Genomic DNA, 57,671 nt, shown 5'->3' on the forward strand with positions numbered 1-57,671 from the left:
CCAGTCTAATAAACACTTTTTTCCTCCTAACACCAATCTTATTTTAATACTTTTAATATTTTTTTAATATTTATTTTTTTGATAGACAATATTAATCCTCTTAAACTGTGTTAATTTTAATAAATCTTTACAAAGTTAGCAATTAATTTTAATTAGTCGTAATCTCAATTTTGAATTTAGTTTATATCATCTCTAATTTAGATTTAAATAACTGTTATTTATAATGCAGAAAGTAGAAAAAATGTCAAGCTTAAATAAAGATTAATTTCACTCAATATAAGTTTTTCTTGGGATTTAAGGGTGTTGCTTGAAAAAATTCTTTAGCAATCAGGCAAAAATATCTGTAATTGCCATTTCTAAATTAGAATTTTGAGTTTGCGTTATATTAAGATGCTGAATAAATTTTAATTGTTTAACTAAATTTCAATCTCCATTGGGATAAATACCACAATTTTAATAAATTTTAAGCCTTTAAACATCTTTTAGACCACCGGAGTAAAGTAAAGCTCAGTATTTACGTTCTTTGATAGACAGGAATAAAACAATGTTTAACACAATCTTATTTCCAATTGATCGCAGTCGAGAAGCGCGTGAAGCAGCAGAAACAGTAGCTAATCTAGTCAAAACTTATAATAGTCGTTTAGTTCTGCTATCGGTAGTTGAAAATACACCAGAAAGCAAAATGGATTCGGAAGCAGAAGTAGCAAAATTACTTCAAGCTGCTCAAGCTTTATTTGCAGAAAAAGGAATTGAAACAGAAGTTATAGAAAGAGAAGGAATGGCATCTTTTACAATTTGTGATGTTGCCGATGAAATTGATGCCAATCTCATTATTATGGGTTGCCGAGGTTTAGGTTTAACCAATGAAGGTGCAACCGAAAGCGTAACCATTCGAGTGATTAATCTTTCACCATGTCCTGTGTTGATAGTGCCTTAATAACTACTTAGATTGCTTTTAAGAACAAAGAGTTTCTTCAATTTTGAGAGAAGCTCCCTATCTATATGCTTCAATTTTGATACTAGGTAGTCTTGAAAATTTGCGATCGCATCATGACCAATTCTCCTTCTCAACCGCCCGAACCTCCGGAACGCTCTTCTTCCTCACGAAAGAGAGTTTTAGATTCTGATGAATTAATTGCTATGATTGTTGCCTTCGGTACGATTGGAACAATTTTGTTTTTGTCTTTAACTGACGGTAAAAATAGATGGGGACTAACAAATTGGCAGCAATGGTTAGCTGCTTCTCAATCAACTAATGAAACCACACAAAGTACTGTTGACGAAACTCAACTCAATCAAACAGAGTCAGCCCCAACCGCTCAAACTAACAGAAACACTAGTTTACAACCAAAAACTTCTAATACAACAGAATCTCTTAACAATAATAATCAACTTTTACCAAATCAAGCGCCAAAAATATCTCGTTCTCAAAAACCAACTGTTATTGTTCCAACTATTATTACTAATCCTTCAAAGCCAGGAACTCCTCAAACCCAACCAAATCTAGAACAAACTCCTTCAACCGCACAACCACCTGTTATTGTGCCTGAAGAAAAAGAATCTATTCCAGCCATTGTCTTTCTCGATGTACCTCAAAATTATTGGGCGAGTCCTTTTATTTATCAATTAAAAGAACAAGGATTAATTTCTGGTTCGTCTGAAGATACTTTTGAGCCAGAGCAACCAATCACCAGAGCAGGAATGGCAGAATTAATTAGTCAAACTTTTAATCAACCTTCTACTTTTGATACTAAACAATTTAAAGACGTTACTGCTAACACAGAAGCTGCTGCTGAGATTAATGAAGCGGTAGGCAGCGGTTTTATGAAAGGTTATTCCAATGGGGAATTTCGTCCTCAAGAAGAAATTTCTCGTTATCAAGTGTTAGTTACTTTAGCCACTGGGTTAAATCTACAACCTAGCCAAGAGCCTACTGCAATCCTCAAATCTTTTAGTGATGCCAATCAGTTGCCAAATTGGGCAGTTAATCAAGTAGCAGCAGCTATAGAAGCAGGTTTATTAGTCAACCCTCCAACCTATGAACGTCAATCTCTTAATCCAAATCAAACAGCTACTCGTGCTGAAGTAGCAGCGATGATTTATCAAGCCTTAGTCAAATCTGGTAGATTGCCAGCGATTTCTTCAGAATATATAGTTCCTGCTCCTTAATCTCAATTGTGGTCATCACAAAACTTATTTAAGATGAAACAATCAATTGTTCAAGTAGATGCTTTTACTGTTGAACCTTTTCATGGAAATCCTGCTGCTGTTTGTGTATTAACTCAATCTCAATCAGCACAATGGATGCAGTCAGTAGCCCAAGAAATGAATTTGTCAGAAACAGCATTTTTAACACCACAAGCAGATGGTTATCATCTACGCTGGTTTACACCAACCACTGAAGTACCACTTTGTGGACACGCTACTTTAGCTAGCGCGCACGTTTTATGGACAGAAGGACATTTATCTGAAGACAAACCCGCTCGTTTTCATACCAAAAGTGGCTTACTAGTTGCCCAACGACAAGCAGAATGGATTGAACTGGATTTTCCCGCTAACTTTTCCGAAGTTATAACTACTCCCCCAGAATTAGAGCAGGCTTTAGGAGTATTGGTAAAAACAACATTACACAATTCTTTAGCTTATTTAGTAGAAGTAGAAGCAGCCAATGTAGTAAGGCAACTAGAGCCGAATTTTTCTTTATTGAAAACCTTACCCGTTGATGGTGTTATCGTTACCAGTAAGGCAGAAAAAGACTCGGAATATGATTTTATCTCTCGTTTCTTTGCTCCAGGTTTGGGTATAGATGAAGATCCTGTTACTGGTGCTGCTCATTGTTGTCTAGCTCCGTTTTGGCGCAAACACTTGCAAAAAGATGAATTTATTGCTTATCAAGCTTCTAGTCGTGGTGGTGTTGTTAAAGTTCGTTATGCCGGTGATGAGCGCGTTTATTTGAGTGGACAAGCAGTTACAGTAATGCGTGGTGAATTAATCTATTGATTATCGTAATAACTCTAGGAATTAAATCTCATCATAACCTGTATTACTATGAGATTAAGGCATACTTCTTATCAAGACCAGAGCCTTTAATAAGACTTCATCGTTCTTCGCGAAGGAGACTCTCGCCAAGCGCGACGAGAGGAATTCGCGCCTCCAATAAAGTTTTTACATTAAATGTGTTAAAATGTGAGGCATGACTGAACGTGCCTACAAGTTTCGCTTTTACCCAACATCATCGCAAGAGATTCTCTTGCGACGAACAATGGGCTGTGTGCGTTTGGTCTATAACAAAGCTTTGGCTACCAGAACAATCGCTTGGTACGAAAAGCAAGAGAGGATTGATTACAAACAAACCTCTAGTCTTCTTACTGATTGGAAAAAAACCAAAGAACTCGATTTTCTCAACGAGGTTAGTTGTGTACCTTTGCAGCAATGCTTGAGACATCTCCAAAAAGCTTTTGCTAACTTTTGGGGAAAACGGGCTAAATATCCTCGCTTTAAGAAAAAACGTAATGGCGGTTCGGCAGAGTTTACCAAATCTGCTTTTAAGTACCGAGACGGGAAACTGTGGCTGGCTAAATGCAATGAGCCATTGAATATAGTTTGGTCGAGGTATCTTTCAAAAGGATGCGAACCTTCGACTGTTACTATTAAACTCGAACCTTCTGGACGTTGGTTCGTTTCTTTGTTGGTTGATGACTATACCGTAGAGGTACTTCCACCAACTGACAAAAAGATTGGATTGGATGCTGGACTCACCAGTCTGCTTAGTACCAGTGATGGTGAGAAGATAACCAATCCCAAGCATTTTAATCGTCTGTATCGCAAGCTCTCTGTAGCGCAGAAGAAACTGAGTCGGAAAACCAAAGGCTCTAGTAACCGAGAGCGCGCGCGACTTAAAGTAGCTAGAATACACGCCAAAATTAAAGATGCTCGTACCGATTTTTTGCACAAGTTGACTACTCGTTTGGTTCGCTTGTATAGCTTGATTGCTATTGAAGACTTGGCGGTGAGAAACATAGTCAAGAATCACAAGCTGGCTCGTTCTATTAGCGATGCTGCTTGGGGTGAAATGCGAGCGCAGCTTGAGTACAAATGTGAGTGGTACGGGCGAAAACTGGTCAAGATTGACCGCTTTTTTCCTAGCTCTAAACGATGTCACCATTGCGGTTTTGTAATGGATAAGTTGCCTTTGAATATTCGCAGTTGGGACTGCCCTAGCTGTAAGACAACAGACATCGATAGAGACATCAACGCTGGAAAAAATATACTCGCTGCGGGACTCGCAGTGATTGTCTGTGGAGCGGACATAAGACCTGATAACCATAAGGTTAAAGGAGCGAGTGCGGTCATGGGGGAAACCCCCATGAGCAACTCGCGTAGGCAGTTGCGAAAGACTCGAAAGAGAAAGAAACAGAAACCCAAATAGTGATGTTTGGGAATCCCTCGTTTTAACGAGGGAGGATGTCAAAAGTTAAAAACTCTCATTATCTACTGGTACAATGTCTACCTCTTCTCTTTATGAAACTGATTTTTACGCTTGGACTCAAGAGCAAGTCGATTTACTCAAAGCTCAACATTGGGATCGAATAGACGTAACTAATCTAATTGAGGAAATTGAGACTTTGGTAGGAAAGAACGCCAAGAATTGCGAAATCGCTTGGGAGTGTTGTTAGGGCATTTATTCAAATGGCAGTTTCAAGCTGAAAAGCGTAGTAGTAGTTGGTTGAGTACTATTCGAGAACAGCGTGTCCAAATAAAGTTACTTTTGCAAGATAGTCCGAGTTTAAAGCCATACTTCAATGAGGTTTTTCTTGCTGCCTATGAACTTGGTTTAGCTTTTGCGATTCGGGAAACTCGCTTAGGTGAACAAATTTTTCCAGAACAATGCCCTTATTCTCCCGAAGAAATTATGAATCCTAATTTCTTTCCAGAACCAAATACATAGCAATTGAAGTTAAAAAAAAGCTATCAGCAAAAGAGCTTTGTCTTGTAGCATAATGAAGCGATTGTAATTTGATTTATGGACAGAAGATATTAACACTATTTCTCAAACAGTTTTAATTCTTCTTTTTCTTTGCATCAATCTTGCTTTAATTATCGGCTGTCTAATTTATTTAGTCTGGCTTTCTGTTCCAGTATTTTTAATTGCCATTACTATAATAATTTACAGCCTCTGAAAGCGGTACAGTTGAGTATGGAGTATGGCGGACAACGAACACTAAAATCACCAGGTGAAGATTTAACCGTAGGCAGGTTAAGGTAGGAGAGGGCGATCGCGATCATACATACAGCTACTACAAAAATTATCCAAGCTCCTTACAAATTTTCTGCTCAAAGAACTATTTTATCTGTTAGTTCTGCTTTACTAGTAAGAGCAAGTTTTTTTCAGCACTCAAAGCCAGTCAAGTTGATGTAGTCGAAGCATTGCGGGCTTGATACAAAACTTCTTAATCAATATATAATTTTTCATTATTAAATATGGTTAAAATCGTTAGTCGCAAATCTTTAGGCAAACAACCTGTATACGATATTGGTGTAACCAAAGATCACAACTTTTTGTTAAGCAATGGTGTGGTTGCTTCCAACTGTTTTAATAAATCTCACTCTACTGCTTACGCCTATGTGACTTATCAAACAGCTTATCTCAAAGCCAATTATCCCGTAGAATACATGAGCGCACTACTAACCGCTAGTAGTGGCGATCGCGATAAAGTAGAAAAATATCGAGAAAACTGTCAAAGAATGGGGATAGAAGTCGAACCCCCCGATATCAATCGTTCTGAAGAAGATTTTACTCCTCAAAAAAATAAAATTTTATTTGGATTATCTGCGGTTAAAAATTTGGGACAAGGAGCAATTGACAATATTCTTCAAGCTAGAGTCGAAGCAGGAGGAAAATTTAATTCTTTAGCAGATTTCTGCGAACGAGTTGATTTGAGAGTAGTTAATCGTCGTGCTTTAGAAACTTTAATTTATTGTGGTGCTTTTGATAAAATTGAGCCAAATCGTAAACAGTTAATTAATGATTTAGAAGTTGTTATTCCTTGGGCGCAAAGTCGAGCCAAAGAAAAAGAAATTGGTCAGTTGAATTTATTTGACTTGATGAATAATATTTCTACAACTGATAGTAATAAAAATGGTTCTACCTTTGAACAAGCACCTAGCACACCAAAGGTAGAAGATTTTCCTTTACAAGAAAAACTCAAACTTGAAAAAGAACATTTAGGTTTTTACGTCTCTGATCATCCTCTTAAAGCAATTCAAAAATCAACTCAAATTTTATCTCCTATTAATCTCAATCAATTATCAGAACAAAAATCTCGACAGAAAATTTGTGCTGTAGTAATGCTCAATGCAGTCAAAACAATTATTACGCAAAAAGGTACTCCGATGGCTTTTGTTCAAATGGAAGATGTTACTGGAGAAGCAGAAGGTACAGTTTTTTCTGATACGTACGAGAAAATCGAATCTTTACTTAAGGAAAATTACCATCTAATTGTGTGGGGTAAAGCACAAGCACGCAATGATAAGTATCAATTAATTATTGAAGATGCCCAATTAGTAGATAAAATTCAAATAATTACTTTAGAAATCACTCCTCAACAAGCACTAGATCAATCTATTATTAGTAAATTAAAAGGAATTCTTCAGGAACATTCAGGAGAACCTCATAAATTTAAAATTCCAGTCCTAGTAATTATTAGTCATAACAATCAACGTCAATTTATTCGTCTCGGACAAAAATTTTGGGTTCAAGACGAACGTGGAGCTATAATTTCTTTGAAAAATGCTGGTTTTTCTGTTTACAATCAACCTTTAGTTTCTAGTTGAAATCAACTGCAAGATAAAGTTAACCTTTAATAAAGTTTTTTAACAGCCTTTTCTCAGTAACTTTTGTGATTCAATGTTTTTACTGATGTCAGTTTATCGTTTAATTTGATTCACTTTTATTAGAGAATAAATATTATAAAATTTATTGGTATTTTTTTTGTCTAGCCGAAATAAACATAATACTCTATAACAATCTTATATTTATATTAAGGAACTGATTAATTTATAGAGTCAAAATAGTAATTAAAAATCTTTTAGCTAACTCATGATCAAATATTTTGCGTTATATGATGCAGACAGTTATTAAACCAATGTCCAAGCCAAAACCTAAGCTTACTCTCATAAAATTTGATCAAGCAAATTTACTGGAAGGTAGACACATTTTAATTGTGGAGTCTCCAGAATCGAAACGAGCAGTAGTTCTCAATTCGAGTATTTTTTTGATTGGACGACATCCTCAAAGTTCTTTGGTATTAACAAATAATATGGTGTCTCGGTGTCATGCTACTATTGCTTGGCTTCAATACGAAAAATCACCTCAACAAACTAACTGTTCTTATTGGATTATTGATGGGAAAGGCAAACATAAAAGAAGTCGCAATGGCATTTTAGTTAATGGCAATAAAACTTCGCTACATCGTCTCAAATCTGGAGATTTAGTTGAGATTGGAGAAACTATTAAAATTACCTATAACTATATTCCTTACAATACTGAAACTCACGAATTTTTAGAATATTGTGAAGTTGAAAAACCTCAACAAAAAACCAAAAACAAGAATCTTAGTTATAAAGATACTATTATTTTAAATTCAGACGAAATTTAACCTGCTCCACGATTTTTCGCGGATTTATGTCCATTGACGGAAAAAAGCACCTGCTTCTCCTGCATTGACAGTTAATTGTTCAATATTTTTCATTGCTGTTTGATCAAAAGGTTTAAAAGCTTGGGCAACCCTGAAATTAGCTTCTAATTGTTCAGGATTTTCAGCAGCAATAATACAACAGTGTACTCCCGATAAGGAAAGAGTATAACCCATTGCTTGATGCATTCCTTCTAAAAGACCAGGTTGAAACAAACGTCCGTAAGCTGGTATTTTCATCGCGATCACACCCACATTTTTCTTTTGGGCAACAGGAAGTACAGTAGTAGAAAAGGGACGAGGATGATGAATATCGGCTGCATTGAGAGAGATTAAAGTAGTATCGAAAGGATACCTGGTTAATGCTGCTGCAATCACTTCGGGTTCGTGATGACCAGTAATACCTAAATATTTAACTAATTTTTGCTCTTTAGCCTCTTCAAAAGCTTTTATTGCGCCATTTTCTCCCAAAATTTGCTCTAATTCTTCCATGAAAGAAACATGATGCAATTGCCATCCATCTAGATAATCAGTATTGAGATTATGAAGCGATCGCTCTAGGTCACGCCATGCTCCATCTCGATCGCGAGCAGCAGTTTTACTATTAAGATAAATTTGTTTGCGGTAAGTAGGCAAGATTTTGCCTAAATTTGCTTCGCTAGGGCCATAACTGGCAGCAGTATCATAATAGCGAATTCCCAAAGATAAAGCTTTTTCAACTATAGCGATCGCTTCTTGTTCTTTTCCTTGATAAGATAAGGGAGTTTGTCCAGCACCACCTAACCCAAAAATCGGTAAACTAATTCCAGTTTTACCCAGAACTTTCTCGGGCATTGTCTGAGTTATTTTAATTGACGTTTGGTTTGTTTTGGCATCAGGTTGCGTCAATGTTTTTCCACCAATTGCCGTCGCAGCAGCAACACTGCCAATCAGGAAGTTGCGTCTAGTTTGTCTATTCATAGCTATTGTTTTTTACCAGCATTGTAGCGAATCTCTTCTAAACGTTTTTCAAGAGTGTTAATGGTTAATGGTTGATTATTAATCTCTCATATTATTAACTGATAACTGCTCATTGTTGATGGTTGATAGTTAATTGCTACTTTGATCCTTCATTTCACTCAGGACGCTTCGCGCTTTTGTACAGACGTGTCGGCGACAAGTCTCTAACTTTTTACTTTTTACTTAATCTTTAGTAACTGTTGTAGAGACATTCCATGGAACGTCTCTACTGGTAACTGCTAGGCTATAGTTAATTAATTAAAAATTTTGTGAGAAATAATCCTCTATTTCCATATAGCCAAACTCCTGGACGATTTGCTGCTACTTCCCATGAGTCGTAGAGTTTATCGTTATTATTTTTATAGCTTAGAGGGCGTACAAAGGGAATGTCATCATCATCATAGTCACTTAAATCAGGGCGACTACCTGTAACTTTAAGATGATCTTTGAAGGAATAATTAGTTACTTTTGACTGCTTCATTAAGTCTGGTGATGAACTATTTTGATCACGAATAATAATTGTTGTTTCTTCATATTCTGTTTCAATATCCTCATCAGAAAAGATTGCAATTTCTCCTTCAAAATTTTTGATGAAAATCTCGATCGCTTTTTGAAAATCTGCTTCAGAGTTGAAATTGTTTGGTTGGGAAATAGTCTGATTTAATTGAACTTGCTCATAATTTTGATTAGTTTCTAATTGAGTTAAATGATTATCCGTTAAATCATTGTCATTTACATCAGTTTCTAATTCTGCGGAAAGAGAAGCAAAATCATTAGAATGCTCGATTTTTGGTTCAGAGATCGTAGTTGTTGAAGATAATTGAGGTGATACTATCACTGTGGAAGAAATAATTTGTTCTGAGTGATTATCAATTACCTCCACTTTGCGACCGCTTTGCTGCTCGCTGGAAGCGAGATCGCTTTGAGAATTTTGTGTCGAGAGTTCTTTGAAATCACTATCTAAGTTTTTTTTTTCTGCTTTGGTTGAAGAATTAACTTCAAAATGAACCTTCATTTTTCTTCGACAAACTTGAGAAAAAGCGGATTCGATATTAGCTACTTTACCTTGAAGTAATTTTGACAAAGAACTAGAACTAATCGCGATCGTAACTACAGAAGCTTCAATTTTAATTAAATAACATTGCTGAATTAACAAAGCTTGAGTGGTTGGTGGTTGAATTAATTGAATCGCTTTGAACCAAATCTCTTGAGAATCTTCAGTCTGATTAATTTGATTTTCTTCAACTACATCGGTAGAAATTTCTTTACTTTTTTCTTGCAGGTGGTTATTTTCTGGTGTTGTAGAAACAACCGAAGTTGATTTTTGAGGCGGTGTTTGAGAAGCTAAAACTTTAGTATTAGCTGGAATTTGAGTAACAGAATTTTGTTCTTTTTGATCTACTACAACTTTCTCAGTCACAGAAGTAGATTGAACTACATTAGTAGCAGGTAAAAAGTGATCATTGATCGAGGTGTTGTCGTGTGAACTTGGTTTGAGAGTTGATGATCCTTGTAATAATCCCAACAAAATTACTTCCAACCATAAACGAGGTTGAGTAGTATGTTTTAATTGAACCTCTCCTTCCTTGAGTTGCTGCTGACCCCGTAAAATTAAATTAATTTCCCAGTTTTTCGCTTCCTGAATTAATTTTTGCCAAGTAGTCTCCTTTACTGCTACCAAATCCGAACGATGAGCAGCAGTTTTGGCAATTAATAAATTAAGATAAAAACCAGCCAAATTTTGTAGAACAATAATTGGTTCTCGTCCTCGGTCTAATAAATTACGACATTTTTGTAAAATCTGTTCAGGATTGCTTTCTCTAATTGCTTGCAATAAAGACAATAAATCTTGTTCGGGAACTGCACCTACCAAATCCCAAATCTTTTCAACGGTAATAGTTTCAGGTAATAAACTTAATTGATCTAATAAACTTTCTGCATCTCTTAATCCACCATTAGCAATCTGAGCTACTAAAGTGAGAGCATCTTCAGTAATATCAATTGCTTCTTCTCTGGCAATATAAGAAAGATGAGCTACCATTTCCTCCAAAGGAATGCGACGATAATCAAATCTTTGACAACGGGAAATAATAGTTGATAAAACCCTCTGCGGATCGGTTGTCGCTAAAACAAAAATTACATTACGAGGTGGTTCTTCTAAAGTCTTCAACAGCGCATTAAACGCTGCGGTACTGAGCATATGGCACTCGTCGATCACATAAACTTTATAACGACACTGAACAGGAGCAAACTGAGCGCGCTCAATAACTTCGCGGATATTATCTACTCCCGTATTACTGGCAGCATCTATCTCGATTACATCTAAAGCTGTTCCAGTAGCGATCGCACGACAAACTTCACATTTTCCACAAGGCTGATCCGTTGGATCATCACTACTAAGACAATTGAGTGATTTAGCTAAAATACGCGCGCTAGAAGTTTTCCCTGTTCCCCTGGGACCCGTAAACAAATAAGCAGGAGCGATTTTTTTCTGATTAATCGCATTAATTAAGGTACGAGCGATCGCACTTTGTCCAACTAAGTCGGCAAATCTTTGCGGTCGATATTTGTGATGAAGAGGTTCATAAGACATAGTAGATGTAAAACTCAGTATTTATTGTCTGGGTAGTACAAAATTAAGCCTGTACAATTAAGCAAGATAAATTAGGCTAAATCTATCTTGCCACTTTCAGCCAGTATTTTTGAACTAAGGAATTGAGTTATGCTTAGGCGGATTAAGCAACAATCAAATCAACAGCCAAATTCTGATTCTGCTCAAGCTAGTCCAGACTCTAATATTAACGAGACCGCTATTTTATCTGATGCAGATTATGAATTTTTATTTGGTCAACTTTTAGAAGGAGTTGCTCATGGTTGGCATCAAGGCAGAATCGCTAAGTTTTTTCAACAATTAGAGGAACGCGGTAAACCAGAAGCTTGGATTGCCTGGTTAGAAAGATTTGGTCAAAAAACCTCTCTAGCAACCACACCTTCAATGCAGCAGTTAGGCGCGAGAATGATTCGTTTAGGCGAATTAACTCAATCTACTCCCAGTGTGCGACAAATTGGTGCTGTTGCCAATCGAATTGGTCGACAATTATTTTACGGAAGCAATAACGATCTAATTTGGGAATATGATGGGCCAGACTTACAAATAGCTCAGATTAAACCCCTTGAAGAAGAAGAAACCTTAATTCATTCTTCTGCATCTTTTGAAACAGAGGAAAGTATTTCAGGATCAAAGCAGGTTGTAGAAGAAATCTCTAACGTTGCTTTAGAAACAGACACTGAAAATCAATCTTTAGAAAACCTTTCTGACTCATCTACAAGCGACCAAACTGCATCAATTTCTACAGAAGAAGATTTTGCTCCTGCTTTTAATTTAGATCAAGATTTTTCAGAGTTAGCTTCTTCCTGGAATCATCCTTCAACCCTAACCCAATCAGAAGATGAAGTTGCTAACTTAACTTGGCAACCAAATGCAGAAGACGACCAACTATCTCAAGCGATTTCTCAACAACTTGAGCTTACTGAGAGCGATCCCCAGACTCTTGCTAACACTTTAATTGACGACATTAATTCTGTTGAGCATCAACCTACTCTAGAGTTGGTAGAAGGTTGGTTCAATCTAGGATTAAAACAAGCTACTGCGGGAGATTTTGATGGAGCAGTAATGAGTTGGGAAAAAGCTTTAGAAATCAATCCTAATTTATCAGCAGCTTGGCACAATCGAGGAAGTGCGTTAGGACGTTTAGGAAAATATTCAGAAGCGATAGAATCTTTTGATCAAGCATTAGTTATTGACCCCAATAATTATCAAGCTTGGAACGATCGCGGTCATGCTCTTTATCAATTACAAAAATGGGAAGAAGCTGTGGCAAGTTGGGATAAAGCGATTGAAATCTTACCTGGAGATTACCAATTCTGGTACAATCGCGGTTGTGCTTTAGAAAAATTACAACGTTCTGAAGAGTCGATTGCTAGTTATGAAAAAGCTTTAGAAATTAAGCCAGATTTTCAAGAAGCTCATTCAAGGTATATTGACTTATTGACGGATAACCCTAATATAAATTAGCTAAGATGACGGTAACACATTAATTAGATTGGCTAACAATCAAAAAGATAGTTTATCTTAAAGACTAAATCAAAAATTATTAGGTTTTTACTCGCTATGATGGAATTATCTAACAATACAACCGAAGAATTGAGAGTTCCCAGTGAAGAAAGAGTTACTCAATTAAGAAATCTAATTGATACCCTCAGAATTGCTGATGAAATCGCCAGCAAAGGCTATCTTATTAGTAGCTCTGAATTAGCCGACTTGATGGATATTAACGCTAGTGCAGTCACTAGCCGAGGTGACCACTGGTCTTGGCGTAACTGGGTTGTTTCTAGGGTCAGAAGAGAAGGCAATCAAATTCTTTGGCAGCTAGAGCGGGTTGATTAACCATTTAAGTAAGAGACATGACTTTATCTGTACCTGAAACATCTAAACCAATTATTCGTCCTCTGCAATACCGCGACTTAGAGGCGATCGATGCTTTAATTCTTCAATCTGATGAGGCTGAAACATACAGGCGGTTAGGAGCTATTGAGTTAGGAAAACAACCCATTCGTTCGTGGTACAGACTCAGAAAATTTTTCAGCCTCCTTCCTCATCCTTCTCAAAAAGGATTACGTATCTATGTGGCAGAACGAGGAGTCCCTACTCAGGGGTCGCGAGCGCAACAAATTCTTGGTTTAATTCAGGTATCGTCTTTTAATCACACTCGGAGTACTTGGCGAGTAGAGCGAATTTTACTTAATACCAATGCTTCTGAATTAGAATTATTGAGCCAGCAAAAAGAAGTGGCTTCTCAACTAGTACGCTATTGTCTAGAAAGTATTTGGGAAGCTCGCACTTGGATTTTGGAAGTTGATATCAACGAAAAACATCATCTAGCACTTTATCGAGAAAACGGTTTTCAGCCTTTGGCACAAATGACTTATTGGGAAATTAAACCTGAATTATTTTCCCAATTAGCAGAACTTAACGCCGATTTACCCACGCTTTTACCTGTTAGTAATGCTGATGCTCAATTAATCTATCAGTTAGATTGCATTGCTATGCCACCTCTACTTCGTCAAGTTTTTGACCGCCATATTCAAGATTTTAAAACCAACTTGTGGGAAGGTGCGGTCGCAAAACTTAAACAATGGATCGAACATAGCGAGATAGCCAAAAGATATGTCTTTGAATCTCAGCGTAAAGTAGCAATTGGACATTTTCAACTAGAGTTGTCTAAAGATGGTTCTCGTTCCCATCAAGCCAAACTAATTGTTCATCCTGCTTATACCTGGCTTTATCCTAAATTAATTAGTCAGATGGTTCAAATGGTTCAAGGATATCCTCCTCAATCTTTAGAACTAGCTTCAGGCGACTATCAACCTGAAAGAGAAGAATATCTCAACAAAGTAGGAGCAACTCCAATTGCTAATACTTTACTGATGTCAAGATCAGTCTGGCACAAAGTTAAAGAAAGTAAACCTTTAGAAGGGTTACAGCTATCAGAAGTATTCCAAGGACTCAAACCAGCCAGAACACCAATTCCTTCGCGGATTTCTTGGTTTAAATCAAATTTACTTCATCTTAATCAAACAGATACCAATCAAGCTACTTCCTATAACCATTCGGTTAAACCGACTAATTCCTCAGAATCTTCTGCTTCTACAGAGGAAACACCAGCTAATGAATCTTCTAAACCACCTAATAATGGTCATCATGCTTAGGTTATCAATCTTGAGTTGGTCATGAAGAGAATTTTGGCTTTAGGTTTGGATGTCGGACAAAAGCGTTTGGGAATAGCAGGTTGTGATGGTACTGGTTTAATTGCTACAGCTTTAACTACAATCAAACGCAGTTCTTTTCAACAAGATGTAGCCAAACTCAAAGAAATTATTGTAGAAAGACAAGTAGAAATTCTGGTAATAGGATTGCCTTATTCGATGGATGGCAGTATTGGTTTTCAAGCCAAACAAGTGCAGAAATTTGCCCAAAGAATTAGTCAAGCATTACAATTACCAGTCGAATATGTAGATGAGCGTCTTACTTCTGTGGAAGCCGAAGCACAACTAAAAACCCAGAAGCGTTTTTCTTCTTTTCAAAAAGAATTAATCGATGCTCAAGCAGCAGCAATTATTTTGCAGCAGTGGTTAGATGAACGTCGTCAGAATTAATTTAAATCTCATCATATTTTTGCAGTAAATTCAGCACAAAATCAGCAGCAGTACAACGAATTTTCGCTCCAGATTTGTTTAACCACCATCCCCAAGTTTGATGGGGTGAGTTCCAAATAGTTAGATGTTCTACTTCTGGCTGACTATAAAAACTCTCTGTACTTTTTCCTAATAATTCCGAACTCCAATGAGTAAAATAATCGTGACTGAGCCGATAAATTGGAAAATCTGCGATTAGGGGAACTCCCCATCCATCGATAGCAATTAGAGCTTTAACTTTTCTTCCTTTTGATTGCCAATTTCTAGCAGCACCAATACTTCCAACTACTCCAGCACTAAAAGCAATAAACAATAAAGAATCATTTTGATTGATGTTTTTTGTTAAAAATTGCTCTAAATGCACAGGAGAATAAACAGGTATTTTGGGATAAGTAATAACTAAAATATTTGCTGCTAAAAATTTTTGATTAATAATTTTTAAATGTTGAATAAAATTATTGGTTAAATCTGGATCATGAATACCAGAACAAATAATAATTGTCATTTTTAACTTTACTCTTGTTGAAGTATATTGAAGCGTTAATTAAGTTTAATGTCCTCTAATTACAATTTTTGAAGAGTATGATCACTCAATTAAAACACTTGGGAAGGATATGAAAGTTGAAGTGAGGACAACGAATGATAGTGAAAAACTGTGTTTTAATAACTAGCGTGGTTAGTTGCTTATTATTAAGTATTCATAGCGAAGTACAAGCTCAAAGTATTGATAGTTATGAGGATTACAAATTATATTGCAGTCGAGGTGCGTTTGACTATGGTTTGCAAAGTCCCGATTGCAGTCAATACAAAGATACCTACGAAAATCGTCCTCAAGAAGAGTTAAAGCAACAGGACACTAGACAAGAAGAGAACACACACAGTCAAACTAATAATAATAATAGTGAGGCTAAAACTAAAAATATAAGAGGTTATGTAGGCGGTTCTTTAGGAGCATTTTTTCCTACTAATGATCTAGATTTACTAAATTTGGATGATGATTCCGAGATTGATGAAGATATTGAAGAGGAGGACATTAACGAGAGTGATTTCGAGCTTGACTTAGATACAGGATTTGGTGGAAGTCTTTTTTTAGGAGCTATGTTCAACAACAATGTTGGTACTGATTTAGAATTTATTTTATTTGGAGGGGGTACTGAAATAGATGATTTAAATTATTCTGAATGGGGGATTTTCTTCAATCCTAGATTTATTCAGCCCTTATCAAAACAAAATAATGTTGCAGTTTTTTTAAGTCCTGGGCTAGGACTATCTAAGGGTAAATTAAGTACCGAAATTAGTGATGAGCTTGCTGAAGAGTTAGGTGTTGAACAAGGTCTTGAACTTAGTGTTGCAGATGATATTAGTTTTACTCTACAAGTCAAACTTGGTTTAACCTTTAAACTAGCTGATAAATACGAGGGTTTTACTCAAGTTAGATATGTCCATCCTATAGGGGACTATACTATTGATACTATATCACCAGAAGTAGGATTGCTAGTTAATTTCTAAAGTCTCTTACCTTCCTTTTAAGCCTATTGATCCTTATAGAGTTGATAACTTTTGAATCCGATCATTTTAAGATTTTGACTCTCTTCAATTATTAATTTTTATACTATAGCAGCCGAATTATAGGTTAGGAAAAAGTATTTAACGTAAGGGCGAATGGTCATTCGCCCTTACAAAATTTATGCGTCCTGATCTTTCCTTCGACGGCTATAATTCTTCTAAGATTTGAATCAGCTTCAAAAATTTACCAGAGAGCATTTCAGAGATTTTTAATCATCATTGATCTATACGATAAATATCACTCACTGCTGTATCTTCTGGATAACCGCCTCCATTTGCTTCTCGATCTACTAGTATTCAAAGCACTGCGTATCCTTTGTCAGTATCTGCCATTCCAGGAGAAATTTGTAAAGAAGTAACCCAAGTTATTTTTTTTTAGTATTTTTTAACCCTATGCCCAGGAAGGGGATGCTAGTTTAAAACTAATACTGGCTTATAAAAGCTGATTATCCCCTAAAAAAGATATATATGGTAACAACTCCTGACCACAAAAATCATCTATCTGTAGCACAACATAATGGAAATCATGCTGCTATAAAAAGCGATCGCGTTGCAGTATTACTGATGGGATACGGTGAAGTAGAAAGTTATGAAGATTTTGCCAACTATAATGAACAGGCATTAAATCTATTAACAGCGAAATTTGCTCCCGTACCTAGCTGGATTTATCCACCTTTGGCTAAATTATTAGCTTTGTTCGATTTACATGAATGGAGTCATCAACACAACAATTTTATTTCTCCTCATAACCAAATTTTTGAACAACAAAGACTAGGCATAGAAGAGCAATTACAGCAAACTTGGGGAGAAAAAGTTAAAGTTTTTAAAGCTTTTAATTTTTGTGCGCCTTTCCTTCCTCAACAGGTTTTACAACAAATTCAAGAAGAAGGATTCGACAAATTATTAATTTATCCTCTCTTAGTAGTTGATTCTATTTTTACAAGTGGAATTGCTGTAGAACAAGTCAATAAAGCTATCTCACAATTGACTACAGGTGAAGAACATTGGCTCAAAAATCTTCGTTACATACCATCGTTTTATAACCAACCAGACTACATTAAATTGCTAGCAGGAATGGTAGAAGAAAAAATTCAAACCGAATTAATTCAAGCCCATTTACCTTCGCAAATTGGCATTATTTTAATGAATCATGGTTGTCCTCATAAAGCTAAAGGATTCACTTCTGGAATTGATGAAAGTCAAGCTTTGTATGAGTCAGTTAGAGAAGAATTAATTTATAAATATCCTCTCATTTCAGTTGGTTGGCTAAATCATGATACACCTTTAATTGAGTGGACACAACCTAATGTTGAATTAGCAGCTAAAAATCTAATTGAATTGGGCGCAACTGCAATTATCATGATGCCGATTGGGTTTGCTACAGAAAACCACGAAACTCTTTTAGATGTAGATCATATTATTCATCATCTACAACATCGTCATTCACAAATAACTTTTGTACAAATGCCTTGTGTTAACGACAATCCAAACTTTTTAGCAATGGCAGCAGCTTGGGCAAATCCCCAAATTGAAGCATTATTATCCGAACAAGGAGTAACTATTAATCCGCAATTAGCCATAGCTCAAGCAAATCATCATCACCACCATCATCATCATTAAACTGCTTGATTGACATCCTCCCTCAATTTATTGAGGGATTCCTAAAACAAGGCAGGTTGTTCAAAGGATGGTACTCGTTTCACAGACAACTGCTTAGAACAAGTTCCAAGTCTTACGTCGTCTCCACGAAGGCTGTGTCCCAGCCGAGGGGCTGTCATTTGGCGTTGGGGGACTTCGAGGTTTCCTCGAATGCTTGTAAGCCCCGTCAGCCTGTTTATACCTTCTAGGCGAATGTTACGGCTAGCGTTTTTATCTCTCAAGTGATGAGTCGAGCAGTTATAGCGTTACGCATATACGTTAGGACATTTTTGGAAAGCTGCATCAACACATTCTCTCACAGTCTCAAATTCTTTAACTCTCTGCTTCATCCAAATATTGTTCGTTCCTAATAATTAGTAATTAGTAACTGGTAACTTTCTGAAAAAGGAGTGTCCTTTACCAACACTCCTCTTCTCCTATCTATACTTTTACGTCTAAGGGTGGTGTAGTGGAATTACTGATCTAAATTTAACCGTGTAAGTTCCGTTACTATTTCTTGTGATTGAAGCTTCACTAATTTATTGCCAGCACCATCTGTTCCTAATAAATTAACTTGATTGATCGCAATAACTAATTTTTGTTCGTTATTTGTAGTTACCATGATTGACTGATTTGGTTGAGCCAAGATCATACCAGCCAAATTGTCAGTTTTACTACTAAATTGAATTGCTTGTGTACCAATATCACCTCGACTCGCTAATCTAAGAGCCGTTGCAGGAATACATTTACCGTAGCCCGATTGAGTTACTAAAAGTAGTTTATCTTCACTCCTTAAAGTAACACAACCAACTATTGCTTCACCGTAGCGTAATTTCAAAGCTTGGTTACCTTGAGCATTTCTACCCAAAATAGGAATTTGTTGATCGTTGACAGGCAGACGCAGAATACGACCTCCTGTGGTTGCGATCGCGACTTCTTGATCTTCTTTGGTAAAACCAACGTATTTGAGACGATCTTGCTCTTTAAGTTTAATTAAAACTAAACCCCGATTCCCAAGATTAGTTAATTCTGAAACAGGCAGACGTTTAATCATGCCTTTTTCTGTTAATAAAATTAAATCCAGATTTTTGTCTTCTGTGGGTAAGAAAAAGTGCGCCACTGTACTACTAGCATCTCGTTGAGCAGCTTTGGATAAGAGATTCAAAGCAGTGACATTTTGGGCTTGAATTTTGGCAGGAATTTCTTCAATATTGAGAGGATAGGCTTTACCACTATCAGTGATGACAATGACTTGTTCGCGATCATTAATCAATTCAGTTTGAACGACAAAATCTTCTCCTGGTTTAGGTTTAGAAGGTAATAATTCTTGTTCTTGAGTAGGATTTTGCCAATAAATGCAACCTTGATGGGTAATTGCAATAGTGGCATTAGGTTCGCGCTCAATATTGAAAACTGAAGGTTGAATCTCTATTTTTTTCTGTTTGTTTGAGGAATCAGAAAATTTTGCTTCTTTTTCTATTTTAGTTCCCGAACCATTGGCTTCGTTTGAAATCAAAACTTGTTTTTGTTTTTCTTTTACTCCTTGAGTATCTTTTAACTCTTGTTTGGGTTGCTCTTTTTTAACAGGAATAACAATTCTAGTCCGACGTTGATCACCATATTTACGTTTGAGAGCGCGAAATTCCTTTTTCAAAGACTTCATTAATTCATTGCGATCGCGTAAAATTCTTTCCAATTCAGCAATACGTTGTTGTAAATCAGCAAATTCTGTTTCTAGTTTTTGCTTTTCCAACCCTGTCAGACGACGCATCGGCATCGCTAAAATTGAATCTGTTTGAGCATCAGTTAGATTTAGTTCTGTTTCCAGAGTATATTTTGCTGTAGTTCCATCAGCAGCATTGCGAAGAATATCAATCACGCGATCTAAATTATTTAAAGCGGAGAGCAATCCTCCAACCAGATGAAGGCGTTGTTGTGCTTGTTCTAAGTCATGACTGTATTGCCTTCTAAGAGTTTGTTCGCGAAAATTTAAAAACTCTGTCAATAAATCTCGCAAAGGAAGCTGACAAGGCTTATTTTCTACTAAAGCAAGCATAATTGCCCCAAAATTAGATTGCAGGGCTGTTTGTCGATAAAGTTGCTTGAGAACTGGTTGAGGATTGGTATCTCGTTTTAATTCAATTACGACCCGAATTCCAGCACGATTGCTCTCATCACGAATATCGGCAATTCCTTCGATTTTGCCTTGATTAACCAACTCAGCAACTTTTTCAATCCAACTAGCTTTGTTAACTTGATAAGGCAACTCTGTAACTATCAGCGCGGTTCTCTCTTTGCGTCTTTTAGTGCTGACAGAAATGTTCTCAACTTTGGCTACTCCTCGAACCGTAATAATTCCTTTCCCAGTACGATAAGCTTCAATAATGCCCGAATTATCAATAATTTCTCCTCCTGTCGGGAAATCAGGGCCGGGAATTAACTGCCACAATTGTTGATCTGGTAAATCTGGTTTATCAATTAAAGCAATTAAACCATCGACTACTTCAGATAAATTGTGGGGCGGTATATTGGTTGCCATGCCTACTGCAATACCAGAACAACCATTGAGGAGTAAAATCGGCAGTTGAACAGGTAAAACTACTGGTTCTTGCTGAGAATTATCAAAATTACTCGTAAAATCGACAGTTGCTTCGCCAATTTCACTCAACATTGCCTGATGAGCCACAGAAGCTAATCGAGTTTCAGTGTAGCGCATTGCTGCTGGAGGATCGTTATCTACCGAGCCAAAATTACCATGACCATCGAGCAGGGGATAACGAGTAGAAAAATCCTGTGCCATCCTCACTAAAGCATCATAGACGGCTTGATCGCCGTGAGGATGGTATTTTCCCAAAACATCTCCTACTACACGGGCGCATTTACGAAAAGGGCGGTCTGGAGTCAAACCAAGTTCGTGCATCGCATACAAAATTCGCCTATGTACCGGTTTAAGTCCATCTCGAACATCTGGTAAAGCTCTTCCCACGATCACGCTCATAGCATATTCCAGATAAGACCTTTCCATCTCCGAGTGGAGAGCAGTAGAAATAATTTGACCACTACCGAGTAGGTTAAACTGTTTTGCCATGAGTTTCCGATCCTAAACTTTTAAGCCACAATTGTGTTAGTAGACAGGTACTGACTTCAAGGTAACCTGATTCAAGTTATTCTTAACACTAAGTTCCTTTGAATTGAAAGAAAAGTTTTGTAATTAATATCCATGACAACGGTTTTGATTGTAGAAGATGACCCGATTAATTTTCGAGTTTTTTCCAAAATTCTGACTAAAAGAGGGGGTTTGGAAGTAAAAGGCACGGAAAATGTTGAAGAAGTTCTTCAATTCGCTCAATCGGGCGAAATAGATATTATTTTAATGGATGTTTCTCTTGCTAATAGCGTTTATCAAGGAAAATCAGTCGATGGCATCAAAATTACCCAAATGTTAAAATCTGACCCAAAAACTTCTGCTCTGCCAGTAATTTTAGTGACTGCTCATGCTATGCAAGGCGATCGCGAAAATTTTCTCAAACAAAGCGGTGCTGATGATTATATTTCTAAACCTGTTGTCGATCACCAAAAGTTTATCGACCAAATTTTAGCTTTGATTAATCAGTCGTAAGCCAAACTTTGGAATCTCAAACGATAATTTTCTTGTGGTCAACAACTTGAGAAGTATAGCTATTAAAATTTAGAGCCACTGCCTTTTTGACTTCAGTGGCATGATATCATTTTTACTAGTACAAATCAACTAGTTTGCTTTGATTATGGTGTCAGATCGGTTTCTGACGAATTGTCTGCGGGAGTTTCTTGTTTAAGACGAGAAACAATTGCTTGCATTTGTGGATTAGCTAGAAAAGCTTTGGTATCTTCAAGCAAACGTTCTCCCCAAAGATTATCTTTGAGAAACTGAAGTTCAGCATAACGACTATCATTAGCTAAAGCTGCTTCTCCTAGTTCTACTCCTTTGTCAACTTCGCCTTGAGTGTACAAAGCTACTGCTAAAGCAAGTTGTGGTTCAGTTTGTTCTGGGTCAATTTTGAGAGCAGCTTGCCATTGCTCCATTGCTTCACTAATATCACCTTGTTCGTATTTAACTAAACCAACGTTATTAATCGCAGGCCAAAATTTTTCTTCTTGAGAAACAGCCTTTTCATAAGAAGAGATAGCATCCTGATATTGAGCTAATTTTAAATAAGTATTGCCTAAATCAAAAAGAGCCTCGGGAGCATCACCTTTAATTTGTAACCCTGCTTCTAATTTTTCTAATGCTGCTTGATAATTACCTTGTTGGAAATAAGCGTTACCTAGAGTAAATAAAACTCCTTCTTGATTAGGTGCAAGTTTTTCTGCTTTTTCTAGGACTTGAATTCCTTTGTCCAATTGGTCTTGTTGTACGTAAAGACTGCCTAAAATATACCAAACTTCATAGGTATTAGGAGCTAATTGAGTAGCCAATTCCGCTCTAGGTAAAGCTAATTCATACTGCTGAAATTTAATTAGTTGTACTGCATCTTGAAGCAGTTGCAGACCTTGCTGTTCTAGTTGTTCTGAATTTAGTTTTGGTATGTAGGGAAGAAGAGCTTGTCCCCTGGCAGGAACAGCTATACTAGATAAACCAGTACAAACTATCAGAGAAAATAACCACTTCAATTTAGGCACGGCATCGCCTCAATGTAAACGTACACACTCTATTATTCAATCTATGTTAAAGGTATTTTTCCTTATTTTAAATGGATATATTTAATAATAATTCGCTCAAAGCCTTACTTGAGGAGGAGTTAACCCACATTTTTTTTGTTTTAAATTAATATTTAAGTAAAGATTAAATTACAGTATATCTTGGTTAGCTCCTCTATTGCCTAATCATTTCATTGGTTAAAAATATTTATGGAACGTCCTTTATTTGGCAAGCTAAAACGTCCTTTACCTTGGATAGTCGGGATCATTACGGGCAGTTTTATTTTGCTAGGCACGACTATTTATTTCACTGTGCAGAATGCTGGTTCTCGCTCCGAATTAGAAGAGTTAACCGTACCTGTTGAACAACAAGATTTAACTGTACAAATTAAAGCTAGTGGCACTGTAGAACCAATCAAAAGTGTCAATATTAGCCCTAAAAATCCTGGTCGTTTAGCTAAGTTATTAGTTGAACAAGGTGATTCCGTCAAACAAGGACAAAAGCTGGCAGTGATGGAAAATGTTGACGTTCAAGCTCAAGGCGTTCAAGCTCAAGCTGATCTCAAACAAGCAATAGCTAATCTTCAAGAGAAAAAAGTTAGTGTCGCAGGTGAAATTGAACAGGCTAAAGCTAGATTGGTTCAAGCTCAAGCTCAATTTAATCAAGCTCAAGCTAGAATTCCTAAAGATATTGACCAAACTAGAGCGCAACTGCAAGCAGCAGAATCAGGTTTAAAATTAGCTCAACAGAGGATTAAACGCAATCAATATCTGCTTGAGCAAGGAGCAATTACTCAGGATCGTTTTGATGAAACTGTCAATAATTATCAAAATGCTCAGGCTAATTTAGCCGAAATTGCTCAACGTCTAGAACAACTTAAAAGTACTAGCAATCCTGAACTAGAACAATTAGCTGCTGCTATTGGTGAAGCTAAACTTGCTCTCGAACAAAGACAACAAAATGCTCAAAATGAAATAGCTTCTTTAAAAGCTGCGGTAGAATCTGCTCAAGCTGCGCTTAAGCAAGTAGAAGTTCAATTTGTTGATACAATTTTAACTGCTCCGTTTGATGGCATTATTACTCAAAAATATGCGGTGGAAGGAGCTTTTGTCACTCCGACTACTTCGGCTTCTAGTACAGCTTCAGCTACTTCGACTTCAATTTTAGCGATCGCACAAGGCTTAGAAATAGTAGCGGAAGTTCCAGAAGTAGATATTGGTCAGTTACAACCAGGACAAAAAGTAAGAATTGTTGCGGATGCTTATCCAGACGATGTTTTTTTTGGTGTCATTAAAACTATTGCTCCTGAAGCAGTAGTAGAGGATAACGTGACTTCTTTTCAAGTCAAAATTGCCTTGATGACTGGTCAAGATAAGTTACTCTCAAAAATGAATGTCGATGTTACTTTTTTGGGACAAGAATTAAATAATGCTTTAGTTGTTCCTACTGTAGCTATTGTGACTCAAGAAGGAGAACAAGGAGTCATGATTCTCAATCAAAAAAATCAACCCGAATTTAAACCAGTCAACATTGGACTCACTCTAGGAGATAAAACTCAAATTTTATCAGGTTTAAATACAAGCGATCGCGTGTTTATTGATTTGCCAGAAGAAAAAAATAAAGAATCAGAATAAACAGTTACTAATTCCTAATTAATAATTACTAATTATTAGGGACGAACAATTAACCATAAACAATCAACCATTAACAATTCACAAATGAATATTGTAGAAAACCTAAAAATGGCAGCTTCTACCTTAACCAGTAATAAGTTACGAAGTAGTTTAACCATGTTAGGTATTGTAATCGGGAATGCTTCTGTAATTGCTTTAGTAGGTATAGGACAGGGAGCGCAAAAATTAGCTAAAGAACAGTTTGAATCTTTAGGCCCTAATGTTTTATTTGTCGTACCTGGTTCTCAAGAAGAACGCCGTACATCCTTTGATTTACCAAAAACTTTAGTGTGGGAAGACGCAGACGCGATCGCACAACAAGTCCCAAGCGTCACTGAAGTTGCTCCTCAAATTAATGGTAATCAACTGATTACTTATCGCAGTCGCAATAATAATAAATTGGTAATTGGAACAACACCAGAGTTTTTGAGTGTGAGAAGTTTTGAGGTTGCTGTAGGTAGATTTATCAATGAAAATGACCTTAAGCGTAATAATCGTGTGGTTGTTTTAGGTTCAGAAATCGCCGAACAGTTTTTTTTACAAACTAATCCAATTGGTAAACAAATTAGGATTAAAAATATTAGCTTTGAAGTAATTGGTGTAATGGAATCAAAAGGTTCTTTTTTGGGAAGTAATCAAGATGATTCTGTGTACATACCACTTACAACAATGTCTAATCAAATTGTTGGCAACACTTCTCCTTACGGAACTCAAGTTTCTTTTATTGCTATTTCCGCCAAAGATGAAAATAGCATTCGTGCAGCTAAGTTTCAAATTGAAAACCTCTTACGCTTACGTCATAAAATTACCGATAGTGATGATTTTGGGGTACAAACTCAAAAAGATATTTTGACAATTGTTGGCACAGTAACTAATGGTTTAACTTTTCTTTTAGCTGCGGTGGCAGGAATTTCTCTACTCGTTGGTGGCATTGGCGTAATGAATATTATGCTAGTTTCAGTCAGAGAAAGAACTCAAGAAATAGGTTTACGTAAAGCGATCGGTGCTAGAGAAAAAGATATTTTAGGACAGTTTTTAATCGAAGCAATTATTTTATCGGCTACGGGTGGAGTAATTGGTACTTTAATTGGAGTTGGTACTATTTTAATAGTAGGAGCATTTTCTCCCTTAGCAGCTACTGTTTCCCCTGTGGCAATTGTTATGGCAGTAAGTGTTTCTGGTGGAATTGGACTTTTCTTTGGTGTGTTTCCTGCACGTTCTGCTGCCAAACTCGATCCAATTGTGGCATTAAGAAGTATTTAAACTGATAATGAATCAAACAGATGAAAATCAAAAACAAGCAACTCCAAATCCTAGTTATGCAGAGAAAACCGACCGCTTTAAAACTTGGATTCAATTAATTAAATCTCTTGCTATTTTGGCTTGGGCAATTGTTGTTTTAGTCGTAATTTTTCCTTTAATAGGCAAAGCATTTTTAGTTAATTCAATTAGTAAAATTTCTGAATTCAAACAACCACAACAAGAAGAGATTGTATTTATTAATAAAACTCTGTCTAATCCAGATTACATTGATAATAAGATCGCTGTTGGAGTTAAAACTGCTTACACTGATTCCAAAGAATTTGCTACAGCAGAATTAGACGCTTGGCTCGACAAACTAATGTGGAGAGTCGATCATAGTTTTTTAGATTGGTATTTCGATTATTTTAATCAAAAGAAAATTGAATTTAGTACTCCTTTAATTTGGTTATCTTCTTCAGTATCTCATTGGATTAATCCTGAAACTTTATCAGCAGAACAAGCAGTCGCAGAAAAAATAACAGAAAAATTTCAAACTGAATTTACTAAAAGAGTGCTTCGTCCCAAAATTGCTCAATTAGAATTAGAAAGAATTACCAGAGATACTGTTAATCTATATATCAATGAACTAGAAAACAATCTCACTCAAATTCAAGCTAGTTATCACATTCCTCAAGGCAATTGGGAAAGATATTTAGATGATATTGCTATTACTATTACGGACACAGAAGGTAATATTTCTAATTTATCAATGAAATTTATTGCTGGAGGTGGTACTTATTTACTAGCCAAAGCAATGATACCAGTAGTGACTAAAGTTGGCAGTAAAGTAGCTATCTCTATGGCTGGTAAAGCAGGCACAAAAATTGCAGCAAAAACAGGCGGAGTCGTAGCAGGTAAATTAGGCGCACAATTACTCGATCCTATTGTGGCAGTGGGCATTATTATTTGGGATGTTTGGGATTATCATCATACTGTTGCCATTGAAAAACCAATCTTAAGGGAAGCTATTTATGATTATTTGCAAGAAATTAAGGCTTCTCTACTAGCCAATCATCAATCAAGTATTATGGCTACAATTGACCAAGTCAATCGAGAAATTTTGCAATCTTTATCAACAAAATAAACAATTCATAGTCGTTCTCACGCTCTATAAGATACATGATTGTTAATGGTTAATTGTTCCTCCCTAATAATTACTAATTAGTAACTAATAACTGTTTATAATGCCCCTGCTGCGGTGCGGTCTAAAATACCACCACTCAAATGAGTAGTAAGATTAATCGCTTGTAAAACTGGCTTATCTTCTAAACCGTTGGGATAATCAATCACACTAACTGCACCATTACCTTGTTTAATATTCCAGAAATTATCTGGTTTTAATCCTAGGAGATAGCAAATAATCACTTTATTAATTGCATCGTGTGCTACTACAATTCCAGTTTGAGGAGAATCGGAATTCGCGTAGGTTGCGACAATATCTTCCCAAGCTGCCACTGCACGATCCCAAACTTGTTGTAAATTTTCTCCTTCTGGCATTTGCACTGTTTCAGGTGCTTTTTGCCACTGGGCTAACAATCCAGGAAAGCTTGCTTCGATTTCTGTTTCAAGTTTTCCTTCCCATAAACCATGACAAATTTCTTGTAGAAGAGAATTAGTTGTCAGTGTCACTTCTGGATGATGTTGTAAGATAATCTCTGCCGTTTCTTTGGGACGTAACATCGGACTAGTCACAGCAAAATCGATTTTGAGATCTTTAAGAAATTCACCTGCTTTTCTACCTTGTTCCCTACCATTATCATTGAGAGGAATATCTCTAATACCTTGAAACCTAGATTCCCGATTCCATTGGGTTTCGCCGTGACGAATTAGTAGTAAACGAGGACCAAAATGAGGGTTACGAGTTGTAGGAAGTGGAATACCTAAATGAGAAGTTTGATTGAGAGATTCTAACTGAACTGGTTCACCATAACTACCAGTAAAGTTTAAAACATTAATACAACAGTTGGATTGTTGAATTGAGTGATATCTTTCTACTGGAATACCTATCGCACTCATGATTAAACAGCGATTGATGCCATTATGAGCAACGATTAAAATAGTTTTGCCTTGGTATTGAGGAAGAATATCTTGCCAAAATTGTTGTGCTTGTTGATAAAGAGAAAGAACAGGATAATGTTCTTTTCCTTCTGCCAATATCATCTTAAATTGGTGAGGATGCTGTTTCCAGGTACGATAATCTTCTGCGTATTGTTGAGCTACATTTTGTTTGTGAAGTTTTTCCCACAGAGGTAAATCAATTTCTAGTAATTGTTCTGTAGGTTGTACATCAGGAGGATTGTTTAAATAATCATAAATAATATCTGCGGTTTTTTTGGCTCTTTGTAGAGGACTACAATAAAAACCATCAATCTGAACACCACTAAGGGTTTTCCCTACAATCTGAGCATCTTCAATACCTTTTTGTGTTAAAACTGACTCATCGCAACGACCTTGAATCATTTTTTGAGCATTATAACTGCTTTGTCCGTGGCGAACAATAATCACGCGAGTAGCCAATTTTCTAATCCTCCTGGTAATTATGAATTAGTTTTAAAGGATATTTTTGAAATATTTAGAACTAAGTTTATCTGTGCCTTAGCTATTTTAGCCACAATTGGGACAGAATAGAAAAGGAGAATAAGGAGAGGAAGAGAGGAGAAACCTAGTATTATTGTTAATAAATTTATGTCTTCATCCTTGCATCTTTTCACCTCTGCACCTTTTGCCCCCCTGAATCTTTTCTCCCCTACACCTCTACATCTGTTTCCTCTAACGTATCTGTGGTAACCTGAAATCTGGAAAAATGGGATAATGCCAGTTGAATACATCAAAATCCTCGGAGGATAGATGACTATCAAGCGATTGATTTTAGCTTTTTTGACAATTTTGGCTTTGGCTAGAGTGGTGTTTTCTTTGGGTGATAGTTTATCTCAGCCTCAGATTCAAAGTCGTCTAGAACTATACCAAAGCAATTTAGTACTTCATGTTTCAGAATTTAAAGCAGAGTTGCTTGATGAATCTATTCCTCCTAATGCTAATTTAACTAAAACAATCGATTCTTTAATTGGTGAAAGTCCTTATTCGGCAGCAGAAAAACAATATCAAAAAGCTAAAGAAGAAGCTGAAGTCAGTCTGAAAAATTTTCAAGAGCAATTAGCAAAATTATTAGTTCAAGAAACTCAACCAAATCCAGAAGATTCTTCAGTTACGCTTAAAAATCAAACAGTCGCTAGTCTTGATTTGAGAAAACAACAATTACAACAAAATAGCGCCAAAATTGAGAGTTTTATTGATGAATTAGCTTTAAAAATAGGAATTTTAAAAGCTGTTCAAAATGAACAAAAACAAGCTTTATCAATTTGGGATAATTTAATTGCTAGAAAAGATAATGAAAATAGTCCTTATTCGGAAACAGCTAAGGTTTTAAGAAATTTGTGGGATCAATATACTCATGTTCTTCCTAATGCTGAGACTTTTATTACTAGCAATTTAGATAGTTGGTTTCGTTATAAAGCTTTAGAAAAACTTTACCAAATTGAAGATTTTCAGGAAGAGTTAGCTCAACTACAACAGCAAGAACAACAACAAGCAAGTCAAGCAATTTTTAAGTTGGCTTTAATCAGTGGTATACCTGTTTTAGGCGGACTTGGTGGAATTATTTTATTAATTTTTTTACTAATTCAACTTGGTTTAAAACAAGAAAAATCTATTTTAGCTACTAATAGTAAGATTGGCTGGGAAACTCCTTGGAATTGGGAAATAACTTGGCAAGTTTTAATTGTGGGCTTTTTCTTTATTGGTCAGTTTGTTTTACCAATTCTGTTAGGTTTATCGGGTATTAGTCCTGCTAATGGTAGTTTAAGGTTTAAGGCTTTATACGTTTTTGTCAGCTATGTTTTAATGGCTTTGAGTGGAATTGGTGTTTTATATTTGTCAATTAAATCTTTTTTACCGTTAAGCAAAGATTGGTTTAAATTTAAGTTGTTCAGTAATTGGTTTGTTTGGGGATTCGGCGGTTATTTGATTGCGCTGCCTTCAGTATTATTAGTCTCTTTAATTAATCAACAAATTTGGCACGGACAAGGAGGAAGTAATCCTTTATTATTTCTGGCTTTACAAGCACAAGACCGAGTAGCTTTAGCTATATTTTTTATTACTGCTTCTATTGCTGCCCCGTTATTTGAAGAAGTAATGTTTCGAGGTTTCTTATTACCTTCTTTAACTCGTTATGTACCAGTTTGGGGAGCAATTATTATTAGTGGGTTTATCTTTGCTGTCGCCCATCTTAGTTTATCGGAAGTATTACCTTTAGCAACTTTGGGAATTATTTTAGGAATAGTTTATACGCGATCGCGTAACTTATTAGCTCCGATTTTTCTTCATAGTCTTTGGAATAGTGGAACTTTATTAAGTTTATTTGTGTTAGGAAGTGGGATTTAAATCAGTTACCAGTTACCAGTTACCAGTTACCAGTTACCAGTTACCAGTTACCAGTTACCAGTGTAAAATATACAATTTTATGGCTTAAATTCCAATTATTAAAATTAAGAAGGTGGGTTTTTCCCACCTAAATTCAAGATTATTAATTAAGTAATCACTGTCGGGGTTTCTCGTTCAGTAAACTTACGAATTTGAGCAATTTCTTCGGCTATATTAATTAAATCTTTAAGTGCTGTTTGAGTTTCGATATCATGTTTGCTGGCATCTGGTTCATAACTTTCTAAATACACTCTTAAAGTTGCACCTTTAGTTCCTGTTCCAGAAAGACGAAAAACGATCCGAGAACCATCAGTAAAACCAATGCGAATACCTTGATTTTTACTGACACTACTATCAACGGGATCAGTGTAACTAAAATCATCAGCGTACTTTACTTGATAATTACCGAATTGTTTACCTTGAAGTTCATTAAAGGAATTACGTAATCTTGTCATCAATTCATTAGCACGTTGAGAATCAACTTCTTCATAGTCGTGACGAGAATAGAAATTGCGTCCGTAGGTTTTCCAGTGGTCGCGCACAATTTGTTCTACAGATTCACCTTTTACTGCTAGGATATTAAGCCAGAATAAAACTGCCCACAATCCATCTTTTTCACGGACATGATTAGAACCAGTGCCAAAACTTTCTTCTCCACAAAGAGTAGCTTTGCCTGCGTCTAACAAATTACCGAAGAATTTCCAACCAGTAGGGGTTTCATAACATTCTATGCCTAGTTTTTCTGCAACTCGATCAACTGCTTCACTAGTAGGCATTGATCGCGCTACTCCTGCGATACCATTTTTATAACCAGGTACTAGATGGGCATTGGCGGTCAAAATTGCCAGACTGTCACTAGGAGTAACGAAAAATTTGCGTCCCAAGATCATATTGCGATCGCCATCACCATCAGAAGCTGCCCCAAAATCGGGTGCATTATCGCCATAGAGAACTTCTACTAAATCATGGGCATAAACTAAATTAGGATCGGGATGTCCGCCACCAAAATCTTCTAGCGGAACACCATTTTGAACAGTTCCTTTCGGTGCGCCTAACCGTTGTTCAAAGATGTTGACTGCATAGGGACCTGTTACCGCGTGAAGAGAGTCCATGCACATCCGAAAACCACTTTGTAATAACTGACGAATCTTGGCAAAATCGAATAAAGACTCCATCAAACGGGCGTAAGGTTCAACAGGATCGATGACTTCTACTGTCATGTCTCCTATACGCAGAACCGCTAATTTATCGAGATTGATATCAGCTACATCAAGTATTTTATAACTGTTAATAACTTTTGAGCGGTCGTAAATTGCTTCGGTAACTTTTTCTGGGGCAGGACCACCATTAGTAATATTGTATTTAATGCCAAAATCACCATCAGGGCCACCTGGGTTGTGACTTGCAGACAGAATAATTCCCCCAAATGCCTGATATTGACGAATTACTGCCGAAGCAGCAGGAGTAGAAAGAATTCCACCCCGACCAACTAACATCCGTCCTACGCCGTTAGCTGCTGCCATTTTGAGAATAGTTTGGATTGCTTGACGATTGTAGTAGCGACCATCACCTCCTAAGACTAAAGTTTGATCCTGATAACCTTCTAAAGCATCAAAAATTGATTGAACAAAATTTTCTAGATAATGAGGTTGTTGAAAAACTGTAACTGATTTACGCAGTCCTGATGTACCTGGTTTTTGATCTGGAAAGGGAGTAGTCGATACAGTACGGATGTTCATGAATAATAAAGACAAATTTGTGACTACAAGTTCCTTTTCTTTACTCCGACGTTCCTTCGTCTTTTTAAGGAATTGAGAGTATTGAATTTAGGAATTAAAGAAGTTTTAATAAATCGATTGTACAGAAAAACGTTCCTGTTCCCATCAGTAATTTGTAAGATTTGCTGAGGGTGAGCAACTGTTTTGGGTATATTAGGATACTAAATATTTTGAGTCTGGGAAATTTTTACTGACAATGTAATCCCATTTGAATATTTTTAGTTATTAAAAGTTATTATCTTAAATCAAGCAGATTAAATTGTGATTGTTTTTTGCTTAATCATTTGCTTATTAAGATCAACAAAATTGATGGATTTTTTGCAACTACTAAGATATTTATTATTAGCCATCACTTATTTAGGATTGGCATTAGGTAATCTTCCAGGTTTACGAATGAACCGAGCCACGATCTCTTTAGTAGGTTCAGCTTTATTAATGTTATTACAAGTAATTGATTTAGAAACTGCTTGGCAAGCGATCGATGCTAATACTATTTTATTTTCAATGAGCATGATGATCGTTAATGCTTATTTAGCTTATTCAGGTTTTTTCTATCTAGCTTTAGTTTATTTTGCTAAATTTGCTCGTAGTCCTTTTGGGTTATTAATAATTTTAACTTTGAGTAGTGGAACTTTTTCCGCGTTTTTTCTTAACGATACTGTTGCGTTAGTTTTTACTCCATTAGTTTTAGATTTAACTAGAGGTTTACAACTTAATCCTATTCCTTATTTATTAGCTCTTGCTGCTGCAACTAATCTTGGTTCGTTAGCAACAATTAGTGGCAATCCTCAAAATATTATAATTGGTTATTTTTCTGAAATTGGCTATGTAGATTTTGCTAAATTTCTAGCTCCGATCGCTTTTACTGGCATAATAATACAAATCGGTTTGATTTGGTTATTTGATCCAGAATTGAGGTCACTTCAAAGCTTAAAACCAATTACAATTATTCGCTCTATAATTTTACCTGGTTTATTGAAAAACCCGTTTTAATTACCGTTGGTTTATTATTAGCTTTTGCTTTAGGATTTCCTTTAGGAGAATCTGCTTTAGTGGCAGCAGCTTTATTATTAATTACTCGTAGAATTAAAGCAGAGAAAATTTTAAGACAAATTGATTGGAATTTGTTAGTTATGTTTTCTGGTTTATTTATTATTACTAAAGCTGTTCAAAATTTAAATTTATTAGGAATTTTTGAGCCTTTTACTAATACTTATTGGGGCATTTTAAGCACAGTAACTTTGCTGTCTAATGTAATATCTAATGTTCCTGCTGTATTATTATTACAGCCTCTGATAGAAAAAAATGATATTCATGCTTGGTTACTTTTAGCTGCTGGTTCTACCTTAGCAGGCAATCTAACTTTATTTGGTTCAGTTGCTAATTTAATTGTGGCAGAATTAGCTAATCAATTAGGTTATAAATTCACTTTTAATGAACATCTTCGTTTTGGTATTCCTTTAACCATTATTACCTTAACAGTTAGCTACGTTTATCTAGGTATTGTCTTATCTAACCGATAAATGTTCATTGTTAATTGTTCATCCCTCATAATTAGTAATTAGTAACTAATAACCGATGTACTGGCAATTCATGAATTGCCCCTACTGGTAACTGGTAACTGAAATTACCCCCATTGACTCAAGGTTGATTGAGAAATAATTTGTTTTAGTTTTTCTTTAAGAGTAATAGTTCGTTGATAAGCTTGAAAATCTTCTTGTGCTTGATACTGTTGTAAAGCTGTATTTAAATCTTTAAACGCAGCCTGTTCTAAACCTAATAGATGATACAACCAGCTTCGATTGACATAAACTTGAGTTTGAGCAGGATTAAATTGTAAAACTTGAGTAAAATCCTTGATCGCTGCCCAATAATTTCCTTGTCGATGATGACAACACGCACGATTAAAATAAGCCCACTCATTGAGAGGATCGAGGTTAATAGTTTGATTAAAATCTGCTCTGGCTTTGTCATAATCAGCTAACATTAAATAAGCCAAACCGCGATCGCTCGTAATCAAAATTCGATCTGCATTAGTAGTTAAATTGGGAGAAGTTAAAGCTTGACTATAATCAGCAACAGCTTGTTGATAATCTTGCATGGCAAAATAAGCTAATCCTCGATTATAATAAGCTCGATAATCATGGTCATTACGGTTAATTATTTGTTGATATTGAGCAATAGCTGCCGAATAATCCTTCAATTGAACATAAATTAAACCCAAATTCAGTAAAGCTTCTAAATTATCAGGATTTCTTTGCAAAGCGATCGCACAATCAGATTTAGCAGCATCATAATTATTTAGTTGAAGATTAACTAAACAACGATTGCTATAAGCAGCATGAACTAAGTAACTATTGAGATTAATCACCTTAGTAAAATTGCTAAGAGCTTCTTGATAATTCTGTTGACGTACATTTTCTAAACCATAATTAAAAAAATCTGAAGCATGATAACGAACAACATCATCTGATGCAGCAAAAGTAGGTTGTTGTCCGAAAAATATTATAAATAAGACCAAAAGCCAGAATAGACGACAAAAATAAGCCATTAAAAAAAAACCAAAGTTGATTTCACACTTTATTGCTGCCAAATTTTCGGCAATAATTCAACAGACAGATTGTCAAACTTGCAAACTCAAATCAGGTAATTAATTTTTTTTTAAGCTTAAGCGTCTTTAAAAAGAGAGAATTTGCAGATTTAATAAAGATAAACCCCCTCTTCAAAGAAAGCGAGATAAATAAATAAGAGCAGATTTAGTCCCACTTGCATCAAGAGATAAAAGATTTAAGGAGTTAGACTCATGGCAAAAGTCAAAGTGGCTATTAATGGTTTTGGTCGCATTGGAAGATTAGTCTTTCGTGCTGGATTAAACAATCCTAATATTGAATTTTGTTGTATCAATGACTTAGTACCGCCAGAAAATATAGCCTATCTCCTCAAATACGATTCCACTCATGGACGTTTTGCTGGTACTGTTGAAAGTCAATCCGATGGCATTGTCGTCAATGGCAAGTTTATACCCTGTGTTTCGATCAGAAATCCAGAAGAATTACCTTGGAGTAAGTATGGAGTAGAATATGTAGTCGAGTCTACGGGTTTATTTACTACCCACGAGACAGCTTCCAAACACCTAACCGCAGGTGCAAAAAGAGTAGTGATTTCTGCTCCCACGAAAGATCCTGAAAGAGTGAAAACCTTATTAGTAGGGGTGAATCATCAAACCTTTGATCCAAGTAAAGATACAATTGTTTCTAATGCTAGTTGTACTACAAACTGTCTAGCTCCGATTGCCAAAGTAATTAATGATAACTTTGGTTTAGCAGAAGGGTTAATGACTACAGTTCACGCCATGACGGCTACTCAACCCACTGTTGATGGTCCTAGTAAAAAAGATTTTCGAGGAGGACGAAGTGCAGCCCAAAATATTATCCCTGCTTCTACTGGTGCAGCAAAAGCAGTAACTTTAGTTTTACCAGAACTCAAAGGCAAATTAACAGGCATGGCATTTCGCGTACCAACACCAGACGTTTCTGCTGTCGATTTAACCTTCCGTACCGAAAAAGCTACCAGTTATCAGGAAATTTGTGCTGCGATGAAACAAGCAGCCGAAGGAGAAATGAAAGGAATTTTAGGTTATACCGAAGAGCCTGTGGTTTCAACCGATTTTACCAGCGATCCCCATTCTAGTATTTTTGATGCCGGCGCAGGAATTGAGCTTAATTCCAACTTCTTCAAAGTTGTTGCTTGGTATGACAACGAATGGGGTTACTCTTGTCGAATGCTGGATTTAATTTTATCAATGGCAAACCAAGAAGCTGAAATGGCAGTAACCGCTTAGTTGTTCAAATTATCAGTCAAGTAAATAGTTTTGGGTATCAAGTTTTCTCAATACTCAAAACTTACTGATGAGCCATTGCACTGATGACTGGTCACTGATAACTGAAAAAGTGGTATCTTATTCGATCGCGTGAATTATTAAAATAACATTAAGGAGAACCGATGCTCAACAACTCAGAAGCCATCATTGAGGCGATCGCTGCAAGAGAAATTTTAGATTCCCGTGGTCGTCCTACTGTAGAAGCAGAGGTACGTTTAGTTAGTGGAGCAACTGGACTGGCTCAAGTTCCTAGTGGTGCATCAACAGGCTCTTTTGAAGCCCATGAATTGAGAGATGAAGATAATCATCGTTATGGTGGTAAAGGTGTACTCAAAGCAGTCAGAAATATTGAGGAAAAAATTACTCCTGAATTAATCGATTTGGATGCTTTTGACCAAGCTACGATCGATCATAAAATGATTGACCGCGATGGTTCATCAAATAAAAAGTATTTGGGAGCAAATGCGATTTTAGCGGTTTCTTTAGCAACGGCAAAAGCAGCAGCCGAAGAATTACAAATACCTCTTTATCGTTATTTAGGAGGACCTTTATCTAATGTTCTTCCCGTACCAATGATGAATGTCATTAATGGTGGGGCGCACGCAGATAATAACGTCGATTTTCAAGAATTCATGATTATGCCTGTGGGTGCGGATTCTTTTAAAGAAGCTTTGCGTTGGGGCGCAGAAGTATTTGCCTCTCTGAGTAAAGTATTGAAAGAAAAAAACTTACTTTCTGGAGTAGGAGATGAAGGTGGTTACGCGCCTAATTTGGGTTCTAACCAAGAAGCCCTAGAATTACTAATTACTGCCATCGAAAAAGCAGGTTATCAACCAGGCTCACAAATTGCTTTGGCAATGGATGTAGCTGCCAGTGAATTCTATCAAGATGGTCAATATGTTTATGATGGTGCTGCTCATTCTCCTGACGAATTTATTGATTATTTGGCACAGTTAGTTAATCAGTATCCAATTATTTCTATTGAAGACGCACTTCACGAAGATGATTGGAGTAATTGGAAAACTCTGACTGACAAATTAGGTTCTCGAATTCAGTTAGTAGGAGATGACTTGTTTGTAACCAATCCTACCCGCCTTCAAAAAGGCATTGACGCAGGAGTTGGTAATGCAATTTTAATTAAACTCAATCAAATTGGTACTCTTACCGAAACCCTAGCCACCATTGATCTAGCCACTCGTTCTGGTTATCGTTCCGTGATCTCTCATCGTTCTGGTGAGACTGAAGATACTACCATTGCAGACTTAGCAGTTGCAACTCGTGCTGGACAGATCAAAACAGGTTCTTTATGTCGTAGTGAACGGGTAGCTAAATATAATCGTTTGTTACGAATTGAAGAAGAATTAGGCGATCGCGCTATTTATGCTGGAAAAATTAGTTTAAGTCCTAAATGTTAAGCTAAAATAGCAAATTTATGAAGTCTGGAGTCTTGAAAAAAAACTTGAGACTTTAGACTTAGTAGAGGATTATTAGGTGTAGGGAAATTGTCTTAATTTTCAATTTAACCTTGACACATCATTAAAAGTTGATTCAACTATAAGAGCATTAATTGATTTTGGCAAGATTAAACCTCTTTACCGCTAAATTCCAAATCAATACTGATGGTTATCTTTTAGGACAAAGCTTTTGATTTTACTCAATCAGGATCTCAATGACTGAGGCAAAAATCTATTGTTGCGGTCTTAATCAGCCAGTTTAAACAATAATTAGAGAGCAATATGGAAATGAATCTCTTCAATAATAAAGATGGTCACTCTGTTGAAAAAACCATCTCCATTCCAGAGTCTACCAATCTTAACGTAGAAACTAACATCAAGATTGAAGATGATCGCACGGGGATGAGTGTAGAAACCCTCAAACGAGCTTTTTCGGATAACTTATTTTATCTGTTGGGCAAAGATGAATCCAACGCGACATTAAGAGATTATTACGAAGCTTTAGCTTACACTGTTAGAGATAGGTTGTTGCATCGCTTTGTTAAAACAGGCAGAACTTACTACGAAGAAAACGTCAAAGTTGTTTCCTATCTTTCGGCAGAATTTTTGATGGGTCGTCACCTAGAAAATAACTTAGTTAATCTAGGTATCTACGATAAAATGCAACAGGTAGTTGCAGAATCTGGTCTAAATTTAGAAGAACTAATTGAACAAGAACCAGATCCAGGTTTAGGTAATGGTGGTTTAGGCAGACTAGCAGCCTGTTTTCTTGATTCTTTAGCTAGTCTGGAAATGCCTGCCATAGGTTACGGAATTCGCTATGAATTTGGCATCTTTCACCAAGCTTTACGGGATGGTTGGCAAGCAGAAATTCCTGATAATTGGTTACTTTATCAAAATCCTTGGGAAATCATTCGTCCCGAAGATACCGTAGAAGTCAAATTAGGCGGACACACCGAAGGCTATCACGACGACAAAGGTAACTACCGAGTCTACTGGATTCCCGATCGCATTATCCGAGCGATCCCCTATGATACTCCTGTCCCTGGATACCAAACTAATACAGTTAATTCTCTCCGTCTTTGGAAAGCAGAAGCTAGTGAATCGTTCAACTTTGAAGCTTTTAACGCTGGTAATTATGACTCGGCAGTAGCGGAAAAAATTAGCTCGGAAACAATTTCCAAGGTCCTTTATCCCAATGACAACACTCCCCAAGGCAGAGAATTAAGACTAGCACAACAATACTTCTTTGTGGCTGCTTCTCTTCATGACTTGATTCGGATTCATCTTCACTTACATCCCAATTTATCTAATTTCCACGAACGAGCAGCCATTCAACTCAATGATACCCATCCTGCGATCGCAGTAGCTGAATTGATGCGCTTGTTTCTTGATGAACATGGTATTGATTGGGATCAAGCTTGGGATATCACCCAAAAAACTCTAGCTTATACCAACCACACTTTGATGCCAGAAGCCTTAGAAAGATGGTCTGTAAAGCTGTTTGAAAAACTTTTACCCAGACATTTAGAAATTATCTACGAAATTAATCATCGTTTCCTAGAAGATGTTCGTACTTGGTTTCCTGAAGATGAAAACTTACTAAGCGCACTCTCCATTATTGAAGAAGGAGACGAAAAACAGGTCAGAATGGCAAACTTAGCCTGTGTAGGCGCGCACGCTATTAATGGTGTAGCAGCACTTCATACCGAACTCCTCAAAAAAGATACCCTCAAAACTTTTGCTAGACTTTGGCCAGAAAAATTTGTCAACAAAACCAATGGAGTAACTCCTCGTCGCTGGATTCTTCTCAGTAATCCCAAATTATCGGAACTGGTAACAGAAAAAATTGGTGATGGCTGGCTCAAAAATTTAAACCAAATGCGAGAAATTGAAAAATTTCTTGACGATCCCGAATTTTGTCGACGTTGGCGTCAAATTAAACGAGCAAATAAAGCAAATCTGGCTGCTTATATCAAGAAAACTAGAAATATTGAAGTTAATGTTGACTCAATTTTCGATGTTCAAGTCAAACGTATTCACGAATACAAACGTCAGCATCTAGCTGTCCTGGAAATTATTACTCTCTACAATCGCATTAAAATCAATCCTAATATTCAGATTGTTCCTCGTACCTTTATCTTTGGTGGAAAAGCAGCACCTGGTTACTTCATGGCAAAATTAATTATTAAATTGATTAATTCTGTCGCCGAAGTAGTTAATCGCGATCCCGATGTTCGTGGTCGCCTCAAAATCGTCTTTTTACCCAATTTCAACGTTTCTTTAGGACAAAGAATCTATCCTGCTGCTGACTTATCCGAACAAATTTCTACTGCTGGTAAAGAAGCTTCTGGTACAGGCAATATGAAATTTGCCATGAATGGAGCATTAACCATTGGTACTCTTGACGGCGCAAATATAGAAATTCGCGAAGAAGCTGGAGCAGAAAACTTCTTCTTATTTGGTTTAACGGCTGAAGAAGTATACGAAATGAAAGCCCAAGGTTATGAACCAATGGATTATTACCAAAATAATCGGGAATTAAGGGCTGTAATTAATCGTATTTCCAGAGGAGATTTTAGTCACGGAGATACCAAACTGTTTAAACCAATCATCGATTCACTGCTATATCATGACCCTTATATGCTCTTGGCAGACTATCAAGCTTATGTAGATTGTCAAGACCAAGTTAGTAAAGCTTATCAAGACCAAGATCAGTGGACGCGGATGTCAATTTTAAACTCTGCTCGAATGGGTAAATTTTCTTCAGACCGCACTATTCAAGAATATTGTGACGAAATTTGGGAATTAAAACCAGTTTCCATCGATCTTGATGCTTATAGCCAACAAAAATCCGCTATTAAGGCTATTTTTTAAACAATCAGCAGCGAACAATTTTTCCGTTGAAAGTTACTTTAGGGGTGTTGGAAGCAATATCCCTATTTTTTTATGAATTAATGTGTCGGGTAAGGCAGGAGCATTGCTGCTCCCTTCTTCCCTAAGAACCGAGCGTGCAAGTTTCCAAGCACTCGGCTCAAGCAATATCACTCTTTCTGGTAGTGTACTTTATGATGGCAGTATTGATGTAGCCAGACCAGGTTTTTTGCCTCATCTTTTCCACCCTTACATCTTGGGATAATATGATGCAGATGTAATGGTTCATCGTCAAATATTGATTCACCACAGATTGAGCATATATATTCCTGTTTTTTAGCCACTTTTTGTTGGATTTTATTCAGTTTTTCGGCTTCTGATAGGTTTCTCTTCTTGTTTCTGTTTTCCCAGTATTCTTTTAATTCTGGGTCATCAGGTGAAGACCTTTTGACTACAAGAGTGTGTCTATCAATTTTGAACCAACTGAATCTGAGCATAGAGGAATTATCTTTCTCATCTTCTACTCATTATCCGTCTTGGGTAGATTTAGTTTAAAGAAGCCTCATCACAGGTTCACTTTTGTTGGACGTGGGCATCTTACCTTAGCCCCTAGTCCGTATACGGATTACAGATTTTGGGACACTTGACTCTCTAGCTGTGAGACACCTCTGTTACCAGTGATGCCCCTTCGGGCAGGTACAACCTTGGCTACTAGGTTGGAGTCTTTCTTAGGGACTCACTCTTTAGGTGCGACTTCGGTTCGCACCAGGCTGAAAACTATTGTAGCTTGTCTCTGAAGACAGCCCCTCCTCGATGCCTCGAAAAACTGCAAATAGTTAATTTTGTACACAATTTTCAGGTTGAATGTGTTAAAATGTGAAAGTTGTTAAATTAAAAATTGTACATGACTGAACGCGCCTATAAATATAGGTTTTACCCAACGCCAGAACAAGAAGAACTCTTGCATCGAACAATGGGCTGCGTTCGGTTGGTTTACAACAAAGCTTTGGCTGCTAGAACCGAATGATGGTATCAGCGACAAGAAAGGATTGGATATAGCGAAACTTCTTCGATGCTGACAGCTTGGAAAAAAGAAGAAGAACTTTCTTTCCTCAACGAAGTTAGTTGCGTTCCTCTCCAGCAAACACTTCGCCATTTGAGCAAAGCGTTTGAAAATTTCTGGGCAAAACGAGCTAAGTATCCCAATTTCAAGAAGAAAAGAAATGGAGGTAATGCTGAATTTACTCGATCTGCTTTCAAGTGGAAGGAAGGTAAACTGTGGCTTGCTAAGTGCAAAGAACCGTTGAATATAGTTTGGTCTAGATTGCTGCCGTCTGGTTGTAATCCTTCCACTGTCACAGTCAAGCTTGAACCTTCGGGTAGATGGTTTATTTCGTTCTTGGTTGACGACCCAACAGTCAAGCCACTCCCTCCAACAAATAAAAATATTGGGTTGGATGCTGGTCAGACCAGCTTGGTCATTACTTCCGATGGCAAAAAAATTACTAACCCCGAGCATTTCAATAATAAATATCAAAAACTTAGAGCAGCGCAAAAGACACTTTCTCGAAGACAAAAAGGCTCTAAAAATAGAGAAAAAGCAAGAATTGCTGTAGCTAGAATTCAAGCTAAAATTGCTGATTCTAGAAAGGATTTTCTGCACAAGCTGACGACTCAATTGGTACGCGAAAATCAAGTAGTAGCAGTTGAGGATTTGGCTGTGCGGAATATGGTTAAGAATCGTTCTCTCGCTCGTAGTATTTCTGATGCTGGTTGGGGAGAATTGGTTCGACAACTTGAATACAAATGCCAGTGGCACGGTCGAGAACTGGTAAAAATTGACCGATGGTTTCCGTCGAGTAAACGATGTGGAAACTGTGGTTTTGTAATCGATAAATTGCCGTTGAATGTTAGAGAGTGGGAGTGTCCAGAATGTAATACTACTCACGACCGAGACATCAACGCCAGTCGTAATATTTTGGCTGCGGGACTCGCAGTTACAGTCTGTGGAGCGAACGTAAGACCTGATAGACATAGCTCTAAAGGAGCGAGTGCGGTCTTGGGGAGGGGCTGTGACTCGAACCAAGTTCGAGTCCTTGTACGCCCCGTGGTTTCCCCCATGAGCAACTCGCGTAGGCAGTTGCAAAAACCCCGTAAGGGAAGGAAACAGAAACCTAAGTCGTGAGTCTTAGGAATCCCCCTCTTCGCGAGGTAACGAGCGTTTAGCGGTGGGAGGATGTCAATTAAAAAGACTTACTTAACTTGACAATAATCATTAATTCCAGAACTTAATTTTCTTTCCCATTCTCCAGCTAGTTTAACATCTGCCTGAGCAGCCTGAGCAGCTACTAAATTTCTACTTTCTCTTGCTTTAACTATGCTGTAAGTTGCTTCAGAGTTGGTACGATAAATTTTAACGAAATCACCTAAATAATGAAGAAGTTGAGGGTCTTTAATTGGCAAACTCTCCATCTTTTCTGCTGCTTTTGTCATTATTTCAGCAGCATTTAACCAATTTTTTATTTCATTGTTTTCTACTGATTTATTAGTAATAATTTTTTTCGTTTCACTAGCTACACTATTAGCAAGAGTAATTATTTGTTCACACTGAGTATATTTATTTTCTTCACAACTAATCAAAAGAGAATGAATACTAAAAATAAATCCAATTAATAAATACTTATGGTAATAAATCTTGGTAAGATTCATATTCTCTAAATGTAGCAATTTTTAAATTGGTGCAGTACACTTATCAGTTATCAGTTACTAATTACTAATTATGAAGGATGAATAATTAACCATTAACATAAGCGAAGCGCACTACCGTAGGTCTCAACTATTAACAAAAAAAACTTTATCGATGGCGTTGTTGATGCCATTGCCATGCATCTTTAATAATACGTTGTAAATCTGGATATTGAGGATTCCAACCGAGGATACGCCTCGCTTTATCACTACTTCCCACCAAAATTGGTGCATCTCCAGCACGCCGTTGTGCTTCTACGACAGGGATATCTAGTTCTGTAATTTGTTTAGCAGTTTCAATTACTTCCCTAACTGAAAAACCATTGCCATTACCCAAATTAAATACTTCGCTTTCTCCTCCTTCTAGTAAATATTTCAGTCCCAAAACATGAGCATCCGCTAAATCACTAACGTGAATATAATCTCTTACGGCTGTGCCATCAGGTGTATCATAATCTGTGCCAAAAATATAAAGATTTTCCCTTTTTCCTAAAGCAGTTAATAAAGCTAAGGGAATCAAGTGGGTTTCAGGTTGATGATCTTCACCTAAACAACCACTTGGATCTGCTCCTGAAGCATTAAAATAGCGAAAAGCTACCGACTTCAAACCATAAGCCTCATCAAAATCGGCTAAGATGCGCTCTACCATATCCTTACTTGCAGCATAGGGACTTAAAGGATTGTGGGGATGTTGTTCTGTCATCGGAATTTCTTGAGGCATCCCGTATACTGCACAAGTAGAAGAAAAAACAAACTTATTGACTCCTGCTGCAATCATTGCCTCTAGTAAATTGAGAGTACTAGAAACATTATTACGATAATAGTCACCTGGTTGTTTAACTGATTCTCCTACCGCAATATAGGCTGCAAAGTGCATTACGGCAGCAATATTATGAGCAACAAACAGTTGATCTAGTAAATTGCGATCGCTTGTATCGCCTACAATTAATTCAACTTTAACTACCTCCTCAATTAATTCCCGATGTCCATAAGATAAATTGTCAAGGACAACTACGCCATAACCAGCTTGTTTAAGAGCTAAGGCTGCGTGAGAACCAATATAACCCGCACCGCCTGTTACTAAAATAGTAGGTTGATAAGGTGACACCCAAACTCCTTGAACTATTGCTTGAAGTTAACCAATCAATAATAAACCGATCTAGTCAGTCTTAGTATAGACGGCTAAGAACATAATCGGTAAGGTCTTTCAAGGCTTGAGCAGAAGGCGAAGGAGTTAGACAAGTTATACTTTGCAAAGCCATCTGAGCATGAGCAGTCGCTAATTGTCTAGCACGTTCAATACCTTTACTTTCTTTAATAATAGTTAAGGCTTTTTCTAAATCTCCTTCTTCACTAAATTCTCTTTCAATTAAAGTTTCTAGATAGGGTTTTTCTTCAAGAGCATATAAAACTGGAGCAGTTATATGACCACTGGCTAAATCAGAACCTACTGGTTTACCTAAAACTTCTGTCGAACCAGTAAAATCGAAAATATCATCTACTATTTGAAAGGCTAAACCTAAATAACGACCATAATCGTATAAAGAGTCAGCTACTTCAGAAGCAACTTCACTTAACAAACCAGCAGCTTTAGCACTATTGGCAATTAAAGAAGCAGTTTTATAATAACTTTTTTCTAAGTATTGTTCTATTGATAAATCACTATTGTATCTACTTAATCCCTGTAAAATTTCTCCTTCGGCAAAATCTCTAATGACTTCTGAGAGAAGTTTGACAACTTCTAGATTATCAAGATTGGCTAAATACCAAGAAGATTGAGCAAATAAAAAGTCTCCAGCTAAAACCGCAATTCGATTGTCAAATAAACTATTGACTGTAGGAACATTACGACGCAAATCAGCTTCGTCTACTACATCATCATGAACCAAACTAGCAGTATGAATCATCTCCGTGATTTCTGCTAGGCGACGATGACGAGGAGTGATTTCTCGTTCTAACATGGTTGCCCGTGAAACCAACAAGACAACTGCTGGTCTAACTCGTTTTCCTCCAGCGGAAAATAAATGTTCTGCTGCTGCACCCAAAATCGGGTGACGCGCACCAATTAGTTTTTTTAGGTTATCTGTCAAGATACGAAGATCTGGATCAACAGGAGTAAATAAAGAAGTTGTTGATATCATTGCTGAGCCAAATTTGGCAATATAGTTAAGAAAGTTTACATAATCCTGTACTTATTTTAAGATAACCTCAGCTAAGAGCAAACTTTTGTTTTCTTTTTTGCTTGAGATTTAGATTGGAAAATATTGTTATAACTATACTTGATTGGTTTAATATTTTTAATTATTATGCTATCTTTTAATTATAGAAGTTTTAAGAAAATAGTAATAGTAAGGTAACTAGACGTAAGTAATTCTGAGTACCTGATAAAAGCAGCAAGTAAGATTACGAAATCAATACTCGCTAGTATGTGGTACGTAAGAAGATTTTTCGTAAGTGTTTCTCTTGGCTAATTGTTTACCAATCAGAATCACTGCTTTGCAGTTACCAAACTGGTTTACTCCTAGACTTAAAAGTCTAAAACGAATTAAAAAATCAACAACGGGTGTGAGAAAAAAATAGTAATTGCTTCAAGCTAATTACTTAGTCTAGGCATCGGTAACTAAAATTATAGCCAAAGTTACTGATGTCCTATAATTGTGTGCCTATTTTTGATTGCCTTGAATTGTTAACCCTATAGCTTCAACCAGTTGTCTTGCCCCATGAATTACGGAGAACTCCCTGTACTGATTACCTGCCTTGCTGCATTTTATCTTATGAGTGTTTATGGCTTACTCAAGCTAGCCGAATTGCTACTCAAAAGTGACCGCTCTTCTCCTAAAGAAGTCGGAAAAGCTAATAATTAAATAATGATTTACTAAATTAGTACTATTCCAATGGTTTAAGGGTCATCGGTGATAAAGATGACTCTTTTAAATACACCTTATCTACTTTAGGATAGTAACCCAACCACTGCCGAGACAAATGGGCAAATTGCTTAGGAGAACCACTTACACAAAAATGGGTAGGTAAAGGCAACTGATTATTTTTTAATCCCATTAAAGCTAGTTCTTTTTCCGCAGCAATTACAATATGTTCGGCAGGATCGACTATGTTAATTGTGCTAGGAATGATAGAACGAATAATTCCATCTAAATGTCGATAATGAGTACAACCGTAGACTAAAGTATCAATTTGTTTATGTAACAAAGGCTGTAAATATCTTTGAGCTACTTGTCTGGTATAAGAAGAATAAATACGGTTTTGTTCAATTAGAGGCACAAATTCTGGACATCCTACTTGCCATACCTGTGCTGTTTGGTCGATTTCTTGAATAGCTTGACGATAAGCGTTACTAGCAGCCGTAGCAAGAGTCGCAATGACACCAATATTTTTTCCTTGTTGAACGGCAGCCCTAGCTCCAGGTAAAATCAAACCTAAGATAGGTATATTGTATTCTTCTCTTACTATTTCCAGGGCAAGAGCAGAACTAGTATTACAAGCCATAATGATCATTTTTACGCCCTGAGTTGACATCCAATCGAGAATGTCTCGGACAAATTGTAAAATTTCTTCTGGTGAGCGATTACCGTAAGGAAGTCTAGCTGTATCAGCAAAATAAAGAATTGATTCTTGTGGCATTTGCCGATAAATTTCTCTTAAAACCGTTAAACCACCGACACCACTATCAAACAAACCAATACGTAGACCTGAAGATTCTATCATCGATTGTAATTAAAAAAAATATTAAGTTGATGAGTGAAAATTGAAGGAAAGTATATAACATTCATTAACTACAGTAAATCTACTTATAGTTTGTTTTGTTTTAGATACTCTATAATGCCTCTAGCGATCGCTTGTGCCATTTGACTGCGATGATTGGGGTCACGAAGACGAGGAGCATCTATTGCGCCAGTAACAAAACCGACTTCTACTAAAACCGCAGGCATAGCAGAATGTCTTAACACATAGAATCTAGCTCTGCGAATCCCGCGATCGCTAATATTAACACTATTTAAAATACTCCAATGAATTACTTCTGCCAAACGACGACCATTTTCATAGTAGTAAGTTTCTAATCCATTAACATCGGGGCGACTAAGGTTGATCGCATTAGCATGAATACTAACAAATAAATCTGCTTTAATCTTGTTAGCATAATCTGTTCTGCCTTGGAGACTAACAAAATAATCGCTATCTCTAGTGAGTTTAACTTCTACTCCTTGTTCTTTAAGAATTTCAGCAACTTCTAGAGAAATAGGTAAAACAATATGTTTTTCTTGTAGACTACCAATTCCAATTGTGCCTGGGTCTTGTCCTCCATGTCCAGCATCAATAACTACTAGTGGTTTATCATGAGCAATTGGCGCAGTAGGTAAGGGACGAGCTTGAAGTGTAGGAGTTATTGTTCGTTCAGGCTGAGGTACATTGATAGTAGTAATAGTTTGCTCGGGAGGAAACAGAGGAGCATCATTAGGTGGCGGAGGAGCTAAACCTCTTTGAATAGGTAGAGCGACTAAGTTATTTTCTGGTTGATTTATTTCTCCTAAACGAATTCCCAATCTGGTAGTAACAAGAATTACGACACCAGAACTTTCTTGGCGAACAACCAGTTCAGATACAGGACTATCAGTTTGTAATAAAGGTCCATCAAAAGGTTCTGCTAATTCGGCATTATCAATTCTAATCTCATAAATGCCATTGCTAGTTTGTTGAGTTCTAGCTGTAACATTTTGATTGGCACTAATTAAAAGTTGACTATCTCCATCAGTAAGTTCTACGGCATCGATAGTCGTTTTTCCTACAGATAAGGTTGTAGGAATTTTTTCACTACTACCAATAGCGGAGGAAACTCCGGCTCTAGGTACTATAATCAAACCTCTAATTCGACTAAAAGTAGCTAGCCAATCTGAGCTATCTTCACCTACTTTCAGACTAATTCTAGCTTGAGGAGGAGAAGTTGAAGTTTGAGTAAATTCTATCGCGCTGACTCCGTATTGATTAACTGCTACTGCTTGATCGCTCAAATCTTGAGGTAGAATGATACCTTCTAAATCAAAATTAATTGCATCGCGGTCGCGACTTTTTTGAATATCATAGTTTCTATTACCATCAATACCAATAAAAAATCCATTGCGTGTCGCTGTTACATAAGAAGAATCAGTTACAGAGGTAACTTGCCTGGTAGCAGTTGAAGATGTATCCGTTACAGAGGTAACTCTTCTGGTAGCAGTTGAAGAGGTAGAAGCAGGAATTGTGCTTAGGGCAACCGAAGGAACCTCAATTGACTGCCCTTGACTTGATAAACGACTTACCCTAGACAAAGGTTCAATTCTAGGACTAGGAAAATCTACTGTCCATTGCGTGGCAGACAATCCCCGAAATTTAACTTCTTGAGGGTCGATAGTATATCCAGGAGCTAATTCTATTACAATACGAGTAGTGTTTTGATCAAATTGTCCTACACGAAGACTTCTGATTGTTCCACTATATTCTTCTTTAACAGTCTTACTTCCTAGCGAAGTTGAAGGAAGATCGATTACTAAACGACTAGGATTAGCAAGTAACTGTGCTTTTGGTTGGATCGCTTCATCAGTAATAAATACTAAATGATTTTCGTCTGCTTCAAATTCCCAAGACAATAATTTTCCCGCTTTTGCGGGGGAACAAAAGAGGAAAATACTTAAACAACTCAGTGCTAGCCAGTGAAATCTCACAATGTTTGCTCCTCACAGAAAGTATGCAACCGACTCTAAATGGTTTTAATTTTGACCCCGTAGAACTCTATAATATCCGCTCTCTAATCTCGATCAACAGGGACGTAAATATAAAGTTTTAAGTTTCAAGATTATCAAAGAAATATAAAGGTAATCACTTAGGCGAATCACAAGAGGAATTTAATTAATTTCTGATGAACTTCGCCTAATTATGGTGTTATTCTCTAGTTTGATCTACTTTGCCAGAGCGGAGTTAAAATTTTTTCTCAGTTACAGTAGATTGAATTGATATCCTTGGCAAATGGGAAACTAAGTAATTGTTTCAGGTTTGGTTTCCATTTCTTTAAACACCAACCGCAGTAAAGGAGGTGCAATAAAAGTAGTTAAAATAACCATCATAATGATAGCTGCTTCCGTAGATTCCGAAAGAGCTCCACTAGCTGAACCGACACCAGCAAACACAAGTCCTACTTCGCCTCGGGGAATCATTCCTACACCAATAGAGAGTTTATTGAGATCGTTTTGACCAAAAAGAGTAAATCCAGTAATTACTTTACCCAGAATAGCAACCAAAATTAAAAATGTGGCAATAATTAATCCTTCTCGATTACTCTCAACTGCTGGATTAAGCACACTGAGGTCGGTTTTGGCTCCGACACAGACAAAGAAAACTGGTACAAGAATATCAGCTACGGGAATGACTTGTTCTTCTAGCTCTTTTCGTTTTTCGGTTTCTGCTAAAACTAAACCGGCAGCAAAAGCACCTAAAATAGCTTCTAATTGAATGGCTGTGGCGATATAAGACAAGGTAAAAGCAAAAATAAGAGCAGTCAATAAAACTTGACCGCGAGTTTTCATTTCGTCTACCAAGCTGACAAAGTAAGGACTTAAGAAACGACCAATCAAGATAGCACCAATTAAGAACGCACCTGCGCTGATTATGAGGTAGATAATATTGACTATTTGAACTTCCCCAGTTTTGACTAGACTGGCTACTACTGCTAAAACAATAATACCTAAAACATCATCTAGTACGGCAGCACCAATAATAATTTGTCCTTCTTTGGAAGAGAGTTGTCCAAGTTCAGCTAATACTTTAGCGGTAATACCAATACTGGTAGCAGTTAAGGCTGCTCCTGCAAAAATAGCAGGAATTACAGGAACATTAAACAGATACACTAAACCTGCTGTACCTGTTGCAAACGGAGCAACTACTCCTACTACCGCGACTATAGCAGCTTGAGGACCAACACGAATTAATTCTTTAAGGTCTGATTCTAAACCAATTTCAAATAAAAGAATAATTACTCCTAATTCGGCTAACAAAGAAATGACTTCACTTTGAGCAGCAAACACCGATTCTGTAGCTTCGGGAGTTAAACCTGCTGTATTTTGTAAAAAGGTAATAACCAATGAATTGTCAGCCGTAGAACCACTTTCAGGAAATACTAATAAATGAAAAGCTGATACTCCAACTAAGACACCACCTACTAATTCACCTAAAACGGGAGGGAGATTGATTCGAGCGCAAATTTCGCCACCTAATTTACTAGCAAAATAAACTATGACTAAACTGAGTAATACTCCTGCTAAAACTAAGGTACTGTTTGAGGTTTCCGATTCATTGGTTGTCGCTAATAAAGGATTCAGCCAAGATAGTGAGGAAAAAGAATTGAAATTCATCCAACAAAAAAGATTGGTCATGTTTTGGGCATAGAGATCGCTTTATATAATGTATAAGCTTATCGGTTGATCGTGATGATTCGGGTATTAGTTTTATCTAGTTGTTGATGAATACTTGTAACCTGTGTGTTAGAAGAAATCAAGGTTTGACTATGCTAAACCTTAATTTCTACAAGCTTTTTAATGTGTATGTTGCTGTAAAATGTCTACCACTTTTTATATGGTAAAAATTTACCACACATACTAACTTGAACCCGATCGCCTTTGGGGTCTTCTACTTTTTCTACTTCCAAGGTAAAATCAATCGCACTCATAATGCCGTCACCAAATTTTTCGTGAATTACTGCTTTAAGAGGCATTCCATAGACTTGCATGATTTCGTAGAAACGATAAATTAAGGGGTCAGTTGGTATTGTGGGTTCGAGAGAACCTTTTAGGGGAGGTATGGTTAAAGGTTCAGCCATTGATTCTGATAAACCCAACGCAGTAACAATTTTGGTTGCTTCTTCAAGATCAGCACTCGCTTGACGGTAAATGACTGAGGCTATCCAAGTTTCATCTCTGCCGACGATTTTTTCTAAATCTTCAAAAGTAATGCCTTTGGCTTGTTTGGCTGCTAAAAGTTTTTCGGTGATTTTTGATCTCGCCATAACTCAATTCTCCTGCTTAAATTTTATGTATATTACCAGCCACAATCAAAATTTGATCTTGGTTAGTTGTGGCAAAAATATTTAATTTTCAAATTAAAACAATTTTTATTGCTTAAAATTAAGTTTTGTAAAGAAAAGTGTGTTAATATTAAGTAGATAGGAATCATAAAAAACTCGCGATCGCAAAACAATTGCTTAAGACCGCGAGCTAATTTTTAACAAGATATTTTTTGGACTAGTTAGGTCAATGCGGTGGTTAGATAAGCTGGATTTGCTCCAGCATTTTCCACCTTCAAACCGCAACACACAACAGCCAGTGTTAACTTTCCCTATGGGTGGAAGAGTAAATCAGGATGAGCATAGTTAAACATAATCAACCATACTGCTGTTTCCGCTAGCCACAACATGAGAATGACCGGAGCCAAAGAAAGAAATTTTTGCAAACCTTCCATGAAATATTCTCCAAAAAACTTTACTAAGTAAAACTAAATTAGCGGGGGGAGATGGGAATTTCAGAGTCTTTGACAGTTAACTTGCCAGTCGTCCATTCACCAAAAGCAGCTAAGGGCCAAGCAGCAGAAGCAATCATACTTTTGACAGCTAAAGGCACATCAAGTATGACTTCTTTCATCTCGGGTTCTTTATCGTTGCGGATCGCAATTAGATAAGAGCGACCAGCCCAACCAATACAGCCGGTGATATAAAGGAAGAGAACACTAGGAATAAAGAAATCCCCGATGTGAGACCAACGACCATCAACAATTAAATGAGGATAGCCTTCTGGACCGCAAAGAGCCTCTGCATAGACGGCAGCACGTCTTTGACCTGATTGAGGATCGGAGGTAGTGTTAAGAAAGTTTTTCGCTTTTTGCAGATAAGCAGGATTATCAGCACAGCGAGTCAAACCAGCAACTCCGTCTGCGTCTGCTGAAGCAGAAGGAGCAAAATTAAACCACAAGGTAACTACTAAAATTAAAGCAAACAATCGTCGCATGGATTTGTTTCCTTTTATTACACAATACAAAGGTGTTTATACAAAAGCGTCAAGATATCATTGATACTCAGAAGTAATCTTACTCTGACCGATGGGTCGAGTAAAGCTTCCGTGAAGCAAGATAGTCTTTTACAACAACTTATCAAAGGATGGGGACAATTTTAGCAATCGAAACAAGTTGTGACGAAACATCGGTCGCAATTGTAAAGAATCGTCAAGTTTTAAGTAACATTGTGGCTTCTCAAATTCAGTTACATCGCACTTATGGCGGTGTTGTACCAGAATTAGCCTCGCGTCAACATTTGGAAACAATTAATCTTTGTATCACAAAAGCTTTAGTGGAAGCAGATAAAAATTGGCAAGAAATTGATGCGATCGCAGCTACTTGCGCTCCTGGTTTAGTAGGGGCATTATTAGTTGGAGTAACCGCAGCCAAAACTTTGGCGATGTTGTATCAAAAACCTTTTTTAGGAGTACATCATCTTGAAGGTCATATTTATGCTTCTTATTTAAGTGAACCTGATTTACAACCACCTTTTTTGTGTTTGTTAGTTTCTGGCGGTCACACCAGTATTATTTATGTCAAGGATTGTGGTTTATATGAGATGTTGGGATCGACTAGAGATGATGCTGCTGGCGAAGCTTTTGATAAGGTGGCAAGACTACTCAATTTAGGTTATCCAGGTGGTCCTATTATTGATAAGTTAGCTCAACAGGGAAATCCTCAAGCTTTTAAGTTACCAGAAGGCAAAATTTCTTTACCGCAAGGTGGTTATCATCCTTATGATTCTAGTTTTAGTGGCTTAAAAACAGCAGTATTAAGGTTAGTTCAAAAACTTGAATTAGAAGGAGATTTACCTGTGGCAGATCTGGCTGCTAGTTTTCAAGATACTGTGGCTAAAGTATTAACTAAAAGAACAATTAAGTGCGCTCTTGATTATGGTTTAACTAAAATTGCTATTGGTGGTGGTGTGGCAGCTAATAGTGGTTTAAGAAAACAGCTTTTAACTGAGGCTCAAAAACACAATTTACAAGTTTATTTTCCTCCTCTTAAACTATGTACAGATAATGCAGCAATGATTGGTTGTGCAGCTTCGGATCATTTTGCTCATGGACATACTTCTTCTTTAAATTTAGGAGTACAATCTCGTCTAGAAATTACAGAAGTTATGAAATTGTATGACAAGTTAAATTAAATTATCAAAAACAAAAATAAGTTCTTTTTGTGAATAGTTAATTGTTATTAATAACAGAGCAAAAAACTCAAAACTAACTAAACCATCAGGATTGATAGGAGTAAGTAATTTGCAGCAGGAAGATCAAGTTTTTTTAACGGAAGAAGAGGAAGAGGATTTATTTGATTATGCTTACGAAAAACCTGGTAGTTTACCAGGAACTTTAAGTATAGAAGAAGATGCTCAACCACCCGAAATTGTGTTGATTGACTATAATGCTAAATATGCTACTCGAATTAATAATCTTACTCCAGAAGAATGTGCTAGTTATTTAGATACTGAATCAGTTTCTTGGGTTGATGTTTCTGGCTTAGGTAGCGAAGATATTTTAAAACGATTAGGAAAAGTTTTTAAACTTCATCCATTAGTTTTAGAAGATGTAGTTAATGTTCCTCAAAGACCAAAAGTTGAAGATTATCAAGACCAATTAGTAATTATTACTCAAATGGCAGTACCTAAACCAAAAGGAGAAGGTTTTTGGTTAGAACAAGTTAGTTTGATTGTCGGTAAATATTATTTATTAACTGTACAAGAAGAACCAGAAAGAGATTGTTTTCATCCAGTTCGCAGACGAATTAGGCTTAAACAAGGCAATATTAGAACTAAAGGTTCTGACTATTTAGCTTATTCTTTATGGGATGCAATTATTGATGGTTTTTTTCCTATTTTAGAAAGTTATGGTGAAAAGATCGAAAATTTAGAAGATGAAGTATTATTTAATCCTAGTAGTCAAACTTTGGGTAAAATTTATCAAGTTAAACGAGAATTATTAGCTTTGCGACGAGCGATTTGGCCCCAAAGAACAGCAATTAATATTTTAATTAGAGATGGAAGTGCTTTAATTACTGATGATGTTTTAGTTTATTTACGAGATTGTTACGATCATATTATTCAAATTATTGATGTAATCGAAACATATCGGGAACTGGCTTCTAGCTTAACCGATGTTTATCTTTCTGCGGTTAGTAATAAAATGAATGAAGTGATGAAATTACTAACTGTTATTTCTACTATTTTTATTCCTTTAACTTTTATTGTTGGTATTTATGGCATGAATTTCAACACAGAAATTTCTCCTTGGAATATGCCAGAGCTAAATTGGTATTGGGGCTATCCTTTGTGTTGGCTCATCATGCTTGCGATCGCAAGTGGATTAATTTATTTCTTTTGGCGTAAGGGATGGTTTAATAATAGTTCTTATTATAAAGAAGATTAATAGTTAATATTTAATTTATTTTAATTTTAAGTTAGTGTCGATTAAAAAATTTATTCATTTTTTTTCTAATCTCAAAAGCTCCTATAAAAGTTATGGCTATTAAGAAAGGAAATAAAAAATAAACTCCTCGATAAGCAAGTAAAGAACCCAAAACATCTGGAGTAGATATTGATTCTGGTAACAAATATAAAATTACAGTTTCAAATATTCCTAATCCTCCAGGTACATGGCTAATAATTGCTGCCGTAATTGCTAGTAAATAAATACCAAAAAAAGCTAAATACGATAATGAATTATGACTGGGCAGAAGCACATAAAGTACTGCTGTGGCTAATGCCCAGTCTAAAGCAGATACCAAAATTTGAGTTAAAGAAATTGAAAGAGAAGGAAAACTCAAAATTTGATTACGAAAATTTAAAGTTTTTTTACGCCAACAAAAATAAAGATAAACACTTACTATTACTAAAAATAATACTCCTAAAGGACGTACCGTTAAAAAATGAAAATAAAGTAATCTAGGAACTGGAAGTGGTTCAAAAATAAAAGTTATTCCACTTACGGCAAATAATCCTAACCAAAAACTTAAATTAGCAAATCCAAGTACTTGAGCAATTTTTTTAGTTGGTACTTGCCAACAAGAATAATAACGATAACGAATTCCTCCTCCAATTAATAAAGCAAATCCTGTTGTATTACTAATGGCGTAGCTTAAAAAAGCAGTCAGCATGATTTTGACAACGGCTAAAGAAGAGCCAAGATAACAAAAAGCAATAACATCATAAAAAGAAATTACTAAATAGCTAATCATGGTTAAACCTACAGCTATTAATAAGCGACTTCTACTAATTGTTAATAAACTTTTCATAATTTCTTGAGGTGGATGATGTTGCAATTCTTGATGTAAAACCCACCAAGAAAGTATCAACAAAATTCCACTGCAACTGAATAAAATCAATTTGTACCAATGATGGTGTTTCATGCTATCAATCCTTGTTGCAACACTAGTAGTTGATTCAGTTTTGCTTATTGATAATTGTGTAGAGTAAGTTTAGAGTTTAAGCATTTCATAAGTTTATCAGTTGTGATCGTGTTTGGTTGATTACTAAATCGTTATTTCAGACTTTTGGTCTATTCAACCATTTTTGCTTAATGGTATTAATTAGTCTTAGATACACTAAATGATTTTATCCACCTGCTTAACAGAAAGTTATTTCTCTGTATCTAGTAGCTTGAATAATTATTTTTTGATTAGGAAAAAATATTCAACCGATGATTAGACTTTTTAATAAATCAAATTTTTGGTTAAATTGGGGCTTAGTTTTTCCCATAATTATGCTTAATTTAGCCTTATTAATTTTTTGTTTTTATTATTTACAACCAGCTATAACAATTATTATTATTGCTGCTTTGCTGGCTTTTTTATTAAATTATCCAGTCAGAATTGTAACTTCAATTATTTCTAAACGTAGTTATGCAGTAGCAATTGTCTTTATTGTGGCTATTACAATTTTTGTTACTTTAGCAATTACGTTATTTCCGTTAGTACTTCAACAACTAGAAGAATTCACCAAACGTCTTCCTGTGTGGATTGATTCTGGTAGTATTCAATTACAAATCTTTCAAGAATGGGCAATTGCTAAAAATCTGCCAATTAATGTTAGTACTGTTGCTAAGAGACTAGAAGAACATTTAGCTAATGAACTACAATTATTGCCTACACAAATTCTTAATTTTGCCCTAGAAGCATTTGACAGTACAATTGAAATTTTAATAGTTGTTGTTTTAACTTTTTATCTTTTATTATATGGCGATCGCTTTTGGAATGATCTATTTCAAGGATTACCACTAAAAATTAGTCAAGTAATTAAACTCGCTTTGCATCAAAGTTTTCGTAATTATTTTCTGGGACAATTTGCGATCGCAGTTTTAATGGGATTGACTTTAACTACTACTTTTTTACTACTTAAAGTTCCCTTTGGATTGTTATTTGGTTTAAGTATAGGAATTTTAGTTTTAATTCCTTTTGGAGATATTTTAGGAATTATTAGTGTTAGTGTTTTAATCTCTTTAAAAAGTATTTGGTTAGGAGGAGAAGTTTTAATTATCGCTGCGATTATCGATCAAGGAATAGATAATATTCTTGCTCCTAGAATTTTTGGTACGTTAGTTGGTTTAAATCCCGTTTGGATTATTATTTCTCTACTTTTAGGAGCAAAAATTGGTGGATTATTAGGAGTAGTTATAGCAGTACCAATAGCAGGAACAATTAACCTGAGTTTAGATTATTTCAAAAATGAATCAATCAATGTTAATAATTAAATTCTCTTCAAAAATAATGTTCAAATTTTTTGACTAGTCTCAAAACAATTAGAGTCAAAATTCCACCAACCAAACCCATTTGCCATAATCCACAACCAGCAGCAGCACCCAAAGCAGCAGCAACCCAAATAGCAGCAGCAGAAGTCAAACCATGAACTTGATTTTTACCCGTTTGTGGTTGAGTATCTCGCCAAATTTCCCCAGCCCCCAAAAAACCAATACCTGTAGCTACTCCTTGAATTGTACGAGATAAAGCCTCATACTCTTGTTGATTAGGACTAAGCATAATCGGAATTAAAACAAACAAAGCAGCACCTAAACTTACCAACATATGAGTTCTTAATCCGGCTGCTTTATTGCGGATTTCTCTTTCCCAACCGATTAATGCTCCAAAACTAATCGCGCTTACTAACCTAATTGTTATTTCTAACCAATCTTGTGAAAATAACAGCAAATCTATCCAAAAAAAGATTAGGCAACTACTTAATCCTAACTGATTTTGAACCAGACTCAGTTAATTAATCAATGTCAATAAGCACCTTTACGAGCTAAAACGACAGCCACAGTTTGTAAAATCAAATAAATATCATAGAAACAAGACCATTTTTGCTGATATTTTAGATCCATGCTGACAATTTGCTCAAAATCAGTGATACGAGAACGTCCTCTAACTTGCCATTCTCCAGTAATACCAGGTTTAACAGAAAGACGTTGACGATGGGATTCTTGATATTGAATAACTTCATCAGGTGTTGGAGGGCGAGTACCAACTAAACTCATTTCTCCTTTAAGTACGTTCCAAAATTGAGGAAATTCATCTAAACTAGTTCGACGTAACCAACGAC

The 57,671-nt window shown here is 36.4% G+C and carries 47 protein-coding genes and 3 pseudogenes (2 of these 50 running past the window's edge); 27 read left to right on the forward strand and 23 right to left on the reverse strand.

Going from position 1 to position 57,671, the window contains the following annotated elements; all coding sequences use genetic code 11:
• Window positions 1–16 carry the 5' portion of a DUF1815 family protein gene (locus tag STA7437_RS02870; protein WP_015191868.1) on the reverse strand. The gene continues 356 nt to the left of window position 1, outside the view, so only the first 16 of its 372 coding nucleotides appear in the window; its start codon is at window positions 14–16; its stop codon lies beyond the left edge, outside the window.
• A 528-nt stretch (window positions 17–544) separates the two neighbouring features.
• Here STA7437_RS02870 and STA7437_RS02875 point away from each other — a divergent pair.
• The 7 genes and pseudogenes from STA7437_RS02875 (at window position 545) to STA7437_RS02905 (ending at window position 7,658) form a co-directional block, all read left to right on the forward strand.
• A complete protein-coding gene (locus tag STA7437_RS02875; protein ID WP_015191869.1) occupies window positions 545–937 on the forward strand; it encodes a universal stress protein in 393 nt (130 codons plus the stop codon).
• Between the two features lie 113 nt (window positions 938–1,050).
• A complete protein-coding gene (locus tag STA7437_RS02880) occupies window positions 1,051–2,169 on the forward strand; it encodes an S-layer homology domain-containing protein (RefSeq protein ID WP_015191870.1) in 1,119 nt (372 codons plus the stop codon).
• A 33-nt stretch (window positions 2,170–2,202) separates the two neighbouring features.
• The gene (locus tag STA7437_RS02885) at window positions 2,203–3,000 is read left to right on the forward strand and encodes a PhzF family phenazine biosynthesis protein (protein WP_015191871.1); all 798 of its coding nucleotides are present in this window, start codon (window positions 2,203–2,205) and stop codon (window positions 2,998–3,000) included.
• A 193-nt stretch (window positions 3,001–3,193) separates the two neighbouring features.
• Complete coding sequence (locus tag STA7437_RS02890) at window positions 3,194–4,429, forward strand: RNA-guided endonuclease InsQ/TnpB family protein (RefSeq protein WP_015191872.1); 1,236 nt, start codon at window positions 3,194–3,196, stop codon at window positions 4,427–4,429.
• Window positions 4,430–4,502: 73 nt separating this feature from the next.
• Window positions 4,503–4,948: pseudogene (locus STA7437_RS02895) on the forward strand (DUF29 domain-containing protein).
• A gap of 533 nt (window positions 4,949–5,481) precedes the next feature.
• Window positions 5,482–6,834: a trans-splicing intein-formed DNA polymerase III subunit alpha C-terminal partner DnaE-C gene (locus STA7437_RS02900; RefSeq protein ID WP_015191873.1), complete on the forward strand. Its 1,353-nt coding sequence runs from the start codon at window positions 5,482–5,484 to the stop codon at window positions 6,832–6,834.
• Window positions 6,835–7,145: 311 nt separating this feature from the next.
• Entirely contained in the window at window positions 7,146–7,658 is a 513-nt protein-coding gene (locus tag STA7437_RS02905) for an FHA domain-containing protein (protein WP_041619714.1), read from the forward strand.
• A 24-nt stretch (window positions 7,659–7,682) separates the two neighbouring features.
• Here the strand turns inward: STA7437_RS02905 and STA7437_RS02910 are convergent, their stop codons facing one another.
• Both STA7437_RS02910 and STA7437_RS25785 read right to left on the reverse strand, forming a co-directional pair.
• On the reverse strand, window positions 7,683–8,654 hold the full coding sequence (locus tag STA7437_RS02910) for an aldo/keto reductase (RefSeq protein ID WP_015191875.1): 972 nt from the start codon (window positions 8,652–8,654) through the stop codon (window positions 7,683–7,685).
• A gap of 289 nt (window positions 8,655–8,943) precedes the next feature.
• Complete coding sequence (locus STA7437_RS25785) at window positions 8,944–11,286, reverse strand: DNA polymerase III subunit gamma/tau (RefSeq protein WP_015191876.1); 2,343 nt, start codon at window positions 11,284–11,286, stop codon at window positions 8,944–8,946.
• Window positions 11,287–11,415: 129 nt separating this feature from the next.
• Here STA7437_RS25785 and STA7437_RS02920 point away from each other — a divergent pair, with 129 nt between their 5' ends.
• The 4 genes from STA7437_RS02920 to ruvX all read left to right on the forward strand — a co-directional run bounded on the left by STA7437_RS02920 (window position 11,416) and on the right by ruvX (window position 14,909).
• On the forward strand, window positions 11,416–12,768 hold the full coding sequence (locus tag STA7437_RS02920; protein WP_015191877.1) for a tetratricopeptide repeat protein: 1,353 nt from the start codon (window positions 11,416–11,418) through the stop codon (window positions 12,766–12,768).
• Between the two features lie 96 nt (window positions 12,769–12,864).
• Window positions 12,865–13,140, forward strand: coding sequence for a hypothetical protein (locus STA7437_RS02925; protein WP_015191878.1), 276 nt, complete (start codon window positions 12,865–12,867; stop codon window positions 13,138–13,140).
• 17 nt (window positions 13,141–13,157) lie between these two features.
• Window positions 13,158–14,462, forward strand: coding sequence for a hypothetical protein (locus STA7437_RS02930; protein WP_015191879.1), 1,305 nt, complete (start codon window positions 13,158–13,160; stop codon window positions 14,460–14,462).
• Window positions 14,463–14,483: 21 nt separating this feature from the next.
• Window positions 14,484–14,909 (forward strand): Holliday junction resolvase RuvX, encoded by a 426-nt coding sequence (gene ruvX / locus STA7437_RS02935; protein WP_015191880.1) that lies wholly within the window; start codon window positions 14,484–14,486, stop codon window positions 14,907–14,909.
• A 1-nt stretch (window position 14,910) separates the two neighbouring features.
• On the opposite strand, the gene STA7437_RS02940 is transcribed toward ruvX, so the two are convergent.
• The gene (locus tag STA7437_RS02940; RefSeq protein WP_015191881.1) at window positions 14,911–15,453 is read right to left on the reverse strand and encodes a hypothetical protein; all 543 of its coding nucleotides are present in this window, start codon (window positions 15,451–15,453) and stop codon (window positions 14,911–14,913) included.
• 134 nt (window positions 15,454–15,587) lie between these two features.
• Here STA7437_RS02940 and STA7437_RS02945 point away from each other — a divergent pair, with 134 nt between their 5' ends.
• Complete coding sequence (locus tag STA7437_RS02945) at window positions 15,588–16,457, forward strand: outer membrane beta-barrel protein (protein WP_015191882.1); 870 nt, start codon at window positions 15,588–15,590, stop codon at window positions 16,455–16,457.
• A 525-nt stretch (window positions 16,458–16,982) separates the two neighbouring features.
• Window positions 16,983–18,134: a ferrochelatase gene (locus tag STA7437_RS02950; protein WP_015191883.1), complete on the forward strand. Its 1,152-nt coding sequence runs from the start codon at window positions 16,983–16,985 to the stop codon at window positions 18,132–18,134.
• Window positions 18,135–18,627: 493 nt separating this feature from the next.
• Here the strand turns inward: STA7437_RS02950 and STA7437_RS02955 are convergent, their stop codons facing one another.
• Window positions 18,628–21,240: a DNA gyrase/topoisomerase IV subunit A gene (locus STA7437_RS02955; RefSeq protein ID WP_015191884.1), complete on the reverse strand. Its 2,613-nt coding sequence runs from the start codon at window positions 21,238–21,240 to the stop codon at window positions 18,628–18,630.
• Between the two features lie 132 nt (window positions 21,241–21,372).
• Between STA7437_RS02955 and STA7437_RS02960 the strand changes: the two genes are divergently transcribed.
• Window positions 21,373–21,771, forward strand: coding sequence for a response regulator (locus STA7437_RS02960; RefSeq protein ID WP_015191885.1), 399 nt, complete (start codon window positions 21,373–21,375; stop codon window positions 21,769–21,771).
• Window positions 21,772–21,914: 143 nt separating this feature from the next.
• Here STA7437_RS02960 and STA7437_RS02965 read toward each other — a convergent pair whose 3' ends face one another.
• Window positions 21,915–22,811, reverse strand: a complete 897-nt coding sequence (locus STA7437_RS02965; protein ID WP_015191886.1) for a tetratricopeptide repeat protein — start codon at window positions 22,809–22,811, stop codon at window positions 21,915–21,917.
• A 228-nt stretch (window positions 22,812–23,039) separates the two neighbouring features.
• On the opposite strand from STA7437_RS02965, the gene STA7437_RS02970 reads away from it, so the two are divergent.
• From STA7437_RS02970 to STA7437_RS02980, 3 genes are all read left to right on the forward strand, one after another.
• Window positions 23,040–24,464, forward strand: coding sequence for an efflux RND transporter periplasmic adaptor subunit (locus tag STA7437_RS02970; RefSeq protein ID WP_015191887.1), 1,425 nt, complete (start codon window positions 23,040–23,042; stop codon window positions 24,462–24,464).
• Window positions 24,465–24,548: 84 nt separating this feature from the next.
• Window positions 24,549–25,766 (forward strand): ABC transporter permease, encoded by a 1,218-nt coding sequence (locus STA7437_RS02975; RefSeq protein ID WP_015191888.1) that lies wholly within the window; start codon window positions 24,549–24,551, stop codon window positions 25,764–25,766.
• Window positions 25,767–25,773: 7 nt separating this feature from the next.
• On the forward strand, window positions 25,774–26,889 hold the full coding sequence (locus STA7437_RS02980) for a hypothetical protein (protein WP_015191889.1): 1,116 nt from the start codon (window positions 25,774–25,776) through the stop codon (window positions 26,887–26,889).
• A 95-nt stretch (window positions 26,890–26,984) separates the two neighbouring features.
• Here the strand turns inward: STA7437_RS02980 and STA7437_RS02985 are convergent, their stop codons facing one another.
• Window positions 26,985–28,322, reverse strand: a complete 1,338-nt coding sequence (locus tag STA7437_RS02985; RefSeq protein WP_015191890.1) for a histidine phosphatase family protein — start codon at window positions 28,320–28,322, stop codon at window positions 26,985–26,987.
• Between the two features lie 20 nt (window positions 28,323–28,342).
• On the reverse strand, window positions 28,343–28,633 hold the full coding sequence (locus STA7437_RS02990; RefSeq protein WP_041619109.1) for a hypothetical protein: 291 nt from the start codon (window positions 28,631–28,633) through the stop codon (window positions 28,343–28,345).
• Between the two features lie 19 nt (window positions 28,634–28,652).
• Here STA7437_RS02990 and STA7437_RS02995 point away from each other — a divergent pair, with 19 nt between their 5' ends.
• A complete protein-coding gene (locus tag STA7437_RS02995) occupies window positions 28,653–30,245 on the forward strand; it encodes a CPBP family intramembrane glutamic endopeptidase (RefSeq protein ID WP_015191891.1) in 1,593 nt (530 codons plus the stop codon).
• A 146-nt stretch (window positions 30,246–30,391) separates the two neighbouring features.
• On the opposite strand, the gene STA7437_RS03000 is transcribed toward STA7437_RS02995, so the two are convergent.
• Window positions 30,392–32,023 carry an alpha-D-glucose phosphate-specific phosphoglucomutase gene (locus tag STA7437_RS03000; RefSeq protein WP_015191892.1) on the reverse strand — a complete coding sequence of 544 codons (1,632 nt, stop codon included), beginning with the start codon at window positions 32,021–32,023 and terminating at the stop codon, window positions 30,392–30,394.
• Window positions 32,024–32,371: 348 nt separating this feature from the next.
• Here STA7437_RS03000 and STA7437_RS27635 point away from each other — a divergent pair.
• A pseudogene (locus STA7437_RS27635) lies at window positions 32,372–33,585 on the forward strand (anion transporter).
• Window positions 33,586–33,689: 104 nt separating this feature from the next.
• On the opposite strand, the gene STA7437_RS03010 reads toward STA7437_RS27635, so the two are convergent.
• Window positions 33,690–34,613, reverse strand: a complete 924-nt coding sequence (locus tag STA7437_RS03010) for a tetratricopeptide repeat protein (RefSeq protein ID WP_015191893.1) — start codon at window positions 34,611–34,613, stop codon at window positions 33,690–33,692.
• A 252-nt stretch (window positions 34,614–34,865) separates the two neighbouring features.
• Here STA7437_RS03010 and gap point away from each other — a divergent pair, with 252 nt between their 5' ends.
• The 3 genes from gap (at window position 34,866) to STA7437_RS03025 (ending at window position 40,273) form a co-directional block, all read left to right on the forward strand.
• Complete coding sequence (gene gap, locus STA7437_RS03015; protein WP_015191894.1) at window positions 34,866–35,903, forward strand: type I glyceraldehyde-3-phosphate dehydrogenase; 1,038 nt, start codon at window positions 34,866–34,868, stop codon at window positions 35,901–35,903.
• A 161-nt stretch (window positions 35,904–36,064) separates the two neighbouring features.
• Complete coding sequence (gene eno / locus STA7437_RS03020) at window positions 36,065–37,357, forward strand: phosphopyruvate hydratase (RefSeq protein WP_015191895.1); 1,293 nt, start codon at window positions 36,065–36,067, stop codon at window positions 37,355–37,357.
• A gap of 321 nt (window positions 37,358–37,678) precedes the next feature.
• Entirely contained in the window at window positions 37,679–40,273 is a 2,595-nt protein-coding gene (locus tag STA7437_RS03025; protein WP_015191896.1) for a glycogen/starch/alpha-glucan phosphorylase, read from the forward strand.
• Window positions 40,274–40,440: 167 nt separating this feature from the next.
• On the opposite strand, the gene STA7437_RS27640 is transcribed toward STA7437_RS03025, so the two are convergent.
• Window positions 40,441–40,767 (reverse strand): HNH endonuclease, encoded by a 327-nt coding sequence (locus STA7437_RS27640; protein WP_041619110.1) that lies wholly within the window; start codon window positions 40,765–40,767, stop codon window positions 40,441–40,443.
• 407 nt (window positions 40,768–41,174) lie between these two features.
• Between STA7437_RS27640 and STA7437_RS03035 the strand changes: the two are divergent.
• Window positions 41,175–42,455 (forward strand): annotated as a pseudogene (locus STA7437_RS03035) (RNA-guided endonuclease InsQ/TnpB family protein).
• Between the two features lie 68 nt (window positions 42,456–42,523).
• Here the strand turns inward: STA7437_RS03035 and STA7437_RS03040 are convergent.
• From STA7437_RS03040 to sds, 3 genes are all read right to left on the reverse strand, one after another.
• Window positions 42,524–42,979: a hypothetical protein gene (locus tag STA7437_RS03040; protein WP_015191897.1), complete on the reverse strand. Its 456-nt coding sequence runs from the start codon at window positions 42,977–42,979 to the stop codon at window positions 42,524–42,526.
• A 145-nt stretch (window positions 42,980–43,124) separates the two neighbouring features.
• Entirely contained in the window at window positions 43,125–44,123 is a 999-nt protein-coding gene (gene galE, locus STA7437_RS03045) for a UDP-glucose 4-epimerase GalE (RefSeq protein WP_015191898.1), read from the reverse strand.
• 61 nt (window positions 44,124–44,184) lie between these two features.
• Entirely contained in the window at window positions 44,185–45,156 is a 972-nt protein-coding gene (sds, locus tag STA7437_RS03050; protein ID WP_015191899.1) for a solanesyl diphosphate synthase, read from the reverse strand.
• Between the two features lie 579 nt (window positions 45,157–45,735).
• Between sds and STA7437_RS26435 the strand changes: the two genes are divergently transcribed.
• Window positions 45,736–45,879 carry a hypothetical protein gene (locus tag STA7437_RS26435; protein ID WP_015191900.1) on the forward strand — a complete coding sequence of 48 codons (144 nt, stop codon included), beginning with the start codon at window positions 45,736–45,738 and terminating at the stop codon, window positions 45,877–45,879.
• 22 nt (window positions 45,880–45,901) lie between these two features.
• On the opposite strand, the gene murI is transcribed toward STA7437_RS26435, so the two are convergent.
• From murI to STA7437_RS03080, 6 genes are all read right to left on the reverse strand, one after another.
• A complete protein-coding gene (murI, locus tag STA7437_RS03055) occupies window positions 45,902–46,738 on the reverse strand; it encodes a glutamate racemase (RefSeq protein ID WP_015191901.1) in 837 nt (278 codons plus the stop codon).
• 83 nt (window positions 46,739–46,821) lie between these two features.
• On the reverse strand, window positions 46,822–48,729 hold the full coding sequence (locus STA7437_RS03060) for an N-acetylmuramoyl-L-alanine amidase (RefSeq protein WP_015191902.1): 1,908 nt from the start codon (window positions 48,727–48,729) through the stop codon (window positions 46,822–46,824).
• Between the two features lie 309 nt (window positions 48,730–49,038).
• Complete coding sequence (locus tag STA7437_RS03065; protein ID WP_245562072.1) at window positions 49,039–50,412, reverse strand: cation:proton antiporter; 1,374 nt, start codon at window positions 50,410–50,412, stop codon at window positions 49,039–49,041.
• Between the two features lie 206 nt (window positions 50,413–50,618).
• Entirely contained in the window at window positions 50,619–51,062 is a 444-nt protein-coding gene (gene cynS, locus STA7437_RS03070) for a cyanase (protein WP_015191904.1), read from the reverse strand.
• Window positions 51,063–51,391: 329 nt separating this feature from the next.
• Window positions 51,392–51,514 (reverse strand): photosystem I reaction centre subunit IX / PsaJ, encoded by a 123-nt coding sequence (locus tag STA7437_RS27330; protein WP_015191905.1) that lies wholly within the window; start codon window positions 51,512–51,514, stop codon window positions 51,392–51,394.
• Between the two features lie 38 nt (window positions 51,515–51,552).
• Window positions 51,553–52,056, reverse strand: coding sequence for a photosystem I reaction center protein PsaF subunit III (locus STA7437_RS03080; protein WP_015191906.1), 504 nt, complete (start codon window positions 52,054–52,056; stop codon window positions 51,553–51,555).
• Window positions 52,057–52,205: 149 nt separating this feature from the next.
• Here STA7437_RS03080 and tsaD point away from each other — a divergent pair, with 149 nt between their 5' ends.
• Window positions 52,206–53,252 (forward strand): tRNA (adenosine(37)-N6)-threonylcarbamoyltransferase complex transferase subunit TsaD, encoded by a 1,047-nt coding sequence (tsaD, locus tag STA7437_RS03085; RefSeq protein ID WP_015191907.1) that lies wholly within the window; start codon window positions 52,206–52,208, stop codon window positions 53,250–53,252.
• Between the two features lie 109 nt (window positions 53,253–53,361).
• Window positions 53,362–54,507 (forward strand): magnesium/cobalt transporter CorA, encoded by a 1,146-nt coding sequence (gene corA / locus STA7437_RS03090; protein WP_015191908.1) that lies wholly within the window; start codon window positions 53,362–53,364, stop codon window positions 54,505–54,507.
• Between the two features lie 31 nt (window positions 54,508–54,538).
• On the opposite strand, the gene STA7437_RS03095 is transcribed toward corA, so the two are convergent.
• A complete protein-coding gene (locus tag STA7437_RS03095; protein ID WP_015191909.1) occupies window positions 54,539–55,486 on the reverse strand; it encodes a lysylphosphatidylglycerol synthase domain-containing protein in 948 nt (315 codons plus the stop codon).
• A gap of 353 nt (window positions 55,487–55,839) precedes the next feature.
• On the opposite strand from STA7437_RS03095, the gene STA7437_RS03100 reads away from it, so the two are divergent.
• A complete protein-coding gene (locus STA7437_RS03100; RefSeq protein ID WP_171815440.1) occupies window positions 55,840–56,826 on the forward strand; it encodes an AI-2E family transporter in 987 nt (328 codons plus the stop codon).
• Window positions 56,827–56,833: 7 nt separating this feature from the next.
• Here the strand turns inward: STA7437_RS03100 and STA7437_RS03105 are convergent, their stop codons facing one another.
• The gene (locus tag STA7437_RS03105) at window positions 56,834–57,280 is read right to left on the reverse strand and encodes an MgtC/SapB family protein (RefSeq protein WP_015191911.1); all 447 of its coding nucleotides are present in this window, start codon (window positions 57,278–57,280) and stop codon (window positions 56,834–56,836) included.
• A gap of 74 nt (window positions 57,281–57,354) precedes the next feature.
• A protein-coding gene (locus STA7437_RS03110; protein WP_015191912.1) for a sugar transferase crosses the window boundary here: on the reverse strand, window positions 57,355–57,671 show its 3' end. It continues 358 nt past the right edge of the window; the window shows 317 of its 675 coding nt (coding positions 359–675); its start codon lies off the right edge, out of view — the gene reads right to left on this strand; the stop codon is at window positions 57,355–57,357.

The organism is Stanieria cyanosphaera PCC 7437 (genome assembly GCF_000317575.1).
Classification (GTDB): domain Bacteria; phylum Cyanobacteriota; class Cyanobacteriia; order Cyanobacteriales; family Xenococcaceae; genus Stanieria; species Stanieria cyanosphaera.

What these genes read in the sequence shown, in the direction of transcription:
- STA7437_RS03025 (WP_015191896.1), top strand. Translation starts at nt 37,679, where the DNA reads ATGGAAATGAATCTCTTCAATAATAAAGATGGTCACTCTGTTGAAAAA.
- STA7437_RS02980 (WP_015191889.1), top strand. Translation starts at nt 25,774, where the DNA reads ATGAATCAAACAGATGAAAATCAAAAACAAGCAACTCCAAATCCTAGT.
- STA7437_RS03040 (WP_015191897.1), bottom strand. Translation starts at nt 42,979, where the DNA reads ATGAATCTTACCAAGATTTATTACCATAAGTATTTATTAATTGGATTT.
- STA7437_RS02950 (WP_015191883.1), top strand. Translation starts at nt 16,983, where the DNA reads ATGGTAACAACTCCTGACCACAAAAATCATCTATCTGTAGCACAACAT.
- murI (WP_015191901.1), bottom strand. Translation starts at nt 46,738, where the DNA reads ATGATAGAATCTTCAGGTCTACGTATTGGTTTGTTTGATAGTGGTGTC.
- STA7437_RS02960 (WP_015191885.1), top strand. Translation starts at nt 21,373, where the DNA reads ATGACAACGGTTTTGATTGTAGAAGATGACCCGATTAATTTTCGAGTT.
- STA7437_RS02880 (WP_015191870.1), top strand. Translation starts at nt 1,051, where the DNA reads ATGACCAATTCTCCTTCTCAACCGCCCGAACCTCCGGAACGCTCTTCT.
- ruvX (WP_015191880.1), top strand. Translation starts at nt 14,484, where the DNA reads ATGAAGAGAATTTTGGCTTTAGGTTTGGATGTCGGACAAAAGCGTTTG.
- STA7437_RS02940 (WP_015191881.1), bottom strand. Translation starts at nt 15,453, where the DNA reads ATGACAATTATTATTTGTTCTGGTATTCATGATCCAGATTTAACCAAT.
- STA7437_RS02885 (WP_015191871.1), top strand. Translation starts at nt 2,203, where the DNA reads ATGAAACAATCAATTGTTCAAGTAGATGCTTTTACTGTTGAACCTTTT.
- STA7437_RS02990 (WP_041619109.1), bottom strand. Translation starts at nt 28,633, where the DNA reads ATGTATTCAACTGGCATTATCCCATTTTTCCAGATTTCAGGTTACCAC.
- STA7437_RS02920 (WP_015191877.1), top strand. Translation starts at nt 11,416, where the DNA reads ATGCTTAGGCGGATTAAGCAACAATCAAATCAACAGCCAAATTCTGAT.
- STA7437_RS02975 (WP_015191888.1), top strand. Translation starts at nt 24,549, where the DNA reads ATGAATATTGTAGAAAACCTAAAAATGGCAGCTTCTACCTTAACCAGT.
- tsaD (WP_015191907.1), top strand. Translation starts at nt 52,206, where the DNA reads ATGGGGACAATTTTAGCAATCGAAACAAGTTGTGACGAAACATCGGTC.
- eno (WP_015191895.1), top strand. Translation starts at nt 36,065, where the DNA reads ATGCTCAACAACTCAGAAGCCATCATTGAGGCGATCGCTGCAAGAGAA.
- STA7437_RS02875 (WP_015191869.1), top strand. Translation starts at nt 545, where the DNA reads ATGTTTAACACAATCTTATTTCCAATTGATCGCAGTCGAGAAGCGCGT.
- STA7437_RS02930 (WP_015191879.1), top strand. Translation starts at nt 13,158, where the DNA reads ATGACTTTATCTGTACCTGAAACATCTAAACCAATTATTCGTCCTCTG.
- STA7437_RS02905 (WP_041619714.1), top strand. Translation starts at nt 7,146, where the DNA reads ATGTCCAAGCCAAAACCTAAGCTTACTCTCATAAAATTTGATCAAGCA.
- STA7437_RS02970 (WP_015191887.1), top strand. Translation starts at nt 23,040, where the DNA reads ATGGAACGTCCTTTATTTGGCAAGCTAAAACGTCCTTTACCTTGGATA.
- STA7437_RS02925 (WP_015191878.1), top strand. Translation starts at nt 12,865, where the DNA reads ATGATGGAATTATCTAACAATACAACCGAAGAATTGAGAGTTCCCAGT.
- STA7437_RS03000 (WP_015191892.1), bottom strand. Translation starts at nt 32,023, where the DNA reads ATGAACATCCGTACTGTATCGACTACTCCCTTTCCAGATCAAAAACCA.
- STA7437_RS26435 (WP_015191900.1), top strand. Translation starts at nt 45,736, where the DNA reads ATGAATTACGGAGAACTCCCTGTACTGATTACCTGCCTTGCTGCATTT.
- STA7437_RS02910 (WP_015191875.1), bottom strand. Translation starts at nt 8,654, where the DNA reads ATGAATAGACAAACTAGACGCAACTTCCTGATTGGCAGTGTTGCTGCT.
- STA7437_RS27640 (WP_041619110.1), bottom strand. Translation starts at nt 40,767, where the DNA reads ATGCTCAGATTCAGTTGGTTCAAAATTGATAGACACACTCTTGTAGTC.
- cynS (WP_015191904.1), bottom strand. Translation starts at nt 51,062, where the DNA reads ATGGCGAGATCAAAAATCACCGAAAAACTTTTAGCAGCCAAACAAGCC.
- gap (WP_015191894.1), top strand. Translation starts at nt 34,866, where the DNA reads ATGGCAAAAGTCAAAGTGGCTATTAATGGTTTTGGTCGCATTGGAAGA.
- sds (WP_015191899.1), bottom strand. Translation starts at nt 45,156, where the DNA reads ATGATATCAACAACTTCTTTATTTACTCCTGTTGATCCAGATCTTCGT.
- STA7437_RS25785 (WP_015191876.1), bottom strand. Translation starts at nt 11,286, where the DNA reads ATGTCTTATGAACCTCTTCATCACAAATATCGACCGCAAAGATTTGCC.
- STA7437_RS02890 (WP_015191872.1), top strand. Translation starts at nt 3,194, where the DNA reads ATGACTGAACGTGCCTACAAGTTTCGCTTTTACCCAACATCATCGCAA.
- STA7437_RS03080 (WP_015191906.1), bottom strand. Translation starts at nt 52,056, where the DNA reads ATGCGACGATTGTTTGCTTTAATTTTAGTAGTTACCTTGTGGTTTAAT.
- STA7437_RS03065 (WP_245562072.1), bottom strand. Translation starts at nt 50,412, where the DNA reads ATGAATTTCAATTCTTTTTCCTCACTATCTTGGCTGAATCCTTTATTA.
- STA7437_RS02945 (WP_015191882.1), top strand. Translation starts at nt 15,588, where the DNA reads ATGATAGTGAAAAACTGTGTTTTAATAACTAGCGTGGTTAGTTGCTTA.
- STA7437_RS03100 (WP_171815440.1), top strand. Translation starts at nt 55,840, where the DNA reads ATGCTTAATTTAGCCTTATTAATTTTTTGTTTTTATTATTTACAACCA.
- STA7437_RS03010 (WP_015191893.1), bottom strand. Translation starts at nt 34,613, where the DNA reads ATGGCTTATTTTTGTCGTCTATTCTGGCTTTTGGTCTTATTTATAATA.
- STA7437_RS02955 (WP_015191884.1), bottom strand. Translation starts at nt 21,240, where the DNA reads ATGGCAAAACAGTTTAACCTACTCGGTAGTGGTCAAATTATTTCTACT.
- STA7437_RS02900 (WP_015191873.1), top strand. Translation starts at nt 5,482, where the DNA reads ATGGTTAAAATCGTTAGTCGCAAATCTTTAGGCAAACAACCTGTATAC.
- STA7437_RS27330 (WP_015191905.1), bottom strand. Translation starts at nt 51,514, where the DNA reads ATGGAAGGTTTGCAAAAATTTCTTTCTTTGGCTCCGGTCATTCTCATG.
- STA7437_RS02995 (WP_015191891.1), top strand. Translation starts at nt 28,653, where the DNA reads ATGACTATCAAGCGATTGATTTTAGCTTTTTTGACAATTTTGGCTTTG.
- STA7437_RS03095 (WP_015191909.1), bottom strand. Translation starts at nt 55,486, where the DNA reads ATGAAACACCATCATTGGTACAAATTGATTTTATTCAGTTGCAGTGGA.